Origin of the sequence: Polynucleobacter finlandensis (genome assembly GCF_018881755.1) — a bacterium.
Taxonomy (GTDB): Bacteria; Pseudomonadota; Gammaproteobacteria; order Burkholderiales; family Burkholderiaceae; genus Polynucleobacter; species Polynucleobacter finlandensis.
The window spans coordinates 112601-167943 of sequence record NZ_JACVPS010000002.1 but is presented as its reverse complement, the minus strand read 5'-3'; the positions used below and the strand labels follow the sequence as shown (position 1 = coordinate 167943).

Sequence of the window (55343 nt, the reverse complement as noted above, 5' to 3'; positions counted from 1 at the left end):
TTCACTAAAGCAAAATTTGCAACAATCGATCTGACCCATGATGAGCTGGCGAAGTCGCACCTGCGTCATATGGTGGGCGGTCACTCTGCACTAGCTAAAGATGAATTGCTCTATCGCTTTGAATTTCCAGAACGCCCAGGCGCTTTGATGAAATTCTTAACCAGCATGGCGCCCAACTGGAATATCAGTCTCTTTCATTACCGCAACCACGGCGCTGACTATGGCCGTATCCTCATTGGTATCCAAGTGCCAAAAAATGAGCAGAAGAAATTTCAAAACTTTTTAGCTACACTTGGCTATCCTCACTGGGATGAGACCAAGAACCCAGCGTATCGACTCTTCCTTAAATAAGATGTAATTCATCAGATGTCATACACACTTACCGGAAAACTCGTTGTTGCGATTTCTTCGCGCGCCCTGTTTGACTTCGAAGAAGAAAATCGCATCTTCGAGTCGAGTGATGACAGTGCGTATATGAAGTTACAGCTTGAACGTCTCGGTAAAGCAGCGCAAACAGGTGTAGCCTTTCCTTTAGTCAAAAAATTATTAGCCTTTAACGAGGGTGATGAACAGCGGGTTGAGGTAGTGATTCTGTCTCGCAATGATCCGGTCAGCGGCCTACGCGTATTCCGCTCAGCAGAGCACCATGGACTGCATTTAGAGCGCGGTGTATTTACTAGAGGTCGCCCTCCCTATCACTACCTTCGCTCATTGCATGCCAATCTCTTTCTGTCAGCAAACGAAGATGACGTTCGCGCCACTATCGAAGCAGGCTTTCCTGCCGCGCGCGTCTACCCAGAGTCCAGCAAAACCGCTGAGTCTCATCCGAATGAAATTCGTATTGCATTTGACGGTGACGCAGTTCTGTTTTCAGATGAAGCTGAGCAAGTCTTTCAGAGTAAAGGTCTTGAAGCCTTTGTGGATCACGAAAGCAAAAATGCAGACATTCCATTACCACCAGGACCCTTCAAACCCTTGCTTGAAGCGCTTCATCGTCTACAACGCTCTACCAGCGAAAAAGGCATGCGCATTCGTACCGCATTGGTTACTGCACGCTCGGCTCCAGCACATGAACGCGCTATTCGTACTTTGATGGCATGGGGCATTGATGTAGATGAAGCCATGTTCTTGGGCGGCTTATCCAAGAGCGAGTTCCTCAGAGAATTCGAGCCCGACTTTTTCTTTGATGATCAAACTGGTCATTGCCAATCCGCTGCATCGGTTGCGCCAACCGGTCACGTAGTATCTGGCGTATCCAATCGGCCTAAGAGCTAAGCGCCCACAACTTAATCACCATTTATCATGGCAATACTTCCGCTCGGTCAAGCTACGCAATATCCAGATCAATACGATCCGAGTGTGTTGTTTCCAATTCCACGCTCTGAGAATCGCCTCAAGCTCAACATCCAATCGAATCAAGCCTTGCCATTTGTTGGCGTTGATATTTGGAATGCTTATGAGCTGAGTTGGCTTAACCCAAAAGGCAAGCCACAAATTGCTTTGGCAGAGTTTCAGATTCCTGCTGACTCACCCAATATGATTGAGTCCAAATCGTTCAAGCTGTATCTCAATAGCCTCAATAGCGCACGCTTTAAAAATGAGGAAGATGTTCGCGAAAGACTCATTGCTGATTTATCGGCAGTTGCTGGCAGCAAAATTTCCACTCGCATCAATCCGCCTGAGCTTATTTCCAAAAAGGGTATGCAAGAAATGAGCGGAGTCTTAATGGATAGGCTCGATATTGAGATTGATCCGAACTTGCCAGCTGATCCATCGCTGCTCGAAGTGAATGACTCATTCGGGCCAATTGAACAATGCCTGGTGACCCATTTACTGAAATCGAACTGCCCTGTCACAGGCCAACCTGATTGGGCAAGCGTACAAATTCGTTACCAAGGACGCCCGATCCTGGAAGAAGGTTTACTGCGCTACTTGATTGGCTTTAGACAACTCGGGGAGTTTCATGAGCATTGTGTTGAAACGATTTTCTGCGATATCAAGCGCCAATGTAAACCCGATAAATTATCCGTCTATGCTCGTTACACAAGACGTGGCGGCTTAGACATTAACCCCTTCCGTACCGATCACAATTCACCATGGCCTGAAAATATACGGCACGCACGACAGTAAAAGCTTCAGCAAAAAATTCCAAAGAAAAAGCCCTTGTAGGAAAACCTAGAAGGGCTTTGTTAATACAGTAGAAACTATTTAAAACGGAATATCGTCATCCATTGCACCGAGTGAAGCGGCATTAGAAGATGCTGCAGGTGCGGACTGTTCAGTAGATTTTGCGCGGCTGTAGCTTTCACCGCCACCTTCGCTACCACCTACTGGTTTGCCACCAAGCATTTGCATGGTTTCTGCAACGATCTCAGTGGAATACTTTTCTTGACCACTAGCATCTGTCCATTTGCGAGTACGCAAACGACCTTCAACATAAACTTGTGAGCCCTTTTTGAGATATTGTCCTGCGATCTCAGCAAGCTTGCCAAAGAATGCAACGCGGTGCCATTCAGTGGTTTCTTTCATTTCATTAGTTTGCTTATCTTTATAGCGGTCAGATGTCGCAACTGAAATATTTGTAACGGCGTCGCCGCTTGGCATGTAACGTGTTTCTGGATCGCGTCCTACGTTACCTACGATGATGACCTTATTTACCGAAGCCATGTTGTCTCCCGAAGAAAAATGTAATGTGAATTAAATCTTAAATTGCAGCCGTTGAATCTACAACCTTTGCAGGCAGTTCACGCATCGACCAAGCGATTATAAGCCAGCAAAGAAGCAGTACTGCACCTGCAGCAAAGACCGACAAATCACCATGGCTATCCATCAACCAACCCCCAATTACAGCACCTGAAAACAGCCCAATCGACTGAGTGGTGTTGTAAACGCCCATCGCAGTGCCTTTTGATTCTTTTGCAAAGCGAGAAACTAAAGAGGGCTGTAAAGCCTCTAGTAAATTAAAACCGACAAAATAAATCAATAAGGCAGAAGCAATTCCCAGTACCGATGAAGTGCCAGTAAAGAAGCATTCAGCAATAAACAGCAAAACAATGGCAATTAAAAGAATGAGTCTCAGGCACTGTTTCTTCTCGCCAATAATGATCAAAGGGGCCATCAAAAAGAAAGAAAGGAGCACTACCGGCAGATAAACCTGCCAATGGTCTGACAAAGGCAAACCTGCTTGCACCAATAAACGGGGCACCACTAAGAACATTGCCACTTGCGTTGCATGCAAAACAAACACGCCAGCATTGAGACGCATCAACTCAGGACGGAAAAATACTTCTTTCAAAGAAGCTTGAGGGGCTTTCATTTCTGGCTTATGGGTAGGGAGTACAAAGTAGGTCACCAACATCGCGATCACACCAAGTACTGCCAGCACCACAAAAATACCGCTCAAACCAATCATGCGATAGATCGGTGCAGCAATCACAAGTGATAAAGCAAATGAGAGCGCAATACTGCCACCGACCAGAGCCATGGCGCGAGTACGCACCTGCTCACGCGTGAGATCAGCAACCCAAGCAGATATCGCCGCTGAAATAGCCCCGGCACCCATCACGCCACGCCCAATCGCAATCCAGAGCAAATCATCCTGAGCCGCGCAAATCAAGGCTCCAGCAACAAATAGAGAAAGTCCCCAGAAAACTACTGGTTTTCGGCCAATTCGGTCGGATAGTCGCCCTAAAGGGATGTAAAAACAAGCCTGAACGATATTGAAGATTCCTAAAGCCAAGCCGACCCATAAAGCATGCTCACCGCCTGGTAAGCCACGTGCATGAATGCTAAAAACCGGCAAAAGCAAGAACAGGCCCAGCATGCGGAGGCCAAAAATGCCTGCTAAGGCCAGAGTTGAGCGAAGTTCGGAAGGATTCATAGGAAAAGGCTATATTAACAAGTTACGCTAAAAAATCATGAATAACGAAATTAAGATCCGCGGTGCGCGCACGCACAACCTCAAAAATATCAATCTAGACATTCCTAGAGAGAAGTTAGTCGTCTTGACTGGTTTATCTGGTTCCGGAAAAAGCTCGCTGGCTTTTGACACCCTGTATGCCGAAGGTCAACGTCGCTATGTGGAGTCACTCTCTGCCTATGCCCGTCAATTCTTGCAACTCATGGAAAAGCCTGACGTCGATACGATCGAGGGTCTATCGCCCGCCATCTCCATTGAACAAAAAGCGACTAGCCATAATCCACGGTCTACCGTTGGCACAGTTACAGAAATTCATGACTACTTACGTTTGTTATTTGCGCGTGCTGGTACGCCACACTGCCCCGATCACGATCTTCCATTAGAAGCTCAAAGCGTTTCTCAAATGGTCGATACCGTTTTAGCAATGCCGGAAGATACCAAGTTGATGATCTTGGCTCCCGTTGTGAGCGAGCGTAAGGGCGAGTTTGTAGATCTCTTTCAAGATCTACAAGCCCAAGGTTTTGTGCGCTTTAGAGTGCGCTCCGGTGGTGGCACCACCAATACTGCTAAAGCAGAAATCTTTGAAGTAGATCAACTACCAGAGTTAAAGAAAAACGATAAGCATTCCATTGAGGTTGTAGTGGATCGCATCAAAGTACGCCCTGATATTCAGCAACGCTTAGCCGAATCATTTGAAACTGCCTTACGTCTTGCCGATGGCAAAGCCATGATCGTCGACATGGATACAGGCAAAGACATGATCTTCTCCAGCAAATTTGCTTGCCCAGTCTGCTCATACTCGCTGCAAGAACTAGAGCCACGCCTCTTTTCGTTTAACAACCCGATGGGTGCTTGCCCTTCGTGTGATGGCTTAGGTCATCAATCTTTCTTTGATCCAAAACGGATCGTTGCCCATCCAGATCTCTCCTTAGCATCTGGCGCTATTAAAGGCTGGGATCGCCGCAATCAGTTTTATTTCAAACTCTTGCAGACCCTGGCTAAGCATGGTGGTTTTGACGTAGAGAAGCCTTTTGAGACCCTCAGCAAGAAACAACAAGATCTCGTCCTCCTGGGTTCTGGCGATGTTGAAATTCCATTTGAGTACATCAACGAGCGCGGCAAACTCAGTGTGCGTCAGCACCCATTCGAAGGCATCGTTGCCAATTTTGAGAGGCGTTACAAAGAGACTGATTCAGCCACTGTCCGCGAAGAATTAGCACGCTACCAAAATATGCAAACTTGTAAAGATTGTGGTGGCAGCCGTCTTCGCAAAGAAGCGCGCTTTGTAAAGGTAGGCGAGAAAAAACAATCACGTGCGATTTATGAAATCAGCGCCCTGCCACTCAAAGAAGCAAAAGAATATTTTGAAGCCCTTGAATTGAAGGGTGCCAAACGAGAAATTGCCGATAAGATTGTTAAAGAGATTGGCGCACGCTTACGTTTTTTAAACGACGTCGGCCTCGACTATCTCTCGCTTGAACGTAGCGCCGATACCTTGTCTGGCGGTGAAGCCCAACGTATTCGTCTAGCCTCACAAATTGGCTCTGGTCTAACGGGCGTCATGTACGTATTAGATGAGCCATCAATCGGCTTACATCAACGCGACAATGATCGCTTAATTGGCACACTCAAGCATTTGCGTGATTTAGGTAATAGCGTGTTGGTCGTTGAACACGATGAAGACATGATTCGCGCCTCCGACTATGTCATCGATATTGGTCCTGGCGCTGGCGTTCATGGCGGCGAGATTGTTGCAGAAGGCACACCTGCCCAAGTTGAAGCGAATCCCAAATCTCTCACAGGCGCCTACCTAGCAGGACGTGTACGTATTGAAATTCCTGAAAAACGTATTCCAGTTGGCGATCGCTTCTTGGAAGTGATTGGTGCACGCGGTAATAACTTGCAATCTGTCCATGCCAAAATTCCAGTAGGCTTGTTAACTTGTGTCACCGGCGTTTCGGGCTCAGGTAAGTCAACCTTAATTAATGACACCTTGCATCATGCGGTAGCCCAACATTTTTATGGCTCAGTTGCAGAACCTGCTGCTCACGATGCCATCAAAGGTTTAGAGCATTTCGACAAAATTATTAGCGTTGATCAGTCTCCAATTGGCAGAACACCACGCTCTAACCCAGCAACCTACACAGGCCTTTTCACCCCGATTCGGGAATTGTTTGCTGGCGTTCCTTCATCCCGTGAACGTGGGTATGAGGCTGGCCGATTCTCTTTTAACGTCAAAGGTGGCCGTTGCGATTCATGTGAAGGCGATGGCGTTCTCAAAGTAGAGATGCATTTTCTACCAGACGTTTATGTGCCTTGTGATGTTTGCCACGGTAAACGCTACAACCGTGAAACCTTGGATATTCGCTACAAAGGTAAAAACATTCATGAAGTGCTTTCGATGACGATCGAGCAAGCACATGAATTCTTTGAAGCGGTACCTGTGGTGAAACGCAAACTCAAAACCCTGCTAGATGTTGGTCTTGGCTATGTCAAACTCGGACAAAGCGCCACTACGCTATCAGGCGGTGAGGCACAGCGTGTAAAGCTATCCCTTGAACTCTCCAAGCGTGACACCGGTAGAACCTTATATATCTTGGATGAGCCGACGACTGGCTTACACTTTCATGACATTCAACTCTTGCTCACTGTCATTCAAACCTTGAAGAAACAAGGCAATACGATTGTCATCATTGAACACAACTTGGATGTCATTAAAACCGCCGACTGGATTATTGATTTAGGGCCTAAGGGCGGTGCTGGTGGTGGGCAAATTATTGCTACTGGAACTCCAGAAGATGTGGCTAAGAATGAAGCGAGCTTTACCGGCCATTACTTGGCGCCATTACTAGCTCGTAAACCAGCAACAAAAACCCAGAAAAAATAACAGTCAATACGACAAGCACATCAGAGCAATTTAGATTCGGCCAAATCGGTCGCTTCTGGATTGCCTGATAGCACCAAGATGTCATTTGCCTGTAAACGCAAATCAGGGCTAAGGTCTAGCTTGACGTAATCTGCACCACTGATTTTACGGCGCACGGCTTGTACACTCACACCGTCATTTTCCAGATTGAGCTCACCTAGCGTCTTGTTAATGCTGATTGACTCGGGCAATAGGGTCACGGAATGTAAACGCCAAGATTCATTTGCATTAAAGTCATCCGCTTCAGACCCGCGGAAATATCCGCGCAATAAGCTATACCTTGCCTCGCGTGCATTGGTGACAATTCTGACCACTTTACGCATGGGTACGCCCATCATCAGCAGGACATGTGATGCCATCATTAAGCTACCTTCAATCAACTCTGGCACCACCTCAGTTGCACCTGCTGCCTGCAGCTTACTTAAATCTGCATCATCCTTAGTACGCACCAGGATCGTCATGCCTGGTCGTAAGCGTTCCACTTGATATAAGACCTTCATGCTTGCCGGCGTATCTGCATAAGTAATGACGACGGCCTTGGCTTTAGATAAGCCTGCTGCGATTAGATAATTCTCACGACTGGCATCTCCATACGAGACGTTGTCACCAGCAGCGGCTGCCTCTTTCACCCTATCGGGGTCCATATCCAAAGCAATATAAGGAATTTTTTCTTGATCCAGCATGCGTGCAAGACTTTGTCCCGAACGACCAAAACCACAAATCACCACATGGTTTTCAGTGCGGACGCTTTTGGCAGCAACGCGTGTCAATGCCAATGATTGCAATAGCCACTCGTTACTAGAGAAGCGCATCGCAATACGATCGCTGTATTGAATTAAGAATGGTGCGCCAAACATTGATATCAGCATTGCCGCCAACACTGCCTGACTTAAGGCATGGTCAATCAAATCTAAACCGTCAATCTGATTGAGCAGAACGAATCCAAATTCACCAGCCTGCGCTAGGCATAAGCCAGTCCGAATCGAGATACCAGGGCTTGATCCAAAAGCACGGGACAGCAAAGCAATCAAACCAAACTTAAAGATCAGCGGTCCAATTAACAAAAGCAGCACTAGCATCCACTGTTGATAAATCACCTCAAGATCAAGTTGCATCCCGATCGTAATAAAAAAGAGTCCTAGCAAGACATCTCTAAAAGGCTTCACATCTTCTTCAACCTGATGCCGATAGGGCGTCTCTGAAATCAACATCCCGGCCAAAAATGCACCGAGCGCCAAAGACAAACCGAAGTGCTCAGTAAGTGCCGCCATACCCAACACAATCAATAAGAGATTGAGCATGAAGAGTTCTTGAGAGCGCAATTTGGCAACCAAGCTAAACCAGCGACTCATCAAGGTTTGACCGATGACAAAAATGAGACCCAAAGCCACAGCAATTTTGATGGAGGCTGCTGTTAAGGCCAGGATCAAGTCGCCAGGATTTTTACCCAGTGATGGCAACAGAATTAATAGGAACACCACCGCCAAATCTTGGAATAACAGAATTCCGACTACGTTGCGACCATGTTCAGTTTCAAATTCAGAGCGATCGGAAATCAGCTTAGTCACAATTGCCGTCGAAGACATCGCTAACGCACCGCCCAGGGCAATAGCCGCCTGCCAAGAAATGGGGTAAATCCAGTTCATAAAAAGGCTAGCGGGCACTGCCAAGAGCATCGTTAAAACGACCTGACTACTGCCTAGGCCAAAAACGATAGACCGCATTGCCCGAAGCTTATGGAGATTGAACTCCAGGCCTATCGAGAACATTAAGAAAACCACCCCAAATTCAGCTAAATACTTTACGGTGGCTGAATCATTTGCTAGAGCTAGGGCCTTAGGACCAATCAAGACACCAATGGCTAAATAGCCCAAAATAGGGGGCAGGCCAAAATAGCGGAAAATAACCACTCCGGCCACAGCGGAGGCCAACAAGATGAGAGTTAATTGAAGGACTGACGGCATATACTTACTCGATGATAGCTAAGACTCGTGAACGAACCCTAAAGCTTGCACGCGATACCCTCACTATTGAGGCTACCGCACTGCAAACAATGCGTGATCGCCTTGAGGGGCCTAATGCAGACGCCCTGGTGCGGGCGGTAGAGCTTTTGCATGACTGCAAAGGACGGATTGTGGTGTCTGGCATCGGCAAATCTGGTCATATTGCCCGCAAAATTGCTGCAACCTTTGCTTCCACTGGATCCCCGGCCTTCTTTGTGCACCCTGCTGAAGCAAGTCACGGTGATTTGGGGATGGTCACTCGTGAAGACGTATTTGTTGCCCTATCGAATTCTGGGGAAACAGATGAATTGCTGACAATCGTCCCGATTGTTAAACGCACTGGTGCAAAACTAATCGCCCTCACTGGCGCACCCCAATCCTCCCTGGCAAAGTTAGCGGATGCGCATTTGGACACCAGCGTAGAAAAAGAGGCTTGCCCTCTTAACTTAGCGCCCACCACCAGCACCACAGCAGCTTTAGCGATGGGTGATGCCCTTGCCGTTGCGCTCTTGGATGCCAGAGGTTTTCAGGCTGAAGATTTTATTCGCTCACATCCGGGCGGCAGACTCGGTCGCAAGCAATTAAGTTACGTGAGCGAAGTCATGCGCAGTATTGATGAAACACCAAAGATTTCTATCCAAGCCTCTCTACAAGAAGCCTTGTTAGAGATGACCGCTAAACGGATGGGCATGGTCATCACGCTTGATGCCAGCAACAAGGTGGCAGGCATCTTTACTGATGGTGATTTACGCCGCTTGCTAGAGAAGAGTACCAATCTGGATGGTGTGACTTTGAAGGAAGCGACAACCTCGGCACCGAGAACCATTCCACCAGAACTACTCGCTGAAGAAGCCATTGAGATGATGGAGAAATATCGCATTAACCATTTAGTAGTAGCCGATAACAACGGCACTCTACTCGGTGCCCTCAATCTGCATGACCTATTTGCAGCTAAAGTTATTTAAGGTAGTTTATTTAATTCATGCCAAGCGCTTTTAATACTCACAATACAAATCCTCTAAGCCAATATCCACAAGCATGGGAACGCGCTGGCAAAGTCAAGCTCTTAGTACTGGATGTGGATGGGGTGTTGACCAATGGGCAAGTATTCATTGGGGCTGACGGCAAAGAATCTTTAAAAGCTTTCGATATTCAAGATGGTCTAGGCATCAAGTTGCTAGAGCAATGCGGCATTCCCACCGCCATTATTACTGGTCGCAACTCCAAAATGGTGTTAGCTCGTTGCGAGGAGTTGGGCATTAAGCATGTCCACATGGGTGTTGATAACAAAGCAATTGCGCTCGAGAAAATTTTGAAGTCTTTATCTTTAACTCACTCAGACTGTGCGGTCATGGGTGATGATTGGCCAGATCTTAAAATGATGCGTAAAGCTGGCTTTACAGTTTGCCCCGCCCAAGGACACGAAGCAGTTAAGGAGAGCGTGCATTTTGTCACCAGTCGCGTTGGTGGTAGTAGCGCAGTACGTGAGTTATGCGATCTCATTCTCAAAGCGCAAAACCGCTATGAAGAACTGCTAAACCAAGCTCGCAATTAAGCAATCAGTAATGCAACTCAATCCCAAGCAAATCAAAGTTAGTTTAGGTCGCACCATATTGCGCCTAATGCCATTGATTTTGATGGGCACAATTACCCTGATTACTTTTTGGCTTGTTAAAAAAAATACGCCACCAGAAAGCTCATTACTTGAACGTGTTCGACTTCATGAGCCCGACTACACTATTCAGAATGGTGCGCTATCAGCCCTCAATGAACTTGGCAATACAAAATATCGAGTGCTGGGTAAAAAAGTAACTCACTACGACGATGACGCATCAATCGATATCCTTACGCCGCGCATGCGTTTATTTCAAGCAGATAAAGCACCAGTCACAGTAAAGTCAGATACGGGTCATCTCGACGGTGATCTCACCATTCTGGACCTCGTCGACAATGCTGAAATTTTTCGTCCAGCACAAGCAGCTACTGCTACCGAACCAGCAACATTGCGTATGCTTGCACGATCGTCTTACTTTAAAGTACTCATTAATGACGACATCATTGAAACCGATAGGCCGATCAGACTGGAGCAAGGAATGTCAGTCATGAACTCTACTGATGGTGGCACCTTTAATAATGTAGACCAAAGTATGGTGTTATCAGGACAGGTAAAAGGTCGCATTGAGCGTCTACCGCGAGAGGCGCAGTAAGGTGATTGCTATGCGCCCTCTTCGAAATATTGTTTTAGGTTTAACAGGCTTGAGTATTTTTATCATGCCGCTGGCTCATGCCGAAAAAGCAGACCAAGATAAACCTCTCATCCTAGAGGCAGAAAAAGTTTCTGTAAACGATGTGCAACAAACCTATGAGCTAAATGGCCAAATTCTCCTGATTAAAGGGACGATTGTTGTTACGGGTGAACAAGGAAATATCAAAGTAGATCCTGAAGGCTACGAATATGTTGATATGAAAGGCACGCCCGAAGAAGTCGCGAGCTTTAGACAGAAACGTGAGGGACCTGCTGACGAATTTATGCAAGGCCGCGCTACCAATATCAACTACAACGCTAAAACGGAGTTTCTGACGCTAACAGGTGATGCCAGCTTAAAACGACTACTCAACATGCAGATGCTAGATCAATTGCGTGGCTGGAAAATTGAGTACGATGATATTAAGCAGTACTATCGCGTATCACCTCCAACAGATGCAAAAGTAGATGACTTGCCTTTGGCTAGAGCCATTCTTTCACCAAGACGAAAAGCCACATTAGAGAAATGACAGCAGATTTAAGCAAAAATAATAGTCCTGCAACCCTTAGCGCGCATCACCTGCAAAAACGCTACGGCTCCAGAACCGTTGTGCGCGATGTGTCGATTGAAGTGAAATGCGGCGAGGTGGTTGGACTGCTTGGCCCGAATGGCGCAGGCAAAACTACTTCTTTCTACATGATTGTTGGTCTTGTCCCGTTAGATGGTGGCAACATTGTTCTAGATGGCACCGATATTACCCATCTGCCGATTCATGAACGCGCCAGAATGGGCCTGTCCTATCTGCCGCAAGAAGCATCTGTTTTCAGAAAACTCAATGTTGCTGAAAATATTCAGGCAGTACTAGAGCTACAAGTTCAGGATGGTAAATCTTTAAGTAAGGCTGAGATTGCCCAACGCCTAGATGAACTTTTAGGTGAGTTGCAAATTACCCACCTCAGAAACAATCCCGCACTATCGCTTTCCGGTGGCGAACGCCGACGCGTGGAAATTGCGCGCGCGCTCGCATCTCAACCTAAATTTATCCTGTTAGATGAGCCATTTGCCGGTGTTGACCCTATTGCTGTTGGGGAAATTCAAAGAATCGTCCGTTTTTTACGCGATCGTCAAATCGGCGTTTTGATCACCGACCATAACGTTCGTGAAACTCTAGGTATTTGCGATCACGCTTACATCATTAGCGAAGGTAGCGTTCTGGCTGAAGGTAAACCAGACCAAATTATTGAAAATGATGCTGTCCGTAGGGTCTACCTAGGCGAAAACTTCAGGATGTAAGAATTCCCTTTTTAGGGGGTATTTCTGAAATAAAGCGGTTTACCCTCTTGGATTTCAGCAAAATCGCTGATACGCTGGAGGTTCATGAAGTTCATTCCAAAGATACAAGTACCAGACAAGTATAAAAATTACGGGGCATGCTGCGCACCCCAGGAATATGTATGCGCATGCACACAAAAAGGAGCTGAAGATGAATTTAAAGATTAATAGCCGCCATGTAGAAGTGACACCTGCCATGCGCAGCCACTTAGAAGCCGGTCTAGCCAAAATTCGTAAGCATTTTGACCACGTGCTTGATGCCTCAGCCATTTTGATTGTCGATAACGCTAAAGAGAAAGATCTTCGCCAGGGAGCGGAGATTACGATTCACCTTAAAGGCAAGGAGCTATTCGCTGAGGCGCATAACGCAGACCTCTATCATGCGATGGATCAAGTTGTTGACAAGTTGGAACGTCAAGTCGTGAAACACAAAGAAAAAATTCAAGATCACTATCACGATAAGCATTTTGAGTAAGTGTTGATTCAGGACACCTATAATCACTTGATATGACTGCCCTGATAGATCTTTTCGCCCTCGACTGCATTGCATTAAATAATCCGGCCAAAAACCGTTCTGATGCATTTGCTGTCGCTGGCGATCTCTTTGCAAAGCATACTGGTATTGATGCAGCAGCCGTTATTGGCTTCTTAAATGTTCGAGAAGATTTAGGATCAACCGCACTTGGCGCAGGAGTTGCAATACCGCACGGTCGAGTCAAAGGCCTGAAACATCCGGTAGCTGCTTTTATCAACCTGCAAAACCCGATTGATTTTGCAGCACCAGATGGCGAGCCAGTATCGCTCTTGATTTTTTTATTGGTCCCTGAAAAAGCAACTCAGCAACATCTCGAAATTCTGTCGTCTATCGCACAGCTTTTATCGGATTCAGATGCACGTAAACATCTAGCGACGGAAAGTGACCCAGAAAAGGTGTGTCAGCTTTTGCAACAATGGGGTTCCCAGTAATGACACAACCCTTGCTCCTAGAGGGCGTGAACGCCCAGCAGATTTTTGATGACAACGTTTCTGACTTAAAACTTTCTTGGATCGGTGGGTTGGAAGGTGCAGATCGCACGTTTCCCCCAGAAGCCATTAAAGCTGCTGCAGCGAGCTCAGATTTAGTTGGGCACTTAAATCTGATTCACCCCAGTCGTATCCAGATTTTTGGTGAACAAGAAGTCGATTACCACGCAGCATTAGAGCCTAAGCAGCGGCAAGAGCAAATCTCCAGCCTCATCTCTAAAACGCCTCCCTGCGTGATTGTTGCTGATGGCAAGGCAGCCGATGCTGACCTACAGCTTTTTTGCCAGCGCTCATCAACCCCCTTATTCACCACTGCTGTTTCTGCAGCCGAGGTGATTGACCACCTGCGCACCTATCTGACCAAGATTGGCGCCCCTCAGATCACCATGCATGGTGTCTTTATGGATATCTTGGGCCTTGGTGTTTTATTAACAGGTGAGTCTGGGCTAGGTAAAAGCGAATTAGGTCTTGAATTAATCTCCCGTGGCCACGGTCTAGTGGCTGATGATGCAGTTGACTTTGCGCGCCTGGGACCAGACTACATTGAGGGTCGTTGCCCAGTCATTTTGCGCAACCTCCTAGAAGTGCGCGGCCTGGGTCTGTTGGATATTCGAACCATTTTTGGCGAGACTGCAGTACGCCGCAAACTAAAACTACGCTTGATTGTGCAGTTAGTGCGCCGTAACGATGGCGAATTTGAACGCCTTCCCCTGGAAGCCCAACATATTGATGTATTGGGCATTCCAATTCGGACGGTAAAAATTCAAGTGGCTGCGGGGCGCAACTTGGCAGTTCTCGTTGAAGCAGCTGTTCGTAATACGATCTTGCAATTACGGGGTATTGACACCCTTAAAGAGTTTATTGAACGTCAGCGCATTCAAATGAATGCAGAGGCTGAGTCAAGCAAAACTCAAGGGCGCCTTCTGTAATATGCAAATTAATCTGATTACCGGAATCTCGGGCTCAGGTAAATCAGTTGCACTGAGAGCCTTTGAAGATGCTGGCTATGATTGTGTAGACAACTTGCCAGTGTCCTTGCTTGAAAATCTCGTCAGCACTCTAGAGAGTGAAAAATGCGAACAAGTCGCGGTAGCAATTGATGCGCGTCGCGGAGAATCCATTGTCAATCTACCACTCATTCTTGAAAGCCTCCGCCGCCAACATGAGGTAAGGGTTATCTTTTTGAACGCCAGTACAGAGACTCTGGTTCAACGTTTTTCAGAAACTCGCAGGCGCCACCCACTTTCAGACAATGCTAACAATCCTCAATCAGCCACATTAATCGAGGCCATTGATAGAGAGCGGAATTTACTTGAGCCTCTAAAAGACCAAGCCCATAGCATCGATACTAGCAACCTTCCAGCCCACACCTTGCGCTCATGGATTCATGATTTACTAAAAGATAAACCCCTTGGTCTAACCGTTATCTTTGAATCGTTTGGATTTAAAAAGGGTATACCGAGTGAGGCAGATTTGGTTTTTGATGTGCGCTGCCTGCCTAACCCTCACTATGACAAAGAGTTGCAGCCATTAAGCGGCAATGACAAACCCGTTATCGAATTTCTGGAAAAAATTCCAGAGGTGGCAAGCATGGAGAGCGACATCATTCAATTTATTGAAAAATGGTTGCCCCATTACATCGCACAAGGTCGGAGCTATTTGACGATTGCCATTGGGTGCACTGGTGGACAACATCGATCGGTATATCTTGTGAATCGTATTAGCGAATACTTTCACTCACAAAAGAAGCTTGCCGAATTACAGATTAATTTTTTAGATCGTCACCGCGAGCTAGACTCAATCCCTGTAAAAGCAGTTTGATTGGTTGCGGCAAGCCATACTGCCCTAACTTAGCCAAGGGCACCCACTTTAAATCCCCACTTGCGAATGCATACGCTTTGCTTGTTTGAACATTCCAAATTTGTATCCATAAACGTCTGTGGGTAAAGATATGTTTAATATTTTCTCCACGTTCAACTTGTTTACCTAGTTTTAGCAAGGGGCCTGCTGTCTCATTAGATAAAGTCAGCGCCAGTAAATCTTCTAACTTCGGAGTGGCACCCACTTTGCTGACTTTTGCTTTAGCCACCCAAGCAGACTCTGGCAAACACCATAGACCACCCCAAATTGCCTTGCTCGGACGCTTTTGTAATAAGACCTGATTGCCATGGCGCAGTAGTAGCATGTCGCAATCAAATTCAGGTGACTTTGCTTTAATGGTCTTTTGCGGAAATAACAGTACCTGATCACTTAAGTTGGCCTGACATTCTTTTGCGAAAGGGCATTTTCTCTCACCGGTCAAACATACCGGCTTGCGGGAAGTACACCAAGTCGCTCCAAAATCCATTAAGGCTTGGGTATAGATTGGCATATCTTCGGACTTGGTGGGGAGCAGTGAGCTCGCTAAGCTCCACAGTTGATCATTCACTTTTTTATCTTGCAAGGCGCCATCGATACAAAATAAACGCGCGAGGATGCGTTTCACATTGGCGTCCAAGATCGGTGCACGCTCATGAAAGGCAAATGCAGCAATTGCGCCTGCGGTAGAACGCCCAATACCTTTGAGCTGCTCCAGTAAGACGGGATCACTTGGAAACTTGCCAGAAAATTGCTCCATGACTTGCTTTGCGCAAGCGTGTAAATTTCGGGCTCTTGAGTAGTAGCCTAGTCCGGCCCATTCAGCGAGAACTTCATCAATATCAGCCGCAGCCAATCTCTTGACCGTTGGAAAGCGCTTCATAAAACGCGGGTAACGTTCCAACACCGTAGCAACTTGTGTTTGTTGCAGCATGATTTCTGAAACCCACACTGCGTAAGGATCACGATTGTTTTGCCAAGGCAAACCTTGACGACCGTCTACCCCATGCCAAGCGATGAGTTTTTTGGAAAAGGTTTTGATCAAACTCATATCAACGCTTCTGACATTGCGCACAAAAATACGTGGAGCGCTGCCCTTGGACAATTTGCTTGATGGGCGTCTTACACACTTTGCATGGTTGATCTTTTCGATCATAGACCTTCGTTTGCACCATGAAGTGGCCCGGGTCACCTTCACTATTGACGAAGTCTTTCAGGGTGCTGCCACCGGCATCAATGGCCCGCTTCAAAATCAATCTCACTGCAGCCGCTAAACGAGAACACTGGGGCCGCATTAACTTACCCGCTGCTTTTGCAGGATGTATGCCAGCCTCGAACAAACTTTCTGAGCAGTAGATGTTGCCCACACCCACCACGGCTTGACCTGCCAATAAGAATTGCTTCACAGCAACGCTGCGGCCTCGCGAATGTTGATACAAAACCTCGGCACCAAGCTCTCCTGAAAATTCTGGGGAGAAAGGCTCTACTCCTAATTTGAGTAGCAATGGATAGTTCTCGACGGGACCTTTTGATTTAGGGTGCCATAGCACTGCGCCAAATTTGCGGGGGTCATGCAGGCGCAAGCTGAGCTTTCCAAATTCAAATGTCACGCGATCATGTATTTTGAGTGGATCGCTACTAGGCAGCACTCGCAATGTGCCAGTCATACCTAGGTGCAGCAATAGATAGCCAGTCTCCATCTCGAGCAGCAGATATTTGCCACGACGTTTGATGGAGCTTACTTTCTGGCCTGGAAGTATTTTGGTTAAATTACTGGGGACCGGCCAACGCAGACGGCCATCAATGACCTGAACAGCGCTCACTTTGCGCCCCTCAAGGTGTGGTTGAATCCCAAGTCTGGTGACCTCTACTTCTGGAAGTTCTGGCATAAATGGATTGTAGATTCGCGGATTAGAATGTGCTTATGACCAAATTTACGCTTAAGCCATATTTTCAGGGTTTATTCATCGCAACAATACTAGGTGCTGGAGCATGCTTGCCAACTCTTGCTGTTGCGCAGGCTAATCGTCCAGATACCGGCGAAGGTGTATTTGAAGTCCTTGCCTCGGAGATCGCCTTGCAGCGCGGTGAGGCAGGCTTGGCATACAACACCTACATGGAGATGGCTCGGCAGTACCGAGATCCCCGTTTGGCACAGCGGGCTATGGAAATTGCGATCACCGCCGGATCGCCAGATTTAGCACTACAAGCCACTCAACTCTGGGATACCCTCACCCCACCATCTGAGACTAAGCCAAAAGAAGTGTTGATTACCTTGCTGGCATTAAGTCAGCGCTGGCCAGATCTAGTGAAGCCAACGATTGAGCTTCTCAATCAACAAACCCTAGCGCAAAGAGAAAATACCTTATTGCAATTGCAATCCTTGTTGGGCAAGGCGAATGATGAAACGCAAGCGTTACAAGCTTTTTATGAAATCGTTTCAGCAGTAAAGCCTGAACCAAAAGATCCCAATCTTTTGTACACCTATGCCATGTCAGCTGAAAAATCTGGGCATATGGATGTGATGGAAAAAATATTGCGTCAAATTTTGCGCAAGAACCCTAACGATGTGAACTCCCTCAATGCATTGGGTTACTCGCTTGCAGACCGTAATCTCAAATTACCTGAAGCATTTACGCTTATTAATAAAGCGCACCAACTCTCACCACGTGATGGTTTTATCTTAGATAGTCTTGGGTGGGTTAACTTTCGCTTAGGTAAAAACGCACTTGCCCTAGAACAGCTGCAACAGGCATTCACACAGAAACCTGAAGCAGATATTGCGGCACATTTAGGCGAAGTACTCTGGACAATGAACCGCACCGCCGAGGCTGAAGACGTATGGCGTCAGGGGCAAAAACTTGATGCGAATAACGCGACGCTGAAAGAGACTCTAAAGCGCTTGAAACCAGACTGGTCGCTTGCAGTACAGGCCCCTAACGGCTTATGGGATGGTCGTTTTGCGGTCAAAATCACTGGCCTCACTGACAGCCAAAATCAAGGTGGATCTGGCGGATTTACCTTAACGCAAGACGCACTCAAAGACGTTTTAGAAATTCGTAATCCTGTTGGTGGCTCGATTGCCAAAATCACCATTACACCTGGTGAGGCAACACTAGAACGCAATGGTGAAACGATTACTGCGATTGATGCCGACACATTACTTCAGAATGCTTTAGGCTTGCCACTGCCCGCACGCGGTCTTTCAAATTGGTTGCGCGGCGAAGTACGTCCAGGCGGTAATGCCAGTGTCGAAAGAAATACAAAAGGTCAGGTCAGCAAAATTATTCAAGACGGCTGGACTCTGAACTACAACTGGGGCGAATCCAATCGCCTAGAAAAACTCGTCATGACTCGCAGCTCCAATATTGGGTCGATTGATATTCGCTTGGTATTTGATTCCCCGAATGACTGAAGTAAAGCAAGCCACATTGGAGCTAAGCTGCCCAGCAAAGCTCAATCTTTTCCTACATATTGTTGGACGTCGATCCGATGGTTATCACCTCCTTCAATCAGCTTTCCAGTTGATCGATTGGTGCGACACGGTCACCCTGAAAACCATCCCTGAAAATGAAGTGCGTCGGAGTAACCCAATTCCTGGCGTCCCACCAGAGCAAGATTTAGTGGTTCGTGCCGCCAGACTGCTCAAAGAATTTGGCAAGGTTTCTAGTGGCGTTGAAATTCATCTCCAAAAAGAAATCCCCATGGGGGCTGGCCTTGGTGGCGGCTCCTCAGATGCCGCCTCGACACTGATCGGCCTGAACCAGCTTTGGAATCTCCATTTAGATAAAGCGAGCCTTAGTCAGTTAGGCTTACAGCTTGGGGCTGATGTCCCCTTTTTCATCTTTGGCCATAACGCCTTTGTAGAAGGAATTGGCGAGCAAATACAAGGTATTGCCTTGGAAAATCGAGATTTTTTGGTCATTTTTCCCAACAAGGGCATAGCCACTGCTAGTATTTTTCTAGACTCTAAATTGACCCGAGATCACGCTCCGATTACAATAGATGGCTTTCTTGCATCGCCATTGTCAAATCATTTGAACGATTGTCAGGCGGTAGCGATGCGGATATGTCCTGAAGTGAAGCAAGCATTAGATTGGATTAGCGTGGCGTTACCGAACTCGGAGCCTCGTATGTCTGGCTCTGGAAGTAGCGTATTTACAGCCTTAGCGGCCAAAACAGATACCGCAAAACTAGAAAATCTTTTGCAAAATCTTCCAAAAGGATGGGTAGGTCGAATTGTTCGGGGGCTAAATAAAAATCCCGCTTACAATTTGATCTCTTCAGATTGACCTGTAGGGGAATCGCCAAGCTGGTTAAGGCACTGGATTTTGATTCCAGCATGCGAAGGTTCGAATCCTTCTTCCCCTGCCAACAACTGTAGATGCGACTAAAAGACACCCATTCGACCCACACCAAAAATTCTCAAATAGCCCATGTCCGCTCCTATGAACGCTGATTTACTGACTCTATTCACCGGTAATGCAAATCCCGTTTTAGCTCAAGCTGTCGCTAAAGAACTCAATCTTCCCCTCGGAAAGGCCTTTGTTGGTCGCTTCTCAGATGGCGAAATTCAGGTTGAAATTCAGGAAAACGTCCGGGGTAAAAACGTTGTTGTAATTCAGTCGACCTGCGCGCCGACGAATGACAATTTGATGGAATTAATGATCATGATTGATGCCCTGAAACGAGCATCAGCAAGTCACATAACCGCAGTGATCCCTTACTTCGGATATGCTAGGCAAGACCGTCGCCCACGCTCAGCACGCGTTGCTATCTCCGCCAGAATCATTGCCAACATGCTCCAATCGGTTGCTGGAATTGAGCGGGTTTTGACCATGGATCTGCATGCAGACCAAATTCAGGGCTTCTTTGATATTCCGGTAGACAACATCTATGCCTCACCAGTTTTACTGGCTGACCTAGAGGCACAGAAGGCTAAGAAGGATCTCATCATTGTTTCCCCAGATATCGGTGGCGTTGTACGCGCCCGCGCCATGGCGAAGCAATTGGGTACCGATTTGGCAATTATTGATAAACGTCGTCCTAAAGCGAACGTTTCTGAAGTGATGCACCTCATTGGTGAAGTAGAAGGTCGCCATTGCGTGATCATGGATGACATCATTGATACTGGTGGCACGCTTTGTAAGGCCGCTGAGGCGCTTAAAGCACGTGGTGCTAAGGGTGTTACGGCTTACTGTACCCACGCAGTGCTATCAGGCGGTGCTGTGGCTCGAATTGCTGCTTCGGAATTAGATGAACTCGTCGTTACCGATACCATTCCTTTGACTCCAGAAGCCATGAAAGTGGGCAAAATTCGTCAACTGAGCGTTGCCCCCATACTGGCTGAAACCCTTTCCCGTATTAGCAAGGGTGATTCCGTGATGTCGATGTTTGCTGAATAAGCTAAAAATAGCGGTTTCACCCCCATTTTTAGCAGTTTTTAGCCCTAAGTAGGCAAAAACACTCAATCCCACGATATAATCGAAGGCTTTTCTGTTTGGTCGCGAACGGAAATTAACCTTAATTTGGGAATTCAATATGAAAGTAGTAGCCTTTGAAAGAAGCGTACAGGGAACGGGTGCGAGCCGCCGTCTGCGCAACTCCGGTAAAACTCCGGGAATTATCTACGGTAGCAAAAATCCAGCTGTAGCAATTGAGTTGGACCACAACGCTCTGTTCCATGCTCTCCGCAAGGAAGCGTTTCACTCGTCAATCCTCGATCTCGAAATCGACGGCAAAGCACAGAAAGTGTTGTTGCGCGATTATCAGATGCATCCATTCAAGCCTTTGGTTTTGCACATTGACTTCCAGCGCGTATCTGCGACTGAGAAAGTTCATATGCGCGTTCCATTGCACTTCATTAATGCTGAAAATTCAAATGCAGTGAAGTTGCAAGGCGCAGTTGTAAGTCACATCACAACTGAAATTGAAGTTTCCTGCTTGCCAGCAGACTTGCCAGAGTTTATCGAAGTAGACTTAGGCGGCATTGAAGTTGGCGGCCATGGCATTCACGCTAAAGACCTGACATTACCAAAAGGTGTTTCTTTGGTATTGCATGTTGAGCAAGAAAACCCAGTATTGGCTAATGCACGTATCCCAGCAGTTAAAGCTGCTGATACTGAAGTTGCTCCAGCTGCAGCCGCTGCTGCTCCAGCTGCCGATGCTGCAAAAGATAAGGCTTAATGATTTAAGCTGCATTTTATGCAAACGAGAAGGCCCGCTTAATCGCGGGTTTTCTTTTTTGTAGAAAAGCTTTTATCCTTAGCCCACATCATGACTAAATTAATCGTTGGCCTGGGTAATCCAGGGGAAGAGCACCAAGAAGATCGACACAATGCCGGCTTCTGGTTTGTTGACGCCTTAGCAAAGCAATTAGGCGTCCGCTTTGAAGCTGAAAAGCGCTTTCATGGAAAAGTGGCTAAGGCTAAATGGGCAGGGGAAGACCTCTTCTTACTAAAGCCTACTACCTACATGAATCTAAGTGGTCAGGCTGTAGGCGCGCTTTGTCGCTTTCATAAAATGTTGCCTCAAGAGATTTTGGTAGTTCAAGATGAGCTCGACCTTAAGCCAGGCACGGCTCGCATCAAGCTGGGCGGCGGGACGGGTGGTCACAACGGCCTTAAAGACATTCAGGCACACCTTGGTACGCCGGAGTACTGGCGTCTACGCCTTGGCATCGGTCATCCACGCGATTTAGCTGGTGATGGACGGGTAATGGATGTGGCTGACTATGTTTTGAGAAGGCCCTTACTCGTAGAGCAAAAACTCATTGAGAGCAGCATTGAAAATGGCTTGCAAATTCTGCCGCTATTTCTCAAAGGTGATTCTCAAACGGCTATGTTGGAATTGCACTCCAAGGGCTAAGAGGCTTAAGCTATTTTTGCCTTGGCGGCTGCAGTTAACAATCTGTACTTAGCCATTAGCTGATCTGGTGATTCTGTGTAACTGGGATTAAATGGAATGCAATCGACTGGGCACACTTGACGGCATTGAGGGGCGTCGTAATGCCCCACGCATTCAGTGCACTTATCGGGATCAATTTCGTAAATTTCCAGCCCCATGTAAATGGCATCATTAGGGCATTCTGGCTCGCACACATCACAGTTGATGCACTCGTCCGTAATCATTAAGGCCATGATTTAGCTATTGGCCTTACTCTTTAACTTGATTGGCGGCAGCAATCTTTTTATCTAACCACTTCTCGACCGATGGGAAAACAAACTTGCTCACATCGCCACCCATTGATGCAATCTCACGCACAAAGGTACCAGAAATAAATTGATACTGATCAGATGGCGTTAGGAACAAAGTTTCCACATCAGGCAGTAGATAGCGATTCATACCCGCCATTTGAAACTCATACTCAAAGTCAGAGACAGCACGTAAACCACGCACGATAACGCGAGCGTTGTACTCACGCGCAAAATCTTTTAACAGGCCAGTAAAGCCAACAATTTTGACGTTGGGGTAGTGACCAAGCACTTCCTTGGCGATTGCGATACGCTCATCTAAAGTAAAGAATGGGCGCTTACTGCGGCTATCCGCAACGCCCACAATCAATTCACCAAAAATACTAGACGCACGACGAACCAGATCTTCGTGTCCACGCGTAAAGGGATCAAATGTTCCAGGGTATACAGCAACAGTCATAACGCTCCTAAGGCTTTATCAGCTACAGGCAAGAGTTTAGCCCCTTCTGCTGCGAAATAGACAAGCTTTTACCTGTCCAGCCTCTAAGTATTTTCCACAATGCCAGTCTGGCAATAGGGCTTCTATTTCCCTAAGAGTCCGGCTAGAGGGAAATTCAATGTAAATACCACCTCCAGAGCTGTCATCACAAATACGACCGGCTTGTATGACCGCTTTATCGAGCAAAGCCGCTTCCTGAAAAGGCGGGTCGATAAAAATCAAATGGCTTGAAAGATTTGGTTGCTGACTTAAGAACTCCAAACTGTCTTGATGCAATATCTCGACTAAGCCTGATGCAGGTGAAGATTGAAGTAGTTTGAAGGTGGCTAATAAATTTGCATGGGCTTTTTTATCTCGCTCGATCAATACCACTAGCTCTGCATCTCTTGAAGCCGCCTCAAAACCCAATGCTCCAGTACCAGCAAATAAATCCAAACAACGCAAACCTGTTAGATCTTGGCCTAACCAATTAAATAAAGTTTCACGAATGCGATCTGTGCTTGGGCGCAGCCCAGGCAAATCCATAACCGATAACAAACGACTGCGCCAAGTCCCGCCAATAATGCGAATCTTCTTGGGGAGCTCTGAACGCTGACCCATAGTGGCAGTCTTATTTGCGGATTTCTTTATTTGGATGCTCCCAATACGACAATCTTCATACGATCCATCGCAAGGTACTTCTGAAAGGCGGCACTCACTTGCTCTAAGGTCACTGCATCCACTTTAGTCGTCCAAGTTTCCAGCGTATCTAAAGGCAAATCGTTCCAGGCAATAGAGGAAACGTTATCAAGTAATTTACGATTGTTATCAATCCGCAACGGGAAACCATTTACTAAATTGGCTTTAGCAGCTTGTAGCTCAGAGGGTGTAGCTCCATTTGCAATGAAATTAGCAATGGTTGAATTCATCACCTCAAGCGCTAAGGTCGCTTGATCACCCTTCGTTTGCAAGCCCGCTTGAAAAATGCCAGTGTCCTTGCCAGGCGCAAAATAACTGAAGACGCTATAGGCCAAGCCGCGTTTCTCTCTTACTTCAGACATCAGTCGTGACACAAATCCCCCACCACCTAAGATGTAGTTACCAACAATCAGCGGGAAGTAGTCTGGATTACTTCGCGTAATGGCAGTCATACCCATGGCGATATGGGCTTGCTGAGAATCAAACGGAATATATATTTGACGGCTAGCTAGAGGCTCAATCGGTGAACGTTCAAACTGTTGAAGAGCTGGAATAGCCGCCCCTGATTGCGGCACATTCTTTAGTAAGACTTCCACGATCTCGTTAGCTTCCGCTGGGCTCACATCGCCAACAATACTCACAATGATGCGATCGCCGCGATAAAACTGTTGATGAAATCTTGCTAAATCAGAAACGCTTACTGAGCCAACCGATTTGACAGAAGGTGATTCGCTCAGCGGATAATTCCCATAAACCGATTTTCTGAAACGGCGCTCAAGCACTGATTCAGGCTTCGTTTCTGCTTCAAGCAAACCGGTAATAGCGCGCTGTTTCTCACGTTCTAATATTTTGGCATCGTATGTTGGCGCACTGAGCATCGCTGATGCCAATTGCACGGCGCGATCACGCAGATCTTTGCGGCTCAGACTCCGAATCCGAATCACGGCGCGCTCACCCCCAACCGATATGCCAAAGTTAGCACCTAAGTCAGCGATTTCATCGGCAATTTGCGCTTCGCTTAAAGCGCCCTTTGATGATCTGGCACCATAGTTCATCAACTCTGCGGTCATGGACGCAAGTCCACTCTTGCCAGTCGGATCGAAGCGGTCGCCCGCATCAATACTGATCTCGATATCCAGCATGGGCAAGGCCTGAGTTTGGACTAAATAGGCCTTGGCACCTTTAACTGAATCGAGTTTCTCAATCGGCAAAATAGCTTGGGCAGATTGCAACAATCCAAATACAAAAATGATTACGCAGCAAGATTGTTTGATGAGTCTCATTATTTGCCCTCCTTCACTACTGACTTACGGGCTTGAGGATCCAACACGGCAATTGTTAGGCTTTCGTCTAGGAGATATTTTTTTGTTACCGCTTGTACCTGCTCTGGGGTAATGGTCTGCATCTTTTCCAACATGGGATCAATATCGCGCCACGAAAAGCCAGCCATCTCCATGCCGCCAATTTCCATTGCCTGACCAAAAATAGAGTCACGCTTGTAAATTTGGCTTGATAGTAATCGGACTTTAATACGCTTGAGCTCAGAATCCAAAACGCCTTTTTGTACAATCTCATTTAAGACTCTGCGAATACTGGCTTCTGCTTGTGCAACAGTTTTGCCTTTTGCCAAGCTTGCGTTGATCTGGAATAACTCTGGTCCACGAGAAATCATGTCATACGAAACACCTACATCATTGACTACGCGCTCTTGTTTAACCATGACGCGATTTAAACGCGCATTATCGTAACCATCCAAGACAGCTGATAGCAGCTCTAGTGCATAGGGCTCAACATCGTCTTGCGCTCCCACTTGTAAACGCGGCACCTTCCAAGCCATTGCCAACTGGGGGCTATCTGCAGGCGCCTTCACCTCAACATGTTTAATACCCTTTTGCACAGGCTCAATTTGAGGTTTACGCACTGGTAATTCATGGGCAGATATCACGCCATAATATTTTTCTACTGCCTGCCTAGTTTGCTCTGGGTCAACATCGCCGCTGATCACTACAGTCGCATTGTTTGGAGCATACCAACTGCGATACCAATCACGCGCATCTGTAGCCTTCATGTTTTCTAAATCATTCATCCAACCCACCACGGGGTGCCGATAAGGCGAACTCATAAAAGCAGTAGCCATCAGCGATTCATTTAAGAGGCTGTTGGGATTGTCTTCTGTCCGTAAACGACGCTCTTCCATTACAACCTGAATTTCTTTTAAGAACTCTGCATCATCAAAATTCAGGTTAGACATGCGATCTGCCTCAAGCTTCATCACCTCGTTGAGCTTTGATTTTTCCACTTGCTGAAAATACGCCGTGTAATCACGAGAGGTAAAAGCATTTTCACGTCCGCCCAGCGCAGCAACTAGACGAGAAAATTCTCCAGCTTTTACTTTCTCCGTACCCTTAAACATCATGTGCTCTAGTACGTGCGCCACTCCAGTGCGCCCATTCATTTCATCCATTGAGCCAGCACGGTACCAAACCATATGGGCAACGGTAGGCGCACGGTGATCTTCTTGAACGATGAGCTTGAGCCCATTGGCAAACTGATATTCATGGGTATTACTTGATTGGCCGGCCGGGGCTGCCCAAGCATATTGGGAGCAGGTGATCAATAAGAAGAAAAATTGCAACAAAATAGAGCGCATCTGTGAGTTCACCATATTCTTAGATTAAATTGATAAGATGCATGTTTTAAATTGTATCGACTATGTTCGGCCTACGTAAAACCCTCGGATCCCTTTTCAAATCAACTCAGACTGATGAAGCCTGGTTTGATACTTTAGAAGACTCCCTCATTCAAAGTGATGTTGGGTTGCCTACGACTGAGCAATTAATTGCTAAGTTACGTAAGGCTGCCAAATCAGAAAAAGCCTCCAGCCCAGAAGCGCTGCAAGCCTTACTGATTCAAGAAGTTACTGTATTGCTTGGCGCCCTAGAGCCTTCACCCAATCCCCTCTATACCCGTAATCCTGCAACGATTCCTGAAGTATGGCTGGTGGTTGGCGTCAATGGTGCAGGTAAAACCACTACCATTGGCAAGCTCTGCCGCCTCTTCCAGTCACAAGGCAAGTCGGTATTACTCGCCGCTGGTGATACCTTCCGCGCCGCTGCTCGCAACCAGCTTCAAGAATGGGGTGGGCGCAATCAAGTGGATGTGATTTCCCAAGAGGGTGGTGATGCTGCCGCGGTAGCCCATGATGCAATCCATGCGGCCATCTCTCGCAAGAGCGACATTCTGATTATTGACACCGCTGGACGCCTTGCTACACAAGATCACTTGATGGAAGAACTCAAAAAGGTGAAACGCGTCATTGGCAAGGCCCTTCCTGGGGCCCCTCACCAGACTTTGCTGGTACTTGATGGCAATACTGGTCAAAATGGCTTAAGCCAGGTAAAAGCCTTTCATGGGGCTCTGGGGCTTACCGGAATCATTGTCACTAAATTGGATGGCACTGCTAAAGGCGGCGTCATCTGTGCTCTGGCCTATACCCTTCAGGATGGGCCAAAACCGGCTGTTTTAGCCCTTGGCAAAGGCGAGGGAATTGATGACTTAGTAGCCTTCACGGCTAGTCAGTATTCATCGGAATTATTCAATTAAATCATAGGCTTATGGATCTAAAAAACCATTAGCACTCGCTTGACAAGAGTGCTAAAATAGAACTCTATCAACACCTGCAATTTACTAAAAGAAAATGATTCAAAAGAAAGCAAATAAACCGCTAATGCAAGCAAGGCAAACACTGCCAGCAGTGCACACTGCTGCGGCTATGTCTGCCTTTCCGGTTCTGCCATCTCTTGGGGTTGGTACGCTCGATTCGTATATCTCATACGTTAATCGCGTGCCGATGCTCAGCGCTGCGGAAGAGTTACATCTTGCGCAAGAATTTCGTCGTACTGAAAATGTTGATGCTGCGAGAACTTTAGTGCTCTCACATCTGCGTCTCGTCGTATCTGTAGCCCGTCAATATTTAGGCTATGGCATTCCACATGCCGACCTTATTCAAGAAGGTAACGTTGGTTTGATGAAGGCCGTAAAACGCTATGACCCAAGCCAAGGTGCCCGCTTAGTCTCTTATGCAATTCATTGGATTAAAGCCGAGATTCATGAGTACATTCTTAAGAACTGGCGTCTTGTCAAAGTAGCCACCACTAAAGCACAACGTAAATTATTCTTTAATCTACGCAGCAATAAACCTACTCTGAGCGCATTAACGCCAAGCGAAGTTGAAGCTTTAGCAAAAGCACTCGACGTCAAAGGTTCTGATGTTAAAGAAATGGAAATGCGTCTTGCTGGCGGTGACGTTGCCTTAGAGGGTGACGATAACGATGATGAATCTGCTTATGCGCCGATTCAGTGGCTAGCCGACAATACGCAAGAGCCAACAGCAATGATGGCTGCTGCTGAGACAGATACATTGCAGGGCCCTAAGTTAGATCAAGCGCTCATGGCTTTAGATGAGCGTAGCCGTAACATTGTTCAATCTCGCTGGTTGGCAATGGATGCGGAAGGCAATGGCACAAAAACATTGCATGATCTTGCTAGTGAATATGGCATCTCAGCAGAGCGTGTTCGCCAAATTGAGACCTCTGCCCTCAAAAAAATGCGCGGCCTGCTGCAAGCAGCCTAAGCGCTTCTCCCTACCGCCCTACTTTAGTAACTCTTTCAAGTCATGTGCCAAGGTCTCTGGACCTTGTGCATGTTTGATATACAGGCGAAGATGTCCGTCTGGATCGAACGCATAGCTGCCTGCTGTGTGATCCATAGTGTATGAACCAGGACTGGTTCCTGGAACCTTCTTGTAGTAAATCTTGAAGTCTTTTGTCACCTGCTCCAATGCCGCTTGATCCGCTGGTCGCAAGCCCAAGAAACGGAGATCAAAAGCGGGAACATATTGCTTCAAAATAGCCGCTGTATCACGCGCAGGGTCAATAGTAACAAAGAGCACCTGTACCTTATCAGCCTGAGGACCCATGAGGGTCATGACCTGCTGCATTTCCGTTAGGGTTGTTGGGCAGACATCAGGACATTGGGTATAACCAAAGAACATCACCACCACCTTGCCTTTGAAGTCGGCTAAAGTTCTCGTTTTGCCATCTGGATCAAGCAAGCCAAAGTCTTTTCCAAAAGCAGTGCTGCCAGTAATGTCGACATTCTTAAATTCAGGCTTTTGACTGCAAGCAGCCAAGGCCAGGAATAGCGCAACAAGTAAACATGATCTGATGAAATTCATAGTGATCTCACATGAAATAGTGATCTATTAACAGCGCTGCGAATAAGAGCGATAAATAGGTAATTGAAAAGCGGAAAGTTTTCTTAGCTAATGCATCGCTGTAAGAAATAAATAGTGCAATAACATATGCCAAAAATAGCAGGCCCAAGATGAGCGCTGAGATCAAATAGACCACACCACTCATGCCGTAGATATAGGGAAGTAAAGTAGCCGCAATCAATATTAAGGTGTAGAGCAAGATATTGAGCAGGGTAAAGCGCTCGCCGTGGGTCACGGGCAGCATCGGTAGGCCAGATTGAACATAGTCATCACGCCGGTATAAAGCCAAAGCCCAGAAGTGCGGAGGAGTCCAAACGAAAATAATCAGGACCAACAGCCATGCCTCTGCAGATAGCGTATTGGTCACAGCAGCCCAACCAAGTGCAGGAGGCATTGCGCCTGATAAACCGCCAATCACAATGTTCTGAGGGGTTGCAGGCTTTAGTAGCCAGGTATAGATCACTGCATAACCAACAAAGGTAGCTAAAGTCAGCCACATCGTCAATGGGTTGCAGAAGTTCCACAAAATAATCATCCCCAAGGTACCGAGCACGATTGAGAAAATCACAATGCTGAAAGGAGTGACTTCGCCGGTCGCAGATGGGCGCCAGGCTGTTCTTTTCATCTTGGCATCGACCGCTTGTTCGATCAAACAGTTCACGGCAAACGCTGCACCAGCCAATAACCAAATACCGACAATCCCACCAATCAATATTGGGTAAGGAACCATTCCAGGCGTTGCCAAGAACATACCAATTACGGCACAAAATACCGCTAACTGAGTGACGCGGGGCTTAGTTAATACCCAGTACTGACGCCAGCGGGGCATTACTGTGGGTGTGGATGATTGCGGGCTGCTCATATCAATTTAGCGATCTTCATTTGAATGGGTGACTTCCACGAGGCCCAGTAAGTCATACGGACTAAACAGAATACCAAAGCGGCCGATCCACCTGTATGCATTAAGGCAGCCAATAAGGGCCATTGGAAAACAACGTTCGATATTCCAGTGAGAACTTGCAGGATTAAAAGTGCAAATAGTAATTTGGCTAGCTTCCTGACTTGAGGCAATACGCTAGTGGCTAAACCGGATGCGTTGAAAGCCAAAAAGGAAAGGGTTATTAATACGAGCACAGCAAAAACACGATGCGCCCAATGAATTGCTTGCAAGGAGGCAGGGGAAACATATTCGCCTACAGCATTACGTCCCAGCTCCCTCCACAAGGTAAAGCCTTCCTGCCAATTTGCTTCGGGCCATAAAGCACCAAGACAGGTTGGAAAATCTGGGCAGGCTAAGACTGCGTAATTGGTACTCACCCAGGCGCCTAAGAAGATCTGCATTGTCAGCACCACAAATGCGATAGTGAGCAATGTTGCAGAGATTGGCTTGCTGCGCAGCTCAAGAATCTTGGATTCTTTTTCTTGCCAGTTCTGTTGCGCATAAGCAGTGAGTGATACAAGCAATACCAAGGCCAACATCAAGTGAATGGTGACAATAATGGGTTGAAGTTTCATGGTCACTGTCCAAGCACCAAATGCACCTTGAATACAAACTAGCACTAGCAAAGCCAGACTTCCGAGAAGCGGTTTCTTGCCCAAGCTGTTCATCTTACTAAGTGCCAAGCCCAGCTGAACCAGGATCAATGCACCAACCGTCATCGCCAGATAACGGTGAATCATTTCAATCCAAGCCTTCATCACTGTGACAGGCCCATCTGGCAAGGTCGACTGTGCCATTTGAATATCACCAATCGCATGCCATGGATTGGAGGTGCCATAGCAACCAGGCCAATCCGGGCACCCTAAGCCAGAATCAGTTAGGCGAGTAAATGCGCCAAATACAATTAGATCAAACGTCATAAAGACCAAAATCCAATTGAGTTTTGTGAAAAAACGATAGCCAGGCCTTGTCCATAGATAAGCCAAAGGTAAGCCTGCAAAAATAATTGCAATCGTTGCTAGCTCCAGGAATAAAGCCAACTGACTCATTGCAAACTTTCACCCTTGTGATTGAGGCGCAACAATTTTTCCAAATCTTTTTTAATGTTGGCGAACTCTTTAGATGAATTTGTAACGGGGAAATACATCATTTTTGCCGGACTAGGATCTACTAGCTGAATCGCTTTTCCAGCACCTTCGCGATCTAACCATGCCTGAAACTCGGCTTTAAGCTTTGGATCAGACGGAAGATTAACCACCTTAAGGCCTGCTGTCTTTTCATCATAGGCAAGAGCGACTTCAGGGTCCACTGGCTTGCCGTCAAGATTCACCCAAAGCAATTGCACGCGCCCACTCTCTCTGCCCATCGCAACACGCAATTGCCTCATCAAAAATAGCGCCTCAATGCAGGACTCATTCTTGATCTGGCAATCACCAGCAGGACGAGCAACTAATAAGGTCCACTTACCCTTCAAAGGAACGCTGAACCACGCCTCATTTGCATCCTGTGCGGGCTGAACTAAAACCCCAAAGTTGGTTTTTCCACCTTCAGGCTTAATCACGTAATAGGCAAAATAAGAGGCAATCACCGGGGCAGCACAAGCCAGTAAAAGAAATAGCATTTGCATTCTGCCGCGACGTGTTCGCGTATCAATCGCTACAGAATCTGCCGATGCTGGTATTAACAACTCTTTATCACTCACTTTGATCCCCATGCTTTCGCTGCTGGATTAATCCACTAATCAGCCAAAATAAAAAACCGCTTAAAGCCAATGCAAACCACTGAAAGGCATAAGCATAATGGCGATCGACTCCTGTTGTCAGTGGTGCCCATTCACGCAATAGGCCATCTTCTACACCCACCTCATTCTCACGCAATATAAAAGGGCTCTGCTCCCAGTGATGGAGCTGTCCTTCACGCTCTAATTCAAAATTTTGCTCTATCCGGGGCGCTCCAATAGCCGCATCACCTGTCTTTTTCCCAAGCTCATAAACTTTTCCTGGGTGCGCAAATACAATGCCCTCAATCGATACTAGACCTTCCCGAGTCTTCACTAAAGGTAATGTCTCGCGATCTTCATTATTACGTGGAGCCCAGCCTCGATTGACCCACAGAATGCGATCAACCCCTTCAAGCTTTAGGGGCATCATCAACAAGAATCCTGATTGCGCGGCATTAGCGACCCCACCAGCAGGTAAAGGACGTGGGCGGTTATCTAGCCAAACTGATGCTTGTGGAAGGTAGATGCCACGCGCAATCATCCTGCGCTGATTTGCCTCCTCTAAACCCCAATCTTGAGTATTGGCATTCAGAATAGTCATTTGCTGTCTAGCGGCCAAGTGCTCGGCTAGAGCAATCTTTTCATTAGCACGACTGAGTTGCCAAAAGCCAGCCGCACAACCAATTACCACTACCAGCAGGGCTGATACAGTAGCAACTATGCGCTTAGTAACTAGGCTATAAAAAATATTCAACGAGGATTTAAAAATGAAGTGGATTATTCCGATTGCATTACTAATGATTGTTGCAAGCTTAGGATCGGCGCTCTATTACATGATGAAGGGCAAGGGCAATAGCTCGAAAATGGTTCATTCACTCATGCTCCGCATTGGGCTTTCGATTGCTTTGTTTATTGGCATTTTGCTGGCCCACTACTTTGGCTATATCGAAGCAACCGGCATACGCGTTGGAGTGAATTAAAGAGCTTTAAACCAAACCCGCACAAACAAAAACAAATCGGGGCTTTACGCCCCGATTTACTTGCTTATTACATCCAGTAAACAGCGATGTACAAACCAAGCCATACAACGTCAACAAAGTGCCAGTACCAAGCAGCACCCTCAAACGCGAAGTGATGCTCAGCAGTGAAGTCGCCACGAATCATACGACGCAAAACAATTGCCAACATCGTGCCCCCCAAAAATACGTGGAAGCCGTGGAAACCGGTCAACATAAAGAAGGTTGAGCCATAAATACCTGATGTGAGCTTCAAGTTCAGCTCATGGTAGGCATGGTAGTACTCAAATCCCTGAAAGCCCAAGAAGATCGCACCTAAAGCAACGGTGGCCGCCAAACCAATAATGGCTTGCTTCATGTGGTTTGCAACTAATGCATGATGAGCATAAGTAATCGTTACCCCAGAGCTCAAGAGCAATAATGTATTGATTGTTGGAATTGGCCAAGGACCCATGGTGGTGAATTTCTCAACCAAACCAGCAGGACCATCATTTGGCCAAACTGCTGAGAAGTTAGGCCACAACAATTTGCTTTCAACATCACCCAACCAAGGCATTGCAATATTGCGCGCATAGAACAACGCTGCAAAGAATGCGCCAAAGAACATGATTTCTGAGAAGATAAACCAGGCCATTGACCAACGATAGGAGATGTCAACGTTGAGTCCGTTCTTACCAGCATTTGACTCGGCAATCGTATCGCCAAACCAGTTGTAGAGAACAAACAAAATCCATGCCACGCCTACCAAGGCCAGCGTACCACCCCAAGAGGTGTGATTTACCCAACCTGACATGCCAAATCCAAAAGCGATTAAGCCAATGGCTGCCATCGCTGGATGTCGAGATAGTGCAGGGACGAAATAGTATGGGGTTGAATTGGATGACATCTTATTCTCTCTAATCAATCAATCAAAAAATAATCAATGGGAAACAACTACTTTCACTATCAATAAGAGGGTCGCCATAAAAATCAAGGCTCCTACTACCCCCGCAATGATAATGTGTACAAAACTGAGTGAGGTCACATCCTCTTGTAAGCCCGACTTCTTCCGGACCCCCAAGAAACCCCACATTACCGCTTTCATAGACTGCCAAAAACTACTGTTCTTCTTCATGACGACACCTTCGATTTAGGAGCTTGCGGTGGTCCAACCCCCAACTCAAAGAAGGTATACGACAAAGTAATCGTCTTCACATCCTCAGGCAAACCAGCATCAATCATAAATACCACTGGCATCTTTCTAGTCTCATGCGCAGTTAATGTTTGCTGCTGAAAACAAAAACACTCTAACTTAGTAAAAAACTCAGTTGCACTCTTGGGCGCATAGCTTGGAATTGCCTGCGCCTCTACCGAACGATCTAGATTGTTATAAACCTCATACACAATCTCAGTCATCTCGCCCGGGTGTACTTCTAAAAAATTCTTTACCGGCTTAAAAGTAAATGGTCCGCGACTATTTGAATCAAATTCAATCGTGACAACCCGCGAATAATCTACTTGAGTATTACCAACCTTATTAGGACTAAAAGCCCTCACACCATAATCATTCTTACTGGTCACTACATTAATACCAGTTACTTCACACAGCGCTTTATACAGTGGCACCAAAGCGTAACCAAATCCAAACATCATTACCGAAGCTATTAAAAGCTTCAGTAAGATTTGGCGATTGAGATTTTGAACTGCTGACATCAAGGCTTAACTTAAAACGCTACGTTTAATCACGATGCCGATAAAAAAAATCACAACCACGCTCAACAGCACAAGCCCCAAGCGACGATTATTCGCAGCGAGGGCTTGCTTAGATCCTGAATTAAATTCCTGCGTCATGCAATTGCTGTGCTGATGGAGGAGTTTCAAAAGTATGGTGAGGCGCTGGTGATGGAATAGTCCACTCCAAACCTTTGGCACCATCCCATGGTTTCATTGCTGCCTTTTCGCCTTTGCCGCGGTATGCAGGCAATGCTACGCAGAACAAGAAATAAACCTGTGCTAAACCGAAGCCCAGTGCACCAATAGATGCAACCATATTGAAGTCGGCAAATTGAGTTGGGTAGTCTGCATAGCGACGTGGCATACCAGCCAGGCCCAAGAAGTGCATTGGGAAGAAAGTAACGTTGAAGAAAATCATGGAAGCCCAGAAATGGATCTTGCCACGAGTTTCATTTGCCATGAAGCCAGTCCACTTTGGGCACCAGTAGTAAAAGCCAGCAAACATTGCGAACAATGAACCGGCGACCAATACATAGTGGAAGTGGGCAACAACGTAATAAGTATCTTGAACGCCGATATCAATTGGAGCCATCGCCAAGATCAAACCTGTAAAGCCGCCCATGGTGAATACGAAAATAAAACCGACGGCCCACAACATTGGCGTTTCAAAGGTCATTGAACCTTTCCACATGGTTGCAACCCAGTTGAAAATCTTCACCCCAGTTGGAACAGCAATCAACATCGTAGCGTACATAAAGAATAGTTGGCCAGTTACAGGCATGCCAGTTGCAAACATGTGGTGAGCCCAAACGATGAATGACAAGATCGCAATGGATGCTGTTGCATAAACCATTGAGCTGTAGCCAAACAATGTCTTTCTGGAGAAAGCAGGAACGATTTCACTCACGATTCCGAATGCTGGAAGAATCATGATGTAAACCTCTGGGTGACCAAAGAACCAGAAAATATGCTGGAACATGATTGGATCGCCGCCGCCAACTGCTGAGAAGAATGAGGTACCGAAATGACGATCTGTCAAAACCATCGTAATCGCGCCAGCCAACACAGGCATTACGGCAATTAAGAGGTAAGCAGTGATCAACCAAGTCCAGCAGAACATTGGCATCTTCATCAGCGTTAATCCAGGAGCGCGCATGTTCAAGATGGTCACGATGATGTTAATCGAGCCCATGATGGAAGATGCGCCTAACAAATGGAGGGAGAAAATCGCCATATCCATTCCAGGACCCATCTGTGATGTCAAAGGGGCATAAATAGTCCAGCCACCGGATGGCGCGCCACCCGGAACAAAGAATGAGCTCAACAACAAGGTAGCAGCTACCGGCAGAATCCAGAAGCTAAAGTTGTTCATACGCGCAAACGCCATGTCAGATGCGCCAATCTGTAGCGGCACCATCCAGTTTGCAAAACCAACGAAGGCCGGCATGATCGCGCCGAACACCATCACTAGACCATGCATGGTGGTCAATTGATTAAAGAACTCTGGGCGGAAGAATTGCAAACCAGGCTGGAACAATTCCAAACGAATTCCCAAGGCCATCGTCCCACCAGCCAACAAGCTGATAAACGAGAAGATCAGGTACATCGTGCCGATGTCTTTGTGGTTGGTTGCGAACAACCAACGACGCCATCCATGTGGCGTGTGATCATCATGCGCGTGATCGTGTGCGTGATCGTGGGTGGTAGAGACTGTGCTCATGGATTACTCCGGTTTCGTTTTATCTGTATTAATGAATGGGTTACTTGCCGCCGCGTACGGTAATAATTTCTTGGGTCTGAATCACTTCACCCGTCTTATTACCCCAGCTATTTCGTGTGTAGGTGATGACTGCAGCGATATCGCCATCAGAAAGTACACCAGCCCACTTAGGCATTGCATTTTTACCGTTCAAGAGAATATTGAATTGACCTGCTTTAGGCCCATTCACTACTTTGCTGCCATCCAATGCTGGGAATGTACCTGCGCCCTTGCCGTTTGGCTGATGGCACGCTGCACAGTTGGCCGCATAGACCTTGGCTCCACGCTCTTTTTGCTCGTCTAATGTGTAAACCTTAGCAGGATCATCAGATGCGGCGGCTAAGTCTTTCTTCTTCTCGGCAACCCACTTGGTGTAATCCTCTTCTGAGACCACTCTTACAACGATTGGCATGAAGGCGTGCTCTGCACCGCATAACTCAGAGCATTGGCCACGGAATGTGCCAATGGTTTCAGCTCTAAACCAAGTATCACGAACAAAACCAGGGATAGCATCTTGCTTCACACCAAATGCTGGGATAGTCCAAGCGTGAATCACGTCGTTGGCAGTGGTAATTAAGCGAATCTTTTTGCCAACTGGCACAACCATTTCATTGTCCACTTCCATCAAATAGGTATTTGATTTTGGTGCGAGGTTGTTAATGGCTTCACGGGAAGTTGACAGTGTGGATAAAAAGCTAATGCCTTCACCCTCACCTTTAATGTAGTCATATCCCCATTTCCACTGATAGCCAGTGGTTTTAATGGTGATATCTGAATTGGTTGTGTCTTTCATGGCTACAACTGTTTTAGTTGCTGGCAATGCCATACCGATCACGATGAGCAAAGGAATGACCGTCCAAATGATCTCAACTGTGGTGCTCTCATGAAATGAGGCTGATTTAGCGCCGAGTGATTTACGGTGCTTCAGGATGGAATAAAACATCACCCCAAATACCGCAACAAAAATCACCGCACAAATCACCAACATCATCCAATGTAACCAGTGGATTTCTTGCATGATTTTAGTTGCTGGGGCAGTGAAATTCAGCTGCATGACAGCTGGGCCGCCTGGCATATTTTCAACTGCGTGTGCAAAAGCAGTGCCAAAGGCTGCTACTAAATAGAGCGAAGCCCTAGTGACTTTTCCAAATAAATTCATCTTATTCTCTGTTTATTGTCGCGAACAAAGTAGCAATAACGCCACAAAATGCTCAAAATGCGGTCTCAAGCCAATACATCAAGGGCTGATTATAGGGTCAATTAAGCGCAACAACAAACCAAGACCACCTAGGCTCAACTCAATCCTAATAAAGGTTTAAATGATAGTAAATACTCACACTCAATCAGAATCACTAATTGTCTTGCGTTGGATTTGTTTTGGATCAATATAAGCGACCTGATTTTGTGCTTTGGCTAAGTGCTTTCCAAGGGCCCAAGCATGCCCATAAACCAACTCTAAAGTGAGTTTTTTGGGTAATTCAGACGATTCCTCACTGGTTTTTAGAGGGCGAATTAAGCCAAGTGCTTGCGCATCAGAAAGCATCAGCGCATCAGACTCATAATCGAGCGTCAGAAACTCCATATCCATCACTGGATCAGAGAATCTTTCGCCCAGAAGGGCGTCGCCCATGTCGTGCATATCCCAAGAACTTAGCAAGGGCCTTATGCCAAGGTTGCTTGGGCCCTCTATTGCACGAAGCTCTTTGCCAGTATCTGGCCCGAGATAACTCAAGGTCAGTAAGCCACCCTCCCTGAGGACCCTCCAACACTCTTGCAGAAAGTGTTTAGGGTCCGGGAGATCCTGTATCAATAAATCACTAAAAATCAAATCAACAGAATTGTCAGGCAGTCCAATGCGACCAGTTTTTTGGAAGACCTCCAGTGATGGGGAGGAACCCCCTCTAAAAATAGAGTTCCACTTGCGAGCAATCTGAAATCTCCACAGATCGATTCCCGATAAACCCTCTTCAGCCACACTATGAAATGCCACTTTTGGAAATCGCTTACTCAAAAACTCGGCATGAGCCCCAGAAAAATCGGGGATCAATAAAACATCCCTTGGATCAAGCTTCACAATGTCTAATTTTTGCAGCATACGATCTGCAATTTCACTCTGTAGCCATCTTAGGGATTGGGTCATTCGCTCAGTATACTCAGCGCCCCATGCCTCCACTAGCGCAAACTTTCCAAGCTGTTTTTGCAAAAATCATTGCTCGGGCTTTACCTACCTCTTGCGTCATCTGCGCAGCATTTCAAGATCATTCTCTATGTAATGCATGCGCAAGGCATATTGCAAGTACGAGCCTCATCAACTACGAATGTTGCAGCCAGTGTGGCATTACCCTAGAAGGGTCAGAAGTCACCAATCAACATTGCCATCAATGTGAACTCAATCCGCCAAACTATGATGAAACGTATTGCCTTGATCGCTACGACGGACTATTGCAGCCAGCCTTACATGAACTTAAATATCAGAAACGTCTTGCATTCGCTCATGGCCTAGCTAATGCATGGAATCTATTATTTGCAAATAGTCTGGCAAATACCAATGCAGCATATCTCTTGCCGGTTCCACTGAGCGAGCAAAAGCTCTGCCTGAGGGGCTTCAATCAAAGCTGGGAATTAGCGCGCCGCATTCAATGCGGGCTCCATATCCAGAAATTGCCAAATGCTTTAAAGCGCCATCATCATGAACAACAACAGGCATCAGGCAACAGGGCAATGCGAAATAGCGCAATTCAAGGGATGTTTTATATCGAAGAAAAATATCGGTGTTTACTGGAAAACCAAAACATCATTGTTTTTGATGATGTCATGACTAGTGGTTCAACATTAAATGAAATTGCAACCGTTCTGAAGGACAATGGTGCATCCCGTGTGATTAATTGGGTCTTGCTAAGAACATCTAGACCAACACAACCGAGAGCCCAGCATGTTTAATATCGTTTTATTTGAACCAGAAATTCCCCCCAATACTGGAAACATCATTCGCCTGTGTGCGAACACCGGTGCCAAACTCCATTTGATCGAACCACTTGGCTTTCCAATGGAGGATGCGAAATTACGCAGGGCTGGCTTGGACTATCACGAGTTTGCTAGCATCAAAGTGCATGCTAACTGGGCAGCATTTTTAGAAGGCGAAAAGCCTGCTGCAGATCGTCTTTTTGCGCTGACTACTAAGGGGTCTGGCAAGTTTCATGAAGGCAAATACCTGCCAAATGATTACTTTATTTTTGGCTCAGAAACCAAAGGTATTACTGAGGAAGTGAGAGACTCTATTCCCGTCGCTAATAGAATGCGTTTAGCAATGCAAGACAGCAGCCGCAGCCTCAATCTATCGAATACCGTTGCCATCATTGTGTATGAAGCGTGGCGCCAAAATGGCCTCGCAGGTGGAAACTAAAGCGCTTTAAGTTTCAATCTTGGGGTCGCGCCCCATGAGTTTTTTAACTGCCTCTTGAGCAGATAGCTTGCCAGATAAAACTTCACCCATCATGGCGGTAATCGGCATCTCTACACCCAACCGAGTTGCGAGCTTGCCAACCTCAGAAGCACACAGGACGCCCTCAGCAACATGCCCTAAGCCCTGCAAAATCTCTGGCAACGACTTACCATCGGCCAGCAATAATCCAACACGACGATTGCGTGAGAGATCACCAGTCGCAGTTAAGATCAAATCACCAGCACCAGTCAATCCCATGCAGGTTTCCGGTTTGCCACCAGCTGCCTTTACTAAACGCATCATCTCAGCGAGCCCACGCGTCAGAACTGCTGCACGAGCATTTAATCCAAGATCAAGTCCGTCGCCAATGCCTGCAGCAATAGCTAATACGTTTTTTACTGCGCCACCTAATTCAACACCAATCAAATCATCGCTTGCATAGATACGCATATTGCCTTGATGAAAGGCGATTTGAACAATGCTGCACAGATTGCCTGAGGCACTAGCCACAGTCAGCGCGCAGGGCATACCTTCACCCACTTCACGCGCAAAACTTGGCCCTGAGAGCGCACCATAGGTGTGCTTTAAACCATGGCTATGTAAACGATCCTCACGCTCTACTACCTGGTGTGGCAACAAAGCAGTATTGGGCTCAAGGCCTTTGCATAACCAAACAATATTGAGTGGGTGCTTTGCTAAATCCAAGACTTTCGCAATGGTTTCTGACAATCCCGACATCGGGGTTGCAATCACCAATAAATCATCAGAAGAAAGTCTGCCAATGGCATCTGCAAAAGTAGTCTCGAGTAACAAACTTTTTGGCAGGGTAACACCTGGTAAATAAGACTGGTTTTCGCCAGTCTTATTCATGGCGCTTGCCTGCTCAGAATTCCGAGACCACAAACAAACATCGCCCTCTTGAAGATGCTTAGACGCCTGCACAGCCATGGCAGTCCCCCAAGCACCAGCTCCGAGCAGCGTCACTTTCATGATCTGTGGGCCTGTTAAGTAAACTTAGTTGGGGAGAATAATCTTGCTCTCATCGCTTGCGCCATCCTCTTTACTCTCAGCAGCTTGTGCTGCCTGCATCAAACGATGTTCATACATGCCATGGAAATTGATTTCATTTAAGTGGATTGGCTGGAAGCCCGCCCGGCTTATGATGTCTGCCATATTGGAGCGCAGGTAAGGATACAAAATGGTTGGGCAAGCAATTCCCAACATAGGATCAATTTGCTCTGCTGGAATATTGTGAAATTCAAAAATACCCGCTTGATTTGCCTCAACCAAGAAAAGAACTTTTCCATCTACCCTAGCGGTAATGGTTGAGATCAAGGCCACTTCAAAAATTTCATCACTGAGGCGATTTACAGCTACATCAACTTCTACCTGCACTTGTGGGTCTGCCGCTACCAATAAGATTTGAGGTGCATTGGGCTGCTCTAAGGACACATCTTTCAGGTAGATTCGCTGAATACGAAAACCTGGCTCGCCAGAGTTTTCAATGCCGTCTTGGGCGGTGGAGGATTTTTCAGTCATGACAAACTTTCTCTATAAATTACTTAAATATATTAGGCTAGCAGTGGGTCAAGTTGACCAGCGCGATCTAGGGCAACTAAATCATCGTAGCCACCAACATGGGTTTCACCAATATAGATTTGTGGAACCGTACGTCGGCCAGTACGAGTCATCATCAGTTCGCGCTGGGCAGGATCTCGATCAATCAAAATCTTCTCTAAATTTGCCACACCTTTTTTCTGCAGTAATTTTTCTGCCATTACGCAGTAAGGGCAAACTTGGGTGCTGTACATCGTCACTTGGGGCATGATTTCTTTCAAACTTTCCAGGGCTACTTACTTTACCAAGGGGAGCGCAGCAGCCTTCCAAGCCTGAACGCCGCCTTCAAGTATGGCCACTTCAGCAAAGCCTAACTTTTGTACATCGGCAATCGCCTTACGAGAATGGCTGCCACTCTCACAAACCAATACGACTGGGTGCTTACGGTCCAATTTCATTTTTTCCAGTCCCGTTGCCAATTGGCTGGCACTGATATGTTTTGCAGCTGGCAAATGCCCGGCCTTAAATGCGTCTTCTGGACGCAAATCGAAAACATGTGCCTTGCGGCGGTTCATCCAAATGGTTGCTTCGGTGGGCGACAAGCCCTTTCCGCTAATAAGCGTAGATAATGTCGGTAGGAAGAGTGCTATGCCTGAAACCACCAATAAGGCAATAAGCGCTAAATTATCAATTTGAGTGAGAAAGTTCATCACCGGATTATAGAATGGCTCTATGAAACAACTTGTCCTTATTCGCCATGGCGAATCCGCTTGGAACCTTGAAAACCGCTTTACTGGCTGGGCTGATGTTGACCTCACCCCAAAGGGGGCTGAGCAAGCCCTTTCTGCCGGTGAAAACCTACGCAAAGCGGGCTATGAGTTTGATGTTGCCTATACCTCCGTTTTAAGGCGCGCTATTCGCACCCTATGGCATGTTCAAGACACCATGGATCTCATGTGGATCCCTGTTGTACATAGCTGGCGGCTCAATGAACGTCACTATGGCGCCCTAACCGGCCTGAATAAAGCTGAAACAGCCGCTCAATATGGTGATGAACAAGTTCATATCTGGCGGCGCTCTTACGACATACGCCCACCATTATTGGAGACCGGCGACGAGCGTAACCCCCAAAATGACCCACGCTATGCAAAACTTAATGCCTCCGATATTCCTTTAGGTGAGTGCCTTAAAGATAACGTCGAGCGAGTTTTGCCTCTTTGGAATGAATCCATTGCCCCCGCACTGAAAGCAGGTAAACGTGTATTAATAGTGGCTCACGGCAATAGCATCCGTTCTTTGATTAAATATTTAGATCAGATGTCTGATGCAGCCATTATGGAAGTCAATGTTCCAAATGGCGTACCACTCGTATATGAATTGGATGACCAGCTCAAACCAATTCAACATTTTTATTTAGACTAGGGTTACCCAAACACATGCGTCGATTTCTTAAGAACTTTGCCCTAATCTCTGTCGGTCTTATTGCCGGAGTAACAGCAACCATTCAACTGTCAGCAACCGCTCAACAAAGTACCACCCTCCCGCTAGATGAGCTACGAACTCTCTCAAATGTTTTTGCACAAATTAAACGGGAGTACGTAGAGCCTATTGAAGATAAGCAACTTTTAACGGATGCAGTTAAGGGAATGGTTAGCAGCTTAGATCCACACTCCACGTTCTTAGATAAAAAAGATTTTTCCGAGATGCAAGAGCAAACCTCGGGAAAATTCGCTGGCCTTGGAATTGAAATCACATCAGAGGATGGCCTCGTTAAGGTCCTTAATCCCATTGAAGATAGTCCAGCAGCACGTGCGGGACTTCAGGCGGGCGACTTGATTACTCGCCTGGACGACAAGCCTGTGCGTGGGATGTCACTTGATAAAGCTGTACGCACAATGCGCGGCACACCTGGTACAAAAATTACGCTCACTATTTATCGCAAGAGCGAAGAGCGGACTTTCCCCGTCACTATTACCCGCGCTGAAATTAAAGTGCAGTCAGTTAAAACAAAAATCTTAGATAACGACATTGCATGGGTTCGCGTCACTAGCTTTCAAGAGCGCACCGTGCCAGATCTTGCTAAGAAGTTAAGCGAAATTGCAGCACAAGATCCAAAACTTAAAGGTGTCATCCTAGACTTGCGTAACAATGGTGGCGGCTTGTTACAAGGCGCTGTTGGAGTTGCAGCCGCCTTCTTACCAGCCGATGCAGTGATTGTTTCCACTAAGGGCCAATCTCCTGATTCCAAACAAGTATTTAATGCAACGCCTGAGATGTATCGACTGAGTGAACCGGGCGACCCATTAGCTGGTGTGCCAGCGCTCTTTAAGAAAATACCGATGGTGGTTTTAGTAAACGCCTATTCTGCATCTGCCTCTGAAATTGTTGCCGGAGCTTTGCAAGATTACAAGCGTGCAACGATCATGGGTAAAACAACTTTTGGTAAAGGCTCAGTTCAAACCGTGCGCCCATTAACCAATGACTCAGCACTGAAAATTACTACTGCTTACTACTACACGCCGAGTGGTAAATCGATTCAGGCATATGGCGTTAAGCCAGACATCCCGGTTGATCAGAATAAAGATGGTGACCCTGATGATGTCTTAATCACCCGTGAAATTGATAGCGAGAAGCACTTACGCAATAAACAATCAGCTGAAGATAAGTTGATCAAAGATCGTGAGCAACGTCGCATTGAAGAGATGCAGCGCATTGAAGAAAGAAACGCTAAGAAAACGCCTGAGGAAAAAGAGAAAGAAAAGTCTAAAAAGCCAACTGAGCTAGGTAGTGCCGATGACTTTATGCTTTCGCAAGCGGTGGCGTTTATTGATGGTCAGCCGGTCAAACGCTCATCCTCTAAGCTCGAGTAATTCAAAACTACCTCGAGATCACAAATGAATGATGAGCAGCTGCTTCGCTATTCACGACATGTGCTTCTTGAGGACATTGATGTTGCGGGCCAAGAAAAACTTCTGACTGCACATACGCTGGTTATTGGGGCCGGCGGGCTTGGAAGCGCAGCAGCCCCATATCTCGCCGCAGCAGGCGTAGGAAAAATTACCTTGGTTGACCACGATCAGGTTGAGCTTACCAATCTACAGCGCCAGATCATGCATACCCAAGAAAGTATTGGGCAGAACAAAGCGGCATCCGGAAAATCCTTCCTACAAAGACTCAATCCTGGAGTCGTTGTCGACACCATAGAAGCAAAGGCAGACGATAGCTTGCTGGATCAACTATTACCGACGGTCAATATAGTTTTAGATTGCACAGATAACTTTGCCACGCGACACATGATCAATCGGCTTTGCGTAAAGCATCAGGTTCCTCTGGTGTCAGGATCAGCGCTTCGGTTTGACGGTCAAATCAGCGTCTTTGATTCGCGCCATAAAACCTCTCCCTGCTATGCCTGCATCTTCTCTCCTGAAGAGCAGTTTGAAGAGGTGAGCTGTGCGAGTATGGGAATTTTTTCACCGCTTGTAGGAATCATTGGAGCCATGCAAGCAGCCCAAGCGCTACAAGTACTCATTGGATTTGGTGAGCCCTTAGTGGGCCGTATGCTGCTTTGGAATGCACGCAATACGCAAATTGACGAGATTCGGATTAGCCGCAATACTGGGTGTCTTGTATGTGGGCAAACCCACTAAGAACATCCTAGTTAGTGAGGCAACTTAAGAAAATAGCCGCTCTAGCGCCTTTGCTTGTGCTTCTGGCTCATACGCCTTCAGTACCCGTGGGATACGTGCTTTTAATTGGCCTACGTCGGCACCTAATATCTCACGCTTCACAAGCAACAGCTGACTGAAGTGCATTGAAAAATCCGTTAGGCCTAATGCGAGCAATAGCTTAGTCATCGAAGGATCACCGGCCATTTCACCACACACTGCAACGGGTATATTGGCACGCTTTGCCTGATCAATAATGCTTGCCAACAAATGGAGAATAGCGGGATGCAAAGGGTCATATAAATGCGCCACCGCATGATCTGCCCGATCAATGGCCAAGGTGTACTGAATTAAATCATTCGTACCAATCGACAAGAAATCAAAACGATCAATAAAGAGCGGTAATACCAAAGCCGCAGCCGGAATTTCTATCATTGCCCCAACTTGAATATTGGGATTAAAAGGTTTTCCACGAACATGCAATTGTTGCTTGGCTTTTTCAATGAGGCGCAAGGTCTCATCAATCTCTTTAGCATGCGCCAGCATTGGAATCATGATGCGCGCCTGACCATGAGCAGATGCGCGCAAAATTGCCCGAAGCTGCGTCAAGAAGATTTCAGGCTCTGTTAAGGACCAGCGAATTGCACGCAAACCTAAAGGCGAAGTGCCAGTTTGCGACAGATCCCCGCCTGCACCTAAGGCTTTATCAGCACCAACGTCAATCGTCCTAATATTGACTGGTAGACCATGCATCAGATCCACTACGCGGCGATATTCTTGATATTGCTGCTCCTCGTCAGGCAAGGCTTGATTTCGGTCCATAAATAAAAATTCAGAACGGAATAAACCAACCCCCACAGCGCCCAATTTAACTGCTTGAGTAGCATCTTCGGGAGATTCAATATTGGCAAATAATTGAATATCTACGTTATCAACTGTGCGAGTCTCGGTATGCTTGAGCTGCTGAAGCTTACGACTTTCTTTTAAAGCCTGCGTTTGTAGCTTCCGATACTCAGAGAGTAGCTGCTCGTCTGGGGCAACTACCACTACACCCCGCTCCCCATCAAGCACGAGCCAATCACCATGGCGAATCATTTCGCTAGCATGGCGAACACCCACAATTGCAGGAATTTCCATGCTACGGGCAACAATGGCGGTGTGGGATGTTTTGCCACCCAGATCTGTTACAAAACCAGTAAACAACTGATCTTTAAAACGCAGCATGTCATGTGGAGCAATATCATGCGCAACAATAATGGCATCTACACCAAAATCACTCGAAGCAATAATCTCTGAATCTGTCAGAGGGTCTTTTTGTTGAGAGTTGAGCGCCTTCAGAACGCGCTCAGCTACTTGGCGAATATCGTTACCACGCTCCTTGAGGTAAACATCTTCAATCTCAGCAAACTGCTCCAGAAGGTCATTTAACTCTGTGGTGAGTGCCCATGCAGCATTCAAGCGTTGAGTGCGGATGAGATGGAGTGGTTTCTCAGCTAAAGCGGGGTCACTCAAAATCATGCCATGCACATCTAAGAACGCCGCCATCTCTTGTGGCGCATCCTTTGGTAAACCACGGCGCAACTGCTCTAGCTCAAGGCGAACCTGTTCAAAAGCATCCAGTAACTTTTGAGCTTCGAACTCTTCCTTGCCTGCCTCAATAAGATAGTGACTTACCTCTAATGCCGCATGCGAAATCAGTACCGCCTTGCCGATGGCAATGCCTTTTGATACTGGAATGCCATGCAAAGCAAAAGTCATGCTTATTCACTCTCACCAAAACGGTTATTGATTAATGCTGTTAAAGCCTGCATTGCTTCATCGGCTTGTTCGCCGACTGTTTCCAAGGTAACCGAACTACCAATGCCTGCAGCCAACATCATGACGCCCATGATGCTCTTGGCATTGATTTGACGCCCATTACGTGACAGCAGTATTTCACAAGGAAATTGTGCTGCCAACTGAGAAAGCTTGGCAGAAGCACGAGCATGTAAGCCAAGTTTATTCACAATCTGTATCTCAGCAATCGGCATAACTAACCTTGTTGTTCAGTTTTTTCTGAATGTGTTTTTGATCCAAGGCGCAAGATGCCATGTTGGCCACCGGCAAGCGCCTTTTGTGCCAATTCTTCTAAATCCTCGCCACGATGAGTAATGCAACGCATCAGCATCGGAAGATTTAATCCCGCCAACACAATCACAGGTGCATTTAATCCTGAAAGCGGGCCAAGAGCCTCTAGCTTAGAGGCTACGTTGGCCGGGGTTGCACCCATAACATCAGTCAGAATGAGGACGCCATTGCCTCTATTTACACCGTAGGCTGCCTTCATAACGCGATCAAAGCTAACCTTAGTATCCTCATGAGGGGGAATATCAACAGCCCTCACACGCTCAGGCAGCACTCCATAAGTATGCTCAGCAAATCCCAGCATTGCGCTAGCAACTGGGGTATGAGCGACGATGACAATTCCAGTCATATTTACGCTAATGCTTTCTCAAGGGCTTTTAACCAAAATTGGGGTACATCAAATCCACTTTGCTCGGTGATCTCTACAAAACAAGTCGGGCTAGTGACATTAATTTCTGTTACATAGCCACCAATGAGATCCAATCCAACCAAGAATAAACCACGCTGATTCAAAATGGGGGCCAGTTTTTCTGCAACCGCTTTCTCAGAAGCACTAAGAGGCATTGCAACACCCTTGCCGCCTGCCGCAAGATTGCCCCGAATCTCACTGCCCTGCGGGATACGCGCCAATGCAAATGGCACTACTTCTCCACCAATCAAGAGCACGCGCTTGTCGCCTTGTGCAATCTCTGGCAAAAAACGCTGAATCATCAAAGTTCTTGCGCCGTTCTCACCCAAGGTCTCAACGATGCTTGCTAAATTTAAACCATCCGGGCCAACACGAAAGACGCCCATGCCACCCATGCCATCCAATGGCTTAATCACAATATCTTGATGCTGCCGATGAAATTCCTCAACAGCACTTAATTCACGCGTGACCAAAGTAGGAGGAATCAGCTCTGGAAATTCCGTGATCGATAATTTTTCTGAGTGGTCCCGAATGGCTGCAGGATTATTCAATACTTTTGCACCCTGTCTAACGGCTGCAGATAGCAACCAAGTGGTATTGAGATATTCAATATCAAATGGCGGATCAGTGCGCATCAAAACTGCTGAAAAAGTATTCAGGGCGCGAGCTTCAATATCGCCCAACGAAAACCAAGATGTTCCGCTAGGCTTAATAGCTAAAGACTGGCAATCCGCGGTCGCAAGGTTTTCTCTCCAGAGCAAATTACGGCTTTGGCAAAACCACAAACGATGACCTGCCTCTTGCGCCACTCGCATCATCGCTAGCGTAGAGTCTTTGCTTACTTTAAAAGACTCTAGTGGATCGGCGATGAATAAAAAATCCATGTTCTATTTACCTATGAATGCGCATCAAACTCATGCAGCTTCTGCGTCAGGATCGGTGCGCTCAAGCTCTAAGGACGCCGCCAGCAAGGCTAGGCGGGCCACGACACCATAAAGATAGAATCGATTTGGGGCTGCACTACCAGGCTTCGCACCCATATCAGGCATGGAGTTTTGCTCGAATGCCAAGGGGACAAAGTGCATACCAGGTGCATTAAGATTCTCATCTGGCCCACGATCAGTATGTACGCGATAGAAGCCACCAATGACATAACGATCAATCATGTAGACAACTGGCTCTGCTACGGCCTCATTGACTTTCTCAAAGGTATAAACACCCTCTTGAATAAGTACGTCGCTCACCTCTAGGCCTTCTTTGACCACACTCATCTTATTGCGGTCTTTACGATTAAGGCCTTTCAGTTGCGCGGGATCATTCACCACCATCACACCCATGCCATACGTTCCTGCATCAGCTTTTACAACGACATACGGTTTTTCTTTAATGCCGTACTCACGATATTTTTTGGCAGTCTTCTTCAGAACTTGCTCTACTGCTGTTTGCAACTCCTCTTCGCCTTTACGCTCATGAAAATTGACATTCGAGCAGTTAGTGAAATAAGGATTAATCATCCATGGGTCAATATTGATCAACTTAGCAAATTTCTTAGCGACCTCTTCATAAGCAGCAAAGTGGGCTGACTTACGACGCACATGCCAACCCGCATGTAATCCTGGCAGCAAATATTGCTCATGAATATTTTCTAATATCGGCGGGATACCTGCAGACAAATCGTTATTTAACAAAATTGAGCAAGGATCAAAATCTTTCAAACCTAAACGCTGTTTTTTCAAACCTGTACGCGCTAGAGGCTCCATCAATAAACGATTGCCATCTGGCAGATCGATCCAGGTTGGCTTTGTAATTTCATCCGATAAAGTACCCAAGCGAACATTCAAGCCAGCCTGACGCAAGATAGATGAAAGGCGTGCAATATTTTGCAGGTAGAAAGTATTGCGGGTGTGTCGCTCGGGAATGAGCAGTAAGTTTTTTGCTTCTGGGCAAATCTTTTCAATTGCCGCCATGGCTGCTTGCACAGCTAAAGGCAACATCTGGGGAGAAAGGTTGTTAAATCCACCTGGAAATAGATTGGTATCTACAGGGGCTAACTTAAAACCAGCATTCCGAAGATCGACCGAACAATAAAAAGGCGGGGTATGCTCCTGCCACTCAAGCCTAAACCAGCGCTCAATAGTTGGTGTAGCTTCTAAGACCTTGGACTCTAATTCGAGCAAGGGGCCGCTAAGGGCAGTGATGAGATGTGGAACCATTCCACCATTGTAAGATTTTTAAAAGAAAGACGCGGGATCCAAGGATCCCGCGCTTAAAAACTAGGCAACCAACCAAGACTGCCCAGTGAGGGGTAAATCTACAGATTAAGACTCGTAGGCAGACTCACCATGTGAGCTGATATCCAAGCCTTCGCGCTCTTCATCTTCCTTAACGCGCAAACCAATCACGATATCGATCAATTTGAAGGCAATGAAGGAAACCACGCCAGACCAGATCAAGGTAGTGATAACGCCTTGAGCCTGAATCCATAATTGGCTAGCGATTGAGTAGTCAGGAGCAGCAGCATTCGCTACGTAATCCCAGATACCTGTGCCACCCAAAGCTGGATCAGCGAATACACCAGTCAACAATGCACCGGAGATACCGCCAACACCGTGTACGCCGAATACATCCAAGCTGTCATCTGAACCCAAGATTTTCTTGAGACCAGTTACACCCCAGAGGCAAATTACGCCAGCAAATACACCAATTGCGAGTGAACCCATTGGGCCAACAAAACCAGCAGCAGGAGTAATAGCAACTAAACCAGCTACGCAACCTGAAGCAGCACCCAACATCGAAGGCTTACCTTTGAGAACCCACTCAGCAACTGACCAACCCAATACAGCAGCAGCAGTAGCCAAATAAGTATTTACGAATGCCAATGCAGCGCTACCGTTTGCTTCAAGAGCTGAACCAGCATTGAAACCAAACCAGCCAAACCACAAGAGTGCAGCACCAGACATGACATAAACGAGGTTATGTGGCTTCATTGCTTCTTTGCCGTAACCAACACGCTTGCCGATGACATAAGAGCCAACCAAACCAGCGATCGCAGCATTGATATGCACAACAGTACCGCCAGCAAAGTCGAGAACACCTTTTTGCCACAACCAACCAGCGCGAGCAGTAATTGCCTCGAGTGATGCAGCATCTTTGATGTCGTCAGGACCAGGCCAAAACCAAACCATGTGAGCGATTGGCAAGTAGCTGAATGTGAACCAGATGATCATGAATACCAAGATTGCAGAGAACTTAGCGCGCTCAGCAAAGGAACCAATGATCAAGCAGCAAGTAATCGTCGCAAATACCGCTTGGAATGCCATGAATACATACTCAGGAATCACAACACCTTTACTAAAGGTAGCCGCTACTGAGTCTGGAGTCATACCAGCCAAGAAGAGACGATCAAGTCCACCAACAAATGCCCCACCTTCTGTGAATGCAAAACTGTAGCCATAAAGCGCCCACAGAACCGTAATCACGGAGAAGACCATGAAACATTGCATGCAGATTGAAAGGATATTTTTGCTACGTGTTAAACCGCCGTAGAACAAAGCCAAACCAGGAAGTGTCATCAACAGCACGAGTGCTGTAGAAACCAACATCCAGGCGGTATCGCCCTTATTAGGAACTAAAGCAGGAGCTGCTGGAGCTGCAGCAGCAGGAGCCGCGGCAGGAGCAGTTACTGCAGGTTTTTTAGCTTCATCAGCATGTGCTGGCGAAGTTACCATTACACCAGCTGCGCCAATGGCCAAGGCCACGGCACTACCAGCAACGAGTCGTTTCATCCAAGTTAACATTTTGAACCTCTCTTTAAAGTGCTGACGCGCCGGTTTCACCGGTGCGAATGCGAATGACGTGCTCAACTGGGGAGACAAAAATCTTGCCATCACCAATCTTGCCTGTACGTGCAGCTTTTTCAATTGCTTCAATTGCACGCTCCAAAATGCCATCTTCAACAGCAGCTTCAATTTTTACCTTAGGTAAAAAATCAACCACATACTCAGCACCGCGGTACAACTCGGTGTGACCCTTTTGACGACCAAAGCCTTTAACTTCAGTAACGGTAATGCCCGAAACTCCCACTTCCGAGAGAGCTTCGCGCACTTCGTCAAGCTTGAAGGGCTTGATGATTGCGGTAATTAATTTCATACGTTTCTCCGTTCAGGAAAATGAATTAAAAAGTTTTGGTTAAAGAAACTAATCCAGTTGCTCTACCATTGTTCTTGCCCTGTGGGCTAACATAAGAATAGCTACCTTTGTATGTAGCAGCATTGGTACCAACATAAGCCAATGCTCCTGATAAACCACCACCAAAGTCTTTAGTCAAGCCGAGCTTCCAGTCTGTATAGCTATAGAGAGTGCTATTGCTAACGCCATTTAAGTTAGAAGATGGCTGATTACCTGCAACATATTGATAACCAATATGACCATTCAATGCAATACCAAACATGCCGGTATCGTAGTTAAGTGTTAAATCTGGATAGTAAGAACCCGATGAATTAACATTACCGAACAAAGTGCTCACCGCATAAGAAACCTTACCAAAACCAGTGACTGGGCCAAATGTGAAATTCTGTGCCACATAAACTTCTGTGGTATTTGGGTTTGCTTGAATAGCATTTAACTGCAATCCACTTGTTGGATAATAGTATTGCAAGATACCCACATCAGAGGCAAAGCCTTCGCCAAGCAACTCTTTCTTGAAGCCACCATAGAAGTCCATTTCAATCGGCGCTGATGTACCTACACCACCTGATGTTTTGTAACTATCGCTGATCCAACTAATCGAGCTGTTCCAGTTACCAATGTACAAACCGCTTTCATGTGCGTAATCAAAACCGCCTTGAATTGCTGGCTTACCGTTAGATTGACTGATACCACGGTACATATAGTTATTTACTACGGTAACGTTTGCTGTAACAGGACTAACTTCTGGCGCTTCAGCGGCCGCTTCTTCTGCAAATGCTGAGATTGAACTTAGGCCAGTCAACAAAGCAACTGCTGCCGCAGAGATTGCCGTCTTTTGTAATGCTTTCATGTGGAACTCCTTACTGGTTGTAATCAAAAAAGGGATAAATGCTTAATGCATGGGGTGATGATCGGGGTTTGGGTAGTCACGCTTTCAGGGTGATGCACTCTGTTAAGGCTGTAGCACCAAAATAGTGCTAATCAATGCACCAAAGTGCTCCATTTTGAGTGATTTCAGGGGTTTAGGGCTATTTTTGGGCAAAAAGGACTATTCAAATTAAAATACAAAGCGTATCTTTTATGCAACGTTAACCATTTCAGGGCAATCCAAACCATGCAAAAACCAGGCGAAATCCTCGAGCAAATCCAGCGCATTGCAAGCGATATGCAAAACAAGGTAGGAGATGCTATTCGAAATTCACCAGCTCAGGAAATTGAGAAGAATGTGCGCGCCATGATGAACCAAGGATTTCAGAAAATGGATTTGGTAACGCGCGAAGAGTTTGAAGTGCAATCGAAGGTACTCGCTAAGACCAGAGAAAAACTAGAAGCGCTAGAAGCAAAAGTTGCAGCACTCGAAAAATCCACTACTTAATATTTTTCTAATTGCTTAATTCTTAATCTTCACCAATTTGTGTGCTTGGGAAAAATTTCGGCGCAATTAAAAACCAAATATATCCAAGCACCTGCACTGCTAAATACATTCCTAAGGCTAAATCAAACGCACTTGCACGCGACCAGCCTGCCTCAATACCGATATCCACCAAATATCCAACTCCCCATTGCACTAAAAACGCACCCATAAAAAGTGCTAAGTTATAGGTAGTGCTGACGCGACCAGAAAAAGATTTTGGAAAGTAAGTAACGACCAAGCTTTGCGCCAGTACATAAGAAGCGCAAGCTATCGCAAATAGGAACCACCAGACCCAAACCCATGAGCTGCGCAAATAAAAAGCGCATGCCTGAAATACTAGAGCAGCGGCAACCATCCAGCTTAAGTAGCACAGCGTTGTAATTCCGCGCTTTGCTAGCTTTGGTAGTAAAGCAGTATTTAAAACATATGCAAGCAATAGAACCGTATTGAACCAAAATATAATTTGAGAAGCTCTATCTGATGAGTACTCCATCACACTAGTCAACCAAGGTCCAAGCCAAAGCGTCTGGATAGCAATAAACCCACCATAACAAAATGCGCCTATTGGAAACATTCTCCAAAAAAAAGCATTAGTCAAAATCGGCTTGTAACTTGACCATGAAAAAGTAGCGACGCCACCTTGCTTTATATCTGTCGAAGCAAGTGACTCGCTTGCCTTGGTCTTCACTGGCAAACCAAAATACAGGCCAATAATCGCTACACAGGTCAATATTGCCATCGCCACAAATACGCCGCGCCAACCTAGATAAGGCAAGACAGCGTGCACTGGCCAAGAAGTCACTAAAGCGCCAGAGGTACCAAAAATCAACATGCCAGAGGCTAATTGACCCTGACTTTCTATGGGGAACCAATAGCGAAAGCCAGAAAATGCTGACATCAAACAAGCGGAGACTCCCACTCCAATCAGAACCCTTCCAATCACCAGACTCGTGAAATCATCAGCCCAAGAAAATATCAATGCCCCAACAATTGCAAACATCATCAAGGTCATCTCAGTAAGTCGCGGGCCAAATCGATCTAAACCCAGTCCCACTGGAATCTGGGTAGCACCAAAACCAAAAAAGTAGGCGGCTGATAAAAAGCCAAGCTGCGTATTGCTCAGATGCAAATCGCTAATGAGTTCTGGTGCGATGACGGCATTAATCGAGCGAAACGCATATGAAACGAAATAAGCGCAAGCAAAACTTAAAAAAACTCTATAAGCAGCCCTTGCTCTCAGCGGCAACTCAATTGGAGTGAGGGGATTAGAAAGCCAGTGCGATGACATCGTTAGTCTGGATGAAATTCATCAAAGAAATTGGCGCGATCTTCTGCAGAGAAAAAAGTTTTGGCATCAGGCTGCACTGAACCCGCATGCAATATCGATACCTGGTATAGCCAAATGCCGCCATTAGTAGCAGGTCTGATGAGCCAACGCACCCGCATTGATTGCTGACTTGATCCAGCAGACTTAAAGTCCAAGAAATAATCTTTTGTTGGGACGCGCTGCTGATTGGATGTTTGATAAATGCTATCTGAACTTATGGCCGTTAATCGGTCGACACCTGCATTGTGGAAAAGATTGCTTTCTAGCTGTTCCAATAATTTAGGCAGCAACTCGGCTTGCTGATGGCTGAAATAAATAGAGCTAACGGAGTAAATATCATCATCAATTTTCACCGCCTCAAGAGTTTGTGCAAGATCTTGAGATTGGTAAGTAATCTTGCGCTCAATCTTGTCTGGCTTGGCCGGAAATAAAGCGGTATAGCCCTCTTGAGGAGATTGGACAGTACGCCAATCGAACTTCGGACTACAGGCGCAAATCAGAAAGGCCGATGCCAGCAGCAAGCATCTTATGAATACCGTTCTAAACAACACCTGCCCCATGTGCCTGTTGATCGGCATGGTAACTAGAGCGCACCATTGCACCAACCGCTGCATGTGAAAAGCCCATTGCATAAGCCTCTTTTTCAAAATGCTTAAAGACATCTGGGTGAACATAACGCTGCACAGGCAAATGATGTCCCGATGGAGCAAGGTACTGTCCTATCGTCAACATATCAATATTGTGCTCACGCATCTCGCGCATCACTTCCAAGATCTCTTCATCGGTTTCACCTAAACCCACCATCAATCCACTCTTGGTTGGGATATGCGGGAAGCGTTCTTTGAAGTCTTTTAATAACTTAAGTGAATGCGCATAATCCGCACCTGGCCGTGCTTGTTTATAAAGTCGCGGAACGGTTTCAAGGTTGTGGTTCATGACATCTGGCAAGCCATTGGGCGCATGCTCAGAAAAAATATCCAATGCCTTGTCTAAGCGCCCCCGGAAATCAGGTACTAAGACTTCAATTCGGGTATTAGGGGATGCCTCTCTAGATTGAGAGATGCAGTCCACATAATGCATCGCGCCACCGTCACGCAGATCGTCACGGTCCACACTCG

64 protein-coding genes and 1 tRNA gene (2 of these 65 running past the window's edge) are annotated in these 55343 nt (G+C 46.5%); 28 read left to right on the top strand and 37 right to left on the bottom strand.

Annotated features, from left to right (window positions below; genetic code table 11):
* The 3 genes in view from ilvA to queF are tightly spaced (at most 27 nt apart) and all read left to right on the top strand, a layout consistent with a single transcriptional unit that may run on beyond the window.
* Positions 1–351 carry the end of a threonine ammonia-lyase, biosynthetic gene (gene ilvA, locus ICN49_RS01505; RefSeq protein WP_216164884.1) on the top strand. Its footprint begins 1170 nt before the window's first position, so only the last 351 of its 1521 coding nucleotides appear in the window; the start codon falls outside the window, past its left edge; its stop codon occupies positions 349–351.
* A 15-nt stretch (positions 352–366) separates the two neighbouring features.
* Entirely contained in the window at positions 367–1275 is a 909-nt protein-coding gene (locus ICN49_RS01500; protein WP_216164881.1) for a 5'-nucleotidase, read from the top strand.
* Positions 1276–1302: 27 nt separating this feature from the next.
* Complete coding sequence (gene queF, locus ICN49_RS01495) at positions 1303–2130, top strand: NADPH-dependent 7-cyano-7-deazaguanine reductase QueF (RefSeq protein WP_216164879.1); 828 nt, start codon at positions 1303–1305, stop codon at positions 2128–2130.
* A 78-nt stretch (positions 2131–2208) separates the two neighbouring features.
* On the opposite strand, the gene ssb is transcribed toward queF, so the two are convergent.
* Together ssb and ICN49_RS01485 are read right to left on the bottom strand one after the other, a co-directional pair.
* The gene (ssb, locus tag ICN49_RS01490) at positions 2209–2667 is read right to left on the bottom strand and encodes a single-stranded DNA-binding protein (RefSeq protein ID WP_216164876.1); all 459 of its coding nucleotides are present in this window, start codon (positions 2665–2667) and stop codon (positions 2209–2211) included.
* Between the two features lie 37 nt (positions 2668–2704).
* Complete coding sequence (locus tag ICN49_RS01485; RefSeq protein WP_216164873.1) at positions 2705–3880, bottom strand: MFS transporter; 1176 nt, start codon at positions 3878–3880, stop codon at positions 2705–2707.
* Positions 3881–3917: 37 nt separating this feature from the next.
* On the opposite strand from ICN49_RS01485, the gene uvrA reads away from it, so the two are divergent.
* On the top strand, positions 3918–6806 hold the full coding sequence (gene uvrA / locus ICN49_RS01480) for an excinuclease ABC subunit UvrA (RefSeq protein ID WP_216164870.1): 2889 nt from the start codon (positions 3918–3920) through the stop codon (positions 6804–6806).
* A 20-nt stretch (positions 6807–6826) separates the two neighbouring features.
* On the opposite strand, the gene ICN49_RS01475 is transcribed toward uvrA, so the two are convergent.
* A complete protein-coding gene (locus ICN49_RS01475; RefSeq protein WP_216164867.1) occupies positions 6827–8809 on the bottom strand; it encodes a monovalent cation:proton antiporter family protein in 1983 nt (660 codons plus the stop codon).
* Positions 8810–8820: 11 nt separating this feature from the next.
* On the opposite strand from ICN49_RS01475, the gene ICN49_RS01470 reads away from it, so the two are divergent.
* The 9 genes from ICN49_RS01470 (at position 8821) to rapZ (ending at position 15270) form a co-directional block, all read left to right on the top strand.
* Positions 8821–9813, top strand: a complete 993-nt coding sequence (locus ICN49_RS01470) for a KpsF/GutQ family sugar-phosphate isomerase (protein ID WP_216164865.1) — start codon at positions 8821–8823, stop codon at positions 9811–9813.
* A gap of 17 nt (positions 9814–9830) precedes the next feature.
* Complete coding sequence (locus tag ICN49_RS01465) at positions 9831–10403, top strand: KdsC family phosphatase (RefSeq protein ID WP_216164861.1); 573 nt, start codon at positions 9831–9833, stop codon at positions 10401–10403.
* A 10-nt stretch (positions 10404–10413) separates the two neighbouring features.
* On the top strand, positions 10414–11055 hold the full coding sequence (gene lptC, locus ICN49_RS01460; RefSeq protein WP_216164859.1) for an LPS export ABC transporter periplasmic protein LptC: 642 nt from the start codon (positions 10414–10416) through the stop codon (positions 11053–11055).
* Between the two features lie 10 nt (positions 11056–11065).
* Positions 11066–11623, top strand: coding sequence for a lipopolysaccharide transport periplasmic protein LptA (lptA, locus tag ICN49_RS01455; RefSeq protein WP_216164856.1), 558 nt, complete (start codon positions 11066–11068; stop codon positions 11621–11623).
* Positions 11620–12387 carry an LPS export ABC transporter ATP-binding protein gene (gene lptB / locus ICN49_RS01450; RefSeq protein WP_216164853.1) on the top strand — a complete coding sequence of 256 codons (768 nt, stop codon included), beginning with the start codon at positions 11620–11622 and terminating at the stop codon, positions 12385–12387. The genes lptA and lptB overlap by 4 nt, the downstream gene beginning before the upstream one ends.
* A gap of 190 nt (positions 12388–12577) precedes the next feature.
* Positions 12578–12901 carry a ribosome hibernation-promoting factor, HPF/YfiA family gene (gene hpf, locus ICN49_RS01445; RefSeq protein WP_216164850.1) on the top strand — a complete coding sequence of 108 codons (324 nt, stop codon included), beginning with the start codon at positions 12578–12580 and terminating at the stop codon, positions 12899–12901.
* A 32-nt stretch (positions 12902–12933) separates the two neighbouring features.
* Complete coding sequence (locus tag ICN49_RS01440) at positions 12934–13392, top strand: PTS sugar transporter subunit IIA (protein ID WP_216164847.1); 459 nt, start codon at positions 12934–12936, stop codon at positions 13390–13392.
* Between the two features lie 11 nt (positions 13393–13403).
* Entirely contained in the window at positions 13404–14378 is a 975-nt protein-coding gene (gene hprK / locus ICN49_RS01435) for an HPr(Ser) kinase/phosphatase (protein ID WP_216165282.1), read from the top strand.
* Position 14379: 1 nt separating this feature from the next.
* Positions 14380–15270 carry an RNase adapter RapZ gene (rapZ, locus tag ICN49_RS01430; protein ID WP_216164844.1) on the top strand — a complete coding sequence of 297 codons (891 nt, stop codon included), beginning with the start codon at positions 14380–14382 and terminating at the stop codon, positions 15268–15270.
* Here rapZ and mutY read toward each other — a convergent pair.
* Complete coding sequence (gene mutY / locus ICN49_RS01425; RefSeq protein ID WP_216164841.1) at positions 15215–16357, bottom strand: A/G-specific adenine glycosylase; 1143 nt, start codon at positions 16355–16357, stop codon at positions 15215–15217. The two genes, rapZ and mutY, sit on opposite strands and share 56 nt — an antisense overlap.
* 1 nt (position 16358) lies before the next feature.
* Positions 16359–17195 (bottom strand): bifunctional DNA-formamidopyrimidine glycosylase/DNA-(apurinic or apyrimidinic site) lyase, encoded by an 837-nt coding sequence (gene mutM / locus ICN49_RS01420; RefSeq protein WP_216164838.1) that lies wholly within the window; start codon positions 17193–17195, stop codon positions 16359–16361.
* Between the two features lie 35 nt (positions 17196–17230).
* Here mutM and ICN49_RS01415 point away from each other — a divergent pair, with 35 nt between their 5' ends.
* From ICN49_RS01415 to pth, 6 genes are all read left to right on the top strand, one after another.
* Complete coding sequence (locus ICN49_RS01415; protein WP_216164835.1) at positions 17231–18721, top strand: lipoprotein insertase outer membrane protein LolB; 1491 nt, start codon at positions 17231–17233, stop codon at positions 18719–18721.
* Positions 18714–19598 carry a 4-(cytidine 5'-diphospho)-2-C-methyl-D-erythritol kinase gene (gene ispE, locus ICN49_RS01410; protein WP_216164833.1) on the top strand — a complete coding sequence of 295 codons (885 nt, stop codon included), beginning with the start codon at positions 18714–18716 and terminating at the stop codon, positions 19596–19598. The genes ICN49_RS01415 and ispE overlap by 8 nt, the downstream gene beginning before the upstream one ends.
* Before the next feature lie 5 nt (positions 19599–19603).
* A tRNA-Gln gene (locus ICN49_RS01405) sits at positions 19604–19680 on the top strand.
* Positions 19681–19754: 74 nt separating this feature from the next.
* Entirely contained in the window at positions 19755–20711 is a 957-nt protein-coding gene (locus ICN49_RS01400; protein ID WP_216164830.1) for a ribose-phosphate pyrophosphokinase, read from the top strand.
* 136 nt (positions 20712–20847) lie between these two features.
* Positions 20848–21492 (top strand): 50S ribosomal protein L25/general stress protein Ctc, encoded by a 645-nt coding sequence (locus ICN49_RS01395; protein ID WP_216164828.1) that lies wholly within the window; start codon positions 20848–20850, stop codon positions 21490–21492.
* Between the two features lie 90 nt (positions 21493–21582).
* Positions 21583–22173, top strand: a complete 591-nt coding sequence (gene pth, locus ICN49_RS01390) for an aminoacyl-tRNA hydrolase (protein ID WP_216164825.1) — start codon at positions 21583–21585, stop codon at positions 22171–22173.
* 5 nt (positions 22174–22178) lie between these two features.
* Here pth and ICN49_RS01385 read toward each other — a convergent pair whose 3' ends face one another.
* Genes ICN49_RS01385 through ICN49_RS01365 form a run of 5 tightly spaced genes read right to left on the bottom strand, consistent with a single transcriptional unit; the run spans position 22179 to position 26341 of the window.
* Positions 22179–22445, bottom strand: a complete 267-nt coding sequence (locus ICN49_RS01385; protein ID WP_216164822.1) for a YfhL family 4Fe-4S dicluster ferredoxin — start codon at positions 22443–22445, stop codon at positions 22179–22181.
* A gap of 16 nt (positions 22446–22461) precedes the next feature.
* Positions 22462–22959 carry a pantetheine-phosphate adenylyltransferase gene (coaD, locus tag ICN49_RS01380; protein ID WP_216164820.1) on the bottom strand — a complete coding sequence of 166 codons (498 nt, stop codon included), beginning with the start codon at positions 22957–22959 and terminating at the stop codon, positions 22462–22464.
* 36 nt (positions 22960–22995) lie between these two features.
* Positions 22996–23598 (bottom strand): 16S rRNA (guanine(966)-N(2))-methyltransferase RsmD, encoded by a 603-nt coding sequence (rsmD, locus tag ICN49_RS01375; protein WP_216164817.1) that lies wholly within the window; start codon positions 23596–23598, stop codon positions 22996–22998.
* A 26-nt stretch (positions 23599–23624) separates the two neighbouring features.
* Positions 23625–24959, bottom strand: coding sequence for a M16 family metallopeptidase (locus ICN49_RS01370; RefSeq protein ID WP_216164814.1), 1335 nt, complete (start codon positions 24957–24959; stop codon positions 23625–23627).
* Complete coding sequence (locus tag ICN49_RS01365; RefSeq protein WP_255535356.1) at positions 24959–26341, bottom strand: M16 family metallopeptidase; 1383 nt, start codon at positions 26339–26341, stop codon at positions 24959–24961. The genes ICN49_RS01370 and ICN49_RS01365 overlap by 1 nt, the downstream gene beginning before the upstream one ends.
* A gap of 47 nt (positions 26342–26388) precedes the next feature.
* Between ICN49_RS01365 and ftsY the strand changes: the two genes are divergently transcribed.
* The gene (gene ftsY / locus ICN49_RS01360) at positions 26389–27279 is read left to right on the top strand and encodes a signal recognition particle-docking protein FtsY (RefSeq protein ID WP_216164811.1); all 891 of its coding nucleotides are present in this window, start codon (positions 26389–26391) and stop codon (positions 27277–27279) included.
* Positions 27280–27403: 124 nt separating this feature from the next.
* Positions 27404–28309, top strand: a complete 906-nt coding sequence (rpoH, locus tag ICN49_RS01355) for an RNA polymerase sigma factor RpoH (RefSeq protein WP_255535366.1) — start codon at positions 27404–27406, stop codon at positions 28307–28309.
* 18 nt (positions 28310–28327) lie between these two features.
* Here rpoH and ICN49_RS01350 read toward each other — a convergent pair whose 3' ends face one another.
* From ICN49_RS01350 to ICN49_RS01330, 5 genes are read right to left on the bottom strand one after another with little or no spacing between them, the layout of a single operon-like run.
* Positions 28328–28912 (bottom strand): SCO family protein, encoded by a 585-nt coding sequence (locus ICN49_RS01350; RefSeq protein WP_216164805.1) that lies wholly within the window; start codon positions 28910–28912, stop codon positions 28328–28330.
* Between the two features lie 7 nt (positions 28913–28919).
* Positions 28920–29813 carry a heme o synthase gene (gene cyoE, locus ICN49_RS01345; protein ID WP_216164802.1) on the bottom strand — a complete coding sequence of 298 codons (894 nt, stop codon included), beginning with the start codon at positions 29811–29813 and terminating at the stop codon, positions 28920–28922.
* On the bottom strand, positions 29810–30940 hold the full coding sequence (locus tag ICN49_RS01340; protein ID WP_216164798.1) for a COX15/CtaA family protein: 1131 nt from the start codon (positions 30938–30940) through the stop codon (positions 29810–29812). The genes cyoE and ICN49_RS01340 overlap by 4 nt, the downstream gene beginning before the upstream one ends.
* Entirely contained in the window at positions 30937–31593 is a 657-nt protein-coding gene (locus tag ICN49_RS01335; RefSeq protein WP_216164796.1) for a redox-active disulfide-containing membrane protein, read from the bottom strand. Before ICN49_RS01335 ends, ICN49_RS01340 begins: the two co-directional genes overlap by 4 nt.
* Positions 31586–32365 carry an SURF1 family protein gene (locus ICN49_RS01330; protein WP_255535355.1) on the bottom strand — a complete coding sequence of 260 codons (780 nt, stop codon included), beginning with the start codon at positions 32363–32365 and terminating at the stop codon, positions 31586–31588. Before ICN49_RS01330 ends, ICN49_RS01335 begins: the two co-directional genes overlap by 8 nt.
* Before the next feature lie 13 nt (positions 32366–32378).
* Between ICN49_RS01330 and ICN49_RS01325 the strand changes: the two genes are divergently transcribed.
* Positions 32379–32591, top strand: a complete 213-nt coding sequence (locus ICN49_RS01325; protein WP_216164793.1) for a twin transmembrane helix small protein — start codon at positions 32379–32381, stop codon at positions 32589–32591.
* 67 nt (positions 32592–32658) lie between these two features.
* Here the strand turns inward: ICN49_RS01325 and ICN49_RS01320 are convergent, their stop codons facing one another.
* From ICN49_RS01320 to ICN49_RS01290, 7 genes are all read right to left on the bottom strand, one after another.
* Positions 32659–33513, bottom strand: a complete 855-nt coding sequence (locus tag ICN49_RS01320) for a cytochrome c oxidase subunit 3 (protein WP_216164790.1) — start codon at positions 33511–33513, stop codon at positions 32659–32661.
* 33 nt (positions 33514–33546) lie between these two features.
* On the bottom strand, positions 33547–33741 hold the full coding sequence (locus tag ICN49_RS01315; protein WP_216164787.1) for a DUF2970 domain-containing protein: 195 nt from the start codon (positions 33739–33741) through the stop codon (positions 33547–33549).
* Positions 33738–34319, bottom strand: a complete 582-nt coding sequence (locus ICN49_RS01310) for a cytochrome c oxidase assembly protein (RefSeq protein ID WP_216164784.1) — start codon at positions 34317–34319, stop codon at positions 33738–33740. Before ICN49_RS01310 ends, ICN49_RS01315 begins: the two co-directional genes overlap by 4 nt.
* A gap of 6 nt (positions 34320–34325) precedes the next feature.
* A complete protein-coding gene (locus ICN49_RS01305) occupies positions 34326–34457 on the bottom strand; it encodes a cytochrome oxidase small assembly protein (protein ID WP_216164782.1) in 132 nt (43 codons plus the stop codon).
* Positions 34441–36060, bottom strand: a complete 1620-nt coding sequence (gene ctaD / locus ICN49_RS01300; RefSeq protein ID WP_216164779.1) for a cytochrome c oxidase subunit I — start codon at positions 36058–36060, stop codon at positions 34441–34443. The genes ICN49_RS01305 and ctaD overlap by 17 nt, the downstream gene beginning before the upstream one ends.
* Before the next feature lie 40 nt (positions 36061–36100).
* Positions 36101–37258 (bottom strand): cytochrome c oxidase subunit II, encoded by a 1158-nt coding sequence (gene coxB / locus ICN49_RS01295; RefSeq protein ID WP_216164776.1) that lies wholly within the window; start codon positions 37256–37258, stop codon positions 36101–36103.
* Positions 37259–37438: 180 nt separating this feature from the next.
* Positions 37439–38239, bottom strand: coding sequence for a class I SAM-dependent methyltransferase (locus ICN49_RS01290; protein ID WP_255535354.1), 801 nt, complete (start codon positions 38237–38239; stop codon positions 37439–37441).
* Positions 38240–38262: 23 nt separating this feature from the next.
* Here ICN49_RS01290 and ICN49_RS01285 point away from each other — a divergent pair, with 23 nt between their 5' ends.
* Together ICN49_RS01285 and trmL are read left to right on the top strand one after the other, a co-directional pair.
* Complete coding sequence (locus ICN49_RS01285; protein WP_216164773.1) at positions 38263–39039, top strand: ComF family protein; 777 nt, start codon at positions 38263–38265, stop codon at positions 39037–39039.
* The gene (gene trmL, locus ICN49_RS01280) at positions 39032–39502 is read left to right on the top strand and encodes a tRNA (uridine(34)/cytosine(34)/5-carboxymethylaminomethyluridine(34)-2'-O)-methyltransferase TrmL (RefSeq protein WP_216164770.1); all 471 of its coding nucleotides are present in this window, start codon (positions 39032–39034) and stop codon (positions 39500–39502) included. Before ICN49_RS01285 ends, trmL begins: the two co-directional genes overlap by 8 nt.
* A gap of 6 nt (positions 39503–39508) precedes the next feature.
* Here trmL and ICN49_RS01275 read toward each other — a convergent pair whose 3' ends face one another.
* Genes ICN49_RS01275 through ICN49_RS01260 form a run of 4 tightly spaced genes read right to left on the bottom strand, consistent with a single transcriptional unit; the run spans position 39509 to position 41808 of the window.
* Entirely contained in the window at positions 39509–40531 is a 1023-nt protein-coding gene (locus ICN49_RS01275; RefSeq protein ID WP_216164767.1) for an NAD(P)H-dependent glycerol-3-phosphate dehydrogenase, read from the bottom strand.
* A gap of 24 nt (positions 40532–40555) precedes the next feature.
* On the bottom strand, positions 40556–41080 hold the full coding sequence (secB, locus tag ICN49_RS01270) for a protein-export chaperone SecB (protein ID WP_216164764.1): 525 nt from the start codon (positions 41078–41080) through the stop codon (positions 40556–40558).
* A gap of 32 nt (positions 41081–41112) precedes the next feature.
* Entirely contained in the window at positions 41113–41367 is a 255-nt protein-coding gene (gene grxC, locus ICN49_RS01265; RefSeq protein ID WP_216164761.1) for a glutaredoxin 3, read from the bottom strand.
* A gap of 27 nt (positions 41368–41394) precedes the next feature.
* Positions 41395–41808, bottom strand: a complete 414-nt coding sequence (locus tag ICN49_RS01260; protein WP_216164758.1) for a rhodanese-like domain-containing protein — start codon at positions 41806–41808, stop codon at positions 41395–41397.
* A gap of 22 nt (positions 41809–41830) precedes the next feature.
* On the opposite strand from ICN49_RS01260, the gene gpmA reads away from it, so the two are divergent.
* Genes gpmA through ICN49_RS01245 form a run of 3 tightly spaced genes read left to right on the top strand, consistent with a single transcriptional unit; the run spans position 41831 to position 44745 of the window.
* Positions 41831–42520, top strand: a complete 690-nt coding sequence (gene gpmA / locus ICN49_RS01255; RefSeq protein WP_216164755.1) for a 2,3-diphosphoglycerate-dependent phosphoglycerate mutase — start codon at positions 41831–41833, stop codon at positions 42518–42520.
* Between the two features lie 14 nt (positions 42521–42534).
* On the top strand, positions 42535–43968 hold the full coding sequence (locus tag ICN49_RS01250) for a S41 family peptidase (RefSeq protein WP_216164752.1): 1434 nt from the start codon (positions 42535–42537) through the stop codon (positions 43966–43968).
* A 24-nt stretch (positions 43969–43992) separates the two neighbouring features.
* Complete coding sequence (locus ICN49_RS01245; protein WP_216164750.1) at positions 43993–44745, top strand: HesA/MoeB/ThiF family protein; 753 nt, start codon at positions 43993–43995, stop codon at positions 44743–44745.
* A 24-nt stretch (positions 44746–44769) separates the two neighbouring features.
* Here the strand turns inward: ICN49_RS01245 and ptsP are convergent, their stop codons facing one another.
* The 8 genes from ptsP to ICN49_RS01205 form a co-directional block, all read right to left on the bottom strand.
* Positions 44770–46521, bottom strand: a complete 1752-nt coding sequence (ptsP, locus tag ICN49_RS01240) for a phosphoenolpyruvate--protein phosphotransferase (protein ID WP_216164747.1) — start codon at positions 46519–46521, stop codon at positions 44770–44772.
* Positions 46522–46523: 2 nt separating this feature from the next.
* Positions 46524–46793 carry an HPr family phosphocarrier protein gene (locus ICN49_RS01235; protein ID WP_216164744.1) on the bottom strand — a complete coding sequence of 90 codons (270 nt, stop codon included), beginning with the start codon at positions 46791–46793 and terminating at the stop codon, positions 46524–46526.
* A 2-nt stretch (positions 46794–46795) separates the two neighbouring features.
* A complete protein-coding gene (locus ICN49_RS01230; protein ID WP_216164742.1) occupies positions 46796–47236 on the bottom strand; it encodes a PTS sugar transporter subunit IIA in 441 nt (146 codons plus the stop codon).
* Between the two features lie 2 nt (positions 47237–47238).
* Positions 47239–48180 carry a glutathione synthase gene (gene gshB / locus ICN49_RS01225; protein WP_216164739.1) on the bottom strand — a complete coding sequence of 314 codons (942 nt, stop codon included), beginning with the start codon at positions 48178–48180 and terminating at the stop codon, positions 47239–47241.
* A gap of 30 nt (positions 48181–48210) precedes the next feature.
* Entirely contained in the window at positions 48211–49509 is a 1299-nt protein-coding gene (gene gshA, locus ICN49_RS01220; protein WP_216164734.1) for a glutamate--cysteine ligase, read from the bottom strand.
* Positions 49510–49614: 105 nt separating this feature from the next.
* Complete coding sequence (locus tag ICN49_RS01215) at positions 49615–51093, bottom strand: ammonium transporter (protein ID WP_216164731.1); 1479 nt, start codon at positions 51091–51093, stop codon at positions 49615–49617.
* 13 nt (positions 51094–51106) lie between these two features.
* A complete protein-coding gene (locus tag ICN49_RS01210) occupies positions 51107–51445 on the bottom strand; it encodes a P-II family nitrogen regulator (protein WP_216164728.1) in 339 nt (112 codons plus the stop codon).
* Between the two features lie 25 nt (positions 51446–51470).
* A complete protein-coding gene (locus ICN49_RS01205; RefSeq protein WP_216164725.1) occupies positions 51471–52334 on the bottom strand; it encodes a TorF family putative porin in 864 nt (287 codons plus the stop codon).
* Positions 52335–52598: 264 nt separating this feature from the next.
* Here ICN49_RS01205 and ICN49_RS01200 point away from each other — a divergent pair, with 264 nt between their 5' ends.
* The gene (locus ICN49_RS01200; protein ID WP_216164722.1) at positions 52599–52859 is read left to right on the top strand and encodes an accessory factor UbiK family protein; all 261 of its coding nucleotides are present in this window, start codon (positions 52599–52601) and stop codon (positions 52857–52859) included.
* 22 nt (positions 52860–52881) lie between these two features.
* Here the strand turns inward: ICN49_RS01200 and ICN49_RS01195 are convergent, their stop codons facing one another.
* The 3 genes in view from ICN49_RS01195 to lipA are tightly spaced (at most 2 nt apart) and all read right to left on the bottom strand, a layout consistent with a single transcriptional unit that may run on beyond the window.
* A complete protein-coding gene (locus tag ICN49_RS01195) occupies positions 52882–54186 on the bottom strand; it encodes an MFS transporter (protein ID WP_216164719.1) in 1305 nt (434 codons plus the stop codon).
* 2 nt (positions 54187–54188) lie between these two features.
* Positions 54189–54803: a hypothetical protein gene (locus ICN49_RS01190; RefSeq protein ID WP_216164716.1), complete on the bottom strand. Its 615-nt coding sequence runs from the start codon at positions 54801–54803 to the stop codon at positions 54189–54191.
* Positions 54766–55343, bottom strand: the 3' portion of a protein-coding gene (gene lipA, locus ICN49_RS01185) for a lipoyl synthase (protein ID WP_216164713.1). The gene runs 433 nt beyond the window's last position; the window shows 578 of its 1011 coding nt (coding positions 434–1011); the start codon falls outside the window, past its right edge; it ends in the stop codon at positions 54766–54768. The genes ICN49_RS01190 and lipA overlap by 38 nt, the downstream gene beginning before the upstream one ends.

Excerpts from the sequence above, each read along its gene's own strand:
- ICN49_RS01500 (WP_216164881.1), top strand. The coding sequence starts at position 367 with ATGTCATACACACTTACCGGAAAACTCGTTGTTGCGATTTCTTCGCGC.
- queF (WP_216164879.1), top strand. The coding sequence starts at position 1,303 with ATGGCAATACTTCCGCTCGGTCAAGCTACGCAATATCCAGATCAATAC.
- ssb (WP_216164876.1), bottom strand. The coding sequence starts at position 2,667 with ATGGCTTCGGTAAATAAGGTCATCATCGTAGGTAACGTAGGACGCGAT.
- ICN49_RS01485 (WP_216164873.1), bottom strand. The coding sequence starts at position 3,880 with ATGAATCCTTCCGAACTTCGCTCAACTCTGGCCTTAGCAGGCATTTTT.
- uvrA (WP_216164870.1), top strand. The coding sequence starts at position 3,918 with ATGAATAACGAAATTAAGATCCGCGGTGCGCGCACGCACAACCTCAAA.
- ICN49_RS01475 (WP_216164867.1), bottom strand. The coding sequence starts at position 8,809 with ATGCCGTCAGTCCTTCAATTAACTCTCATCTTGTTGGCCTCCGCTGTG.
- ICN49_RS01470 (WP_216164865.1), top strand. The coding sequence starts at position 8,821 with ATGATAGCTAAGACTCGTGAACGAACCCTAAAGCTTGCACGCGATACC.
- ICN49_RS01465 (WP_216164861.1), top strand. The coding sequence starts at position 9,831 with ATGCCAAGCGCTTTTAATACTCACAATACAAATCCTCTAAGCCAATAT.
- lptC (WP_216164859.1), top strand. The coding sequence starts at position 10,414 with ATGCAACTCAATCCCAAGCAAATCAAAGTTAGTTTAGGTCGCACCATA.
- lptA (WP_216164856.1), top strand. The coding sequence starts at position 11,066 with ATGCGCCCTCTTCGAAATATTGTTTTAGGTTTAACAGGCTTGAGTATT.
- lptB (WP_216164853.1), top strand. The coding sequence starts at position 11,620 with ATGACAGCAGATTTAAGCAAAAATAATAGTCCTGCAACCCTTAGCGCG.
- hpf (WP_216164850.1), top strand. The coding sequence starts at position 12,578 with ATGAATTTAAAGATTAATAGCCGCCATGTAGAAGTGACACCTGCCATG.
- ICN49_RS01440 (WP_216164847.1), top strand. The coding sequence starts at position 12,934 with ATGACTGCCCTGATAGATCTTTTCGCCCTCGACTGCATTGCATTAAAT.
- rapZ (WP_216164844.1), top strand. The coding sequence starts at position 14,380 with ATGCAAATTAATCTGATTACCGGAATCTCGGGCTCAGGTAAATCAGTT.
- mutY (WP_216164841.1), bottom strand. The coding sequence starts at position 16,357 with ATGAGTTTGATCAAAACCTTTTCCAAAAAACTCATCGCTTGGCATGGG.
- mutM (WP_216164838.1), bottom strand. The coding sequence starts at position 17,195 with ATGCCAGAACTTCCAGAAGTAGAGGTCACCAGACTTGGGATTCAACCA.
- ICN49_RS01415 (WP_216164835.1), top strand. The coding sequence starts at position 17,231 with ATGACCAAATTTACGCTTAAGCCATATTTTCAGGGTTTATTCATCGCA.
- ispE (WP_216164833.1), top strand. The coding sequence starts at position 18,714 with ATGACTGAAGTAAAGCAAGCCACATTGGAGCTAAGCTGCCCAGCAAAG.
- ICN49_RS01400 (WP_216164830.1), top strand. The coding sequence starts at position 19,755 with ATGAACGCTGATTTACTGACTCTATTCACCGGTAATGCAAATCCCGTT.
- ICN49_RS01395 (WP_216164828.1), top strand. The coding sequence starts at position 20,848 with ATGAAAGTAGTAGCCTTTGAAAGAAGCGTACAGGGAACGGGTGCGAGC.
- pth (WP_216164825.1), top strand. The coding sequence starts at position 21,583 with ATGACTAAATTAATCGTTGGCCTGGGTAATCCAGGGGAAGAGCACCAA.
- ICN49_RS01385 (WP_216164822.1), bottom strand. The coding sequence starts at position 22,445 with ATGGCCTTAATGATTACGGACGAGTGCATCAACTGTGATGTGTGCGAG.
- coaD (WP_216164820.1), bottom strand. The coding sequence starts at position 22,959 with ATGACTGTTGCTGTATACCCTGGAACATTTGATCCCTTTACGCGTGGA.
- rsmD (WP_216164817.1), bottom strand. The coding sequence starts at position 23,598 with ATGGGTCAGCGTTCAGAGCTCCCCAAGAAGATTCGCATTATTGGCGGG.
- ICN49_RS01370 (WP_216164814.1), bottom strand. The coding sequence starts at position 24,959 with ATGAGACTCATCAAACAATCTTGCTGCGTAATCATTTTTGTATTTGGA.
- ICN49_RS01365 (WP_255535356.1), bottom strand. The coding sequence starts at position 26,341 with ATGGTGAACTCACAGATGCGCTCTATTTTGTTGCAATTTTTCTTCTTA.
- ftsY (WP_216164811.1), top strand. The coding sequence starts at position 26,389 with ATGTTCGGCCTACGTAAAACCCTCGGATCCCTTTTCAAATCAACTCAG.
- rpoH (WP_255535366.1), top strand. The coding sequence starts at position 27,404 with ATGCAAGCAAGGCAAACACTGCCAGCAGTGCACACTGCTGCGGCTATG.
- ICN49_RS01350 (WP_216164805.1), bottom strand. The coding sequence starts at position 28,912 with ATGAATTTCATCAGATCATGTTTACTTGTTGCGCTATTCCTGGCCTTG.
- cyoE (WP_216164802.1), bottom strand. The coding sequence starts at position 29,813 with ATGAGCAGCCCGCAATCATCCACACCCACAGTAATGCCCCGCTGGCGT.
- ICN49_RS01340 (WP_216164798.1), bottom strand. The coding sequence starts at position 30,940 with ATGAGTCAGTTGGCTTTATTCCTGGAGCTAGCAACGATTGCAATTATT.
- ICN49_RS01325 (WP_216164793.1), top strand. The coding sequence starts at position 32,379 with ATGAAGTGGATTATTCCGATTGCATTACTAATGATTGTTGCAAGCTTA.
- ICN49_RS01320 (WP_216164790.1), bottom strand. The coding sequence starts at position 33,513 with ATGTCATCCAATTCAACCCCATACTATTTCGTCCCTGCACTATCTCGA.
- ICN49_RS01315 (WP_216164787.1), bottom strand. The coding sequence starts at position 33,741 with ATGAAGAAGAACAGTAGTTTTTGGCAGTCTATGAAAGCGGTAATGTGG.
- ICN49_RS01310 (WP_216164784.1), bottom strand. The coding sequence starts at position 34,319 with ATGTCAGCAGTTCAAAATCTCAATCGCCAAATCTTACTGAAGCTTTTA.
- ICN49_RS01305 (WP_216164782.1), bottom strand. The coding sequence starts at position 34,457 with ATGACGCAGGAATTTAATTCAGGATCTAAGCAAGCCCTCGCTGCGAAT.
- ctaD (WP_216164779.1), bottom strand. The coding sequence starts at position 36,060 with ATGAGCACAGTCTCTACCACCCACGATCACGCACACGATCACGCGCAT.
- coxB (WP_216164776.1), bottom strand. The coding sequence starts at position 37,258 with ATGAATTTATTTGGAAAAGTCACTAGGGCTTCGCTCTATTTAGTAGCA.
- ICN49_RS01290 (WP_255535354.1), bottom strand. The coding sequence starts at position 38,239 with ATGACCCAATCCCTAAGATGGCTACAGAGTGAAATTGCAGATCGTATG.
- ICN49_RS01285 (WP_216164773.1), top strand. The coding sequence starts at position 38,263 with ATGCCTCCACTAGCGCAAACTTTCCAAGCTGTTTTTGCAAAAATCATT.
- trmL (WP_216164770.1), top strand. The coding sequence starts at position 39,032 with ATGTTTAATATCGTTTTATTTGAACCAGAAATTCCCCCCAATACTGGA.
- ICN49_RS01275 (WP_216164767.1), bottom strand. The coding sequence starts at position 40,531 with ATGAAAGTGACGCTGCTCGGAGCTGGTGCTTGGGGGACTGCCATGGCT.
- secB (WP_216164764.1), bottom strand. The coding sequence starts at position 41,080 with ATGACTGAAAAATCCTCCACCGCCCAAGACGGCATTGAAAACTCTGGC.
- grxC (WP_216164761.1), bottom strand. The coding sequence starts at position 41,367 with ATGCCCCAAGTGACGATGTACAGCACCCAAGTTTGCCCTTACTGCGTA.
- ICN49_RS01260 (WP_216164758.1), bottom strand. The coding sequence starts at position 41,808 with ATGAACTTTCTCACTCAAATTGATAATTTAGCGCTTATTGCCTTATTG.
- gpmA (WP_216164755.1), top strand. The coding sequence starts at position 41,831 with ATGAAACAACTTGTCCTTATTCGCCATGGCGAATCCGCTTGGAACCTT.
- ICN49_RS01250 (WP_216164752.1), top strand. The coding sequence starts at position 42,535 with ATGCGTCGATTTCTTAAGAACTTTGCCCTAATCTCTGTCGGTCTTATT.
- ICN49_RS01245 (WP_216164750.1), top strand. The coding sequence starts at position 43,993 with ATGAATGATGAGCAGCTGCTTCGCTATTCACGACATGTGCTTCTTGAG.
- ptsP (WP_216164747.1), bottom strand. The coding sequence starts at position 46,521 with ATGACTTTTGCTTTGCATGGCATTCCAGTATCAAAAGGCATTGCCATC.
- ICN49_RS01235 (WP_216164744.1), bottom strand. The coding sequence starts at position 46,793 with ATGCCGATTGCTGAGATACAGATTGTGAATAAACTTGGCTTACATGCT.
- ICN49_RS01230 (WP_216164742.1), bottom strand. The coding sequence starts at position 47,236 with ATGACTGGAATTGTCATCGTCGCTCATACCCCAGTTGCTAGCGCAATG.
- gshB (WP_216164739.1), bottom strand. The coding sequence starts at position 48,180 with ATGGATTTTTTATTCATCGCCGATCCACTAGAGTCTTTTAAAGTAAGC.
- gshA (WP_216164734.1), bottom strand. The coding sequence starts at position 49,509 with ATGGTTCCACATCTCATCACTGCCCTTAGCGGCCCCTTGCTCGAATTA.
- ICN49_RS01215 (WP_216164731.1), bottom strand. The coding sequence starts at position 51,093 with ATGTTAACTTGGATGAAACGACTCGTTGCTGGTAGTGCCGTGGCCTTG.
- ICN49_RS01210 (WP_216164728.1), bottom strand. The coding sequence starts at position 51,445 with ATGAAATTAATTACCGCAATCATCAAGCCCTTCAAGCTTGACGAAGTG.
- ICN49_RS01205 (WP_216164725.1), bottom strand. The coding sequence starts at position 52,334 with ATGAAAGCATTACAAAAGACGGCAATCTCTGCGGCAGCAGTTGCTTTG.
- ICN49_RS01200 (WP_216164722.1), top strand. The coding sequence starts at position 52,599 with ATGCAAAAACCAGGCGAAATCCTCGAGCAAATCCAGCGCATTGCAAGC.
- ICN49_RS01195 (WP_216164719.1), bottom strand. The coding sequence starts at position 54,186 with ATGTCATCGCACTGGCTTTCTAATCCCCTCACTCCAATTGAGTTGCCG.
- ICN49_RS01190 (WP_216164716.1), bottom strand. The coding sequence starts at position 54,803 with ATGCCGATCAACAGGCACATGGGGCAGGTGTTGTTTAGAACGGTATTC.